This is a genomic window from Bradyrhizobium sp. 14AA (genome assembly GCF_054185205.1).
The window spans coordinates 112,460-168,893 of the sequence record NZ_JAVAYM010000019.1 but is presented as its reverse complement, the minus strand read 5'-3'; the positions used below and the strand labels follow the sequence as shown (position 1 = coordinate 168,893).

At 65.3% G+C, this 56,434-nt stretch carries 55 protein-coding genes (2 of these 55 cut by a window edge); 38 read left to right on the top strand and 17 right to left on the bottom strand.

Annotated features, from left to right (window positions below; translation table 11 throughout):
- Positions 1-688 carry the 3' portion of an ABC transporter substrate-binding protein gene (locus tag RAD15_RS29545; RefSeq protein ID WP_458181736.1) on the top strand. It extends 290 nt beyond the left edge of the window, so 688 of the gene's 978 nt are visible here — the last part of the coding sequence; its start codon lies off the left edge, out of view; the stop codon is at positions 686-688.
- A 256-nt stretch (positions 689-944) separates the two neighbouring features.
- Here RAD15_RS29545 and RAD15_RS29540 read toward each other — a convergent pair whose 3' ends face one another.
- The 5 genes from RAD15_RS29540 to RAD15_RS29520 all read right to left on the bottom strand — a co-directional run bounded on the left by RAD15_RS29540 (position 945) and on the right by RAD15_RS29520 (position 5,718).
- Positions 945-1,262, bottom strand: a complete 318-nt coding sequence (locus RAD15_RS29540; RefSeq protein ID WP_458181735.1) for a hypothetical protein — start codon at positions 1,260-1,262, stop codon at positions 945-947.
- A 362-nt stretch (positions 1,263-1,624) separates the two neighbouring features.
- Positions 1,625-1,954 (bottom strand): GcrA family cell cycle regulator, encoded by a 330-nt coding sequence (locus tag RAD15_RS29535; RefSeq protein WP_458181734.1) that lies wholly within the window; start codon positions 1,952-1,954, stop codon positions 1,625-1,627.
- Positions 1,955-1,993: 39 nt separating this feature from the next.
- Complete coding sequence (locus RAD15_RS29530) at positions 1,994-2,176, bottom strand: hypothetical protein (RefSeq protein WP_458181733.1); 183 nt, start codon at positions 2,174-2,176, stop codon at positions 1,994-1,996.
- A gap of 481 nt (positions 2,177-2,657) precedes the next feature.
- A complete protein-coding gene (locus tag RAD15_RS29525) occupies positions 2,658-4,679 on the bottom strand; it encodes a YgiQ family radical SAM protein (protein ID WP_458181732.1) in 2,022 nt (673 codons plus the stop codon).
- An 88-nt stretch (positions 4,680-4,767) separates the two neighbouring features.
- Positions 4,768-5,718, bottom strand: a complete 951-nt coding sequence (locus RAD15_RS29520) for a GlxA family transcriptional regulator (protein WP_458181731.1) — start codon at positions 5,716-5,718, stop codon at positions 4,768-4,770.
- 147 nt (positions 5,719-5,865) lie between these two features.
- Here RAD15_RS29520 and RAD15_RS29515 point away from each other — a divergent pair, with 147 nt between their 5' ends.
- The 4 genes from RAD15_RS29515 (at position 5,866) to RAD15_RS29500 (ending at position 8,049) form a co-directional block, all read left to right on the top strand.
- Entirely contained in the window at positions 5,866-6,738 is an 873-nt protein-coding gene (locus RAD15_RS29515) for an alpha/beta fold hydrolase (RefSeq protein WP_458181730.1), read from the top strand.
- Positions 6,735-7,187, top strand: a complete 453-nt coding sequence (locus RAD15_RS29510) for a hypothetical protein (RefSeq protein ID WP_458181729.1) — start codon at positions 6,735-6,737, stop codon at positions 7,185-7,187. Before RAD15_RS29515 ends, RAD15_RS29510 begins: the two co-directional genes overlap by 4 nt.
- A gap of 39 nt (positions 7,188-7,226) precedes the next feature.
- Positions 7,227-7,598 (top strand): hypothetical protein, encoded by a 372-nt coding sequence (locus tag RAD15_RS29505; protein WP_458181728.1) that lies wholly within the window; start codon positions 7,227-7,229, stop codon positions 7,596-7,598.
- Between the two features lie 163 nt (positions 7,599-7,761).
- Complete coding sequence (locus RAD15_RS29500; protein ID WP_458181727.1) at positions 7,762-8,049, top strand: hypothetical protein; 288 nt, start codon at positions 7,762-7,764, stop codon at positions 8,047-8,049.
- 366 nt (positions 8,050-8,415) lie between these two features.
- Here RAD15_RS29500 and RAD15_RS29495 read toward each other — a convergent pair whose 3' ends face one another.
- Entirely contained in the window at positions 8,416-9,105 is a 690-nt protein-coding gene (locus RAD15_RS29495) for a GntR family transcriptional regulator (RefSeq protein WP_458181726.1), read from the bottom strand.
- Positions 9,106-9,113: 8 nt separating this feature from the next.
- Entirely contained in the window at positions 9,114-10,526 is a 1,413-nt protein-coding gene (locus tag RAD15_RS29490; RefSeq protein WP_458181725.1) for an FAD-binding oxidoreductase, read from the bottom strand.
- Between the two features lie 179 nt (positions 10,527-10,705).
- Here RAD15_RS29490 and RAD15_RS29485 point away from each other — a divergent pair, with 179 nt between their 5' ends.
- From RAD15_RS29485 to RAD15_RS29445, 9 genes are all read left to right on the top strand, one after another.
- A complete protein-coding gene (locus RAD15_RS29485) occupies positions 10,706-11,590 on the top strand; it encodes a dihydrodipicolinate synthase family protein (RefSeq protein ID WP_458181724.1) in 885 nt (294 codons plus the stop codon).
- A gap of 202 nt (positions 11,591-11,792) precedes the next feature.
- Positions 11,793-14,126 (top strand): TonB-dependent siderophore receptor, encoded by a 2,334-nt coding sequence (locus RAD15_RS29480; RefSeq protein WP_458181723.1) that lies wholly within the window; start codon positions 11,793-11,795, stop codon positions 14,124-14,126.
- A gap of 8 nt (positions 14,127-14,134) precedes the next feature.
- Positions 14,135-15,151: an extracellular solute-binding protein gene (locus RAD15_RS29475; protein WP_458181722.1), complete on the top strand. Its 1,017-nt coding sequence runs from the start codon at positions 14,135-14,137 to the stop codon at positions 15,149-15,151.
- Positions 15,144-16,334 (top strand): PepSY-associated TM helix domain-containing protein, encoded by a 1,191-nt coding sequence (locus RAD15_RS29470; protein WP_458181721.1) that lies wholly within the window; start codon positions 15,144-15,146, stop codon positions 16,332-16,334. Before RAD15_RS29475 ends, RAD15_RS29470 begins: the two co-directional genes overlap by 8 nt.
- A 75-nt stretch (positions 16,335-16,409) precedes the next feature.
- Positions 16,410-17,642 (top strand): rhodanese-like domain-containing protein, encoded by a 1,233-nt coding sequence (locus tag RAD15_RS29465; protein WP_458181720.1) that lies wholly within the window; start codon positions 16,410-16,412, stop codon positions 17,640-17,642.
- Positions 17,643-17,941: 299 nt separating this feature from the next.
- Positions 17,942-19,186, top strand: a complete 1,245-nt coding sequence (gene serA / locus RAD15_RS29460) for a phosphoglycerate dehydrogenase (RefSeq protein WP_458181719.1) — start codon at positions 17,942-17,944, stop codon at positions 19,184-19,186.
- A 123-nt stretch (positions 19,187-19,309) separates the two neighbouring features.
- On the top strand, positions 19,310-20,329 hold the full coding sequence (locus tag RAD15_RS29455) for a patatin-like phospholipase family protein (RefSeq protein ID WP_458181718.1): 1,020 nt from the start codon (positions 19,310-19,312) through the stop codon (positions 20,327-20,329).
- 3 nt (positions 20,330-20,332) lie between these two features.
- Positions 20,333-21,787, top strand: a complete 1,455-nt coding sequence (locus tag RAD15_RS29450) for a GntP family permease (protein ID WP_458181717.1) — start codon at positions 20,333-20,335, stop codon at positions 21,785-21,787.
- 98 nt (positions 21,788-21,885) lie between these two features.
- Positions 21,886-23,547: a tannase/feruloyl esterase family alpha/beta hydrolase gene (locus tag RAD15_RS29445; RefSeq protein WP_458181716.1), complete on the top strand. Its 1,662-nt coding sequence runs from the start codon at positions 21,886-21,888 to the stop codon at positions 23,545-23,547.
- Between the two features lie 146 nt (positions 23,548-23,693).
- Here the strand turns inward: RAD15_RS29445 and RAD15_RS29440 are convergent, their stop codons facing one another.
- Both RAD15_RS29440 and RAD15_RS29435 read right to left on the bottom strand, forming a co-directional pair.
- Positions 23,694-25,310, bottom strand: a complete 1,617-nt coding sequence (locus RAD15_RS29440; protein WP_458181715.1) for an MDR family MFS transporter — start codon at positions 25,308-25,310, stop codon at positions 23,694-23,696.
- The gene (locus RAD15_RS29435) at positions 25,258-26,517 is read right to left on the bottom strand and encodes an HlyD family secretion protein (RefSeq protein ID WP_458181714.1); all 1,260 of its coding nucleotides are present in this window, start codon (positions 26,515-26,517) and stop codon (positions 25,258-25,260) included. Before RAD15_RS29435 ends, RAD15_RS29440 begins: the two co-directional genes overlap by 53 nt.
- A 106-nt stretch (positions 26,518-26,623) precedes the next feature.
- Between RAD15_RS29435 and RAD15_RS29430 the strand changes: the two genes are divergently transcribed.
- The 7 genes from RAD15_RS29430 (at position 26,624) to RAD15_RS29400 (ending at position 34,350) form a co-directional block, all read left to right on the top strand.
- On the top strand, positions 26,624-27,283 hold the full coding sequence (locus tag RAD15_RS29430) for a TetR/AcrR family transcriptional regulator (protein ID WP_458181713.1): 660 nt from the start codon (positions 26,624-26,626) through the stop codon (positions 27,281-27,283).
- A 45-nt stretch (positions 27,284-27,328) separates the two neighbouring features.
- The gene (locus RAD15_RS29425; RefSeq protein WP_458181712.1) at positions 27,329-27,802 is read left to right on the top strand and encodes a MarR family winged helix-turn-helix transcriptional regulator; all 474 of its coding nucleotides are present in this window, start codon (positions 27,329-27,331) and stop codon (positions 27,800-27,802) included.
- A gap of 12 nt (positions 27,803-27,814) precedes the next feature.
- Positions 27,815-28,585 (top strand): enoyl-CoA hydratase, encoded by a 771-nt coding sequence (locus RAD15_RS29420; RefSeq protein WP_458181711.1) that lies wholly within the window; start codon positions 27,815-27,817, stop codon positions 28,583-28,585.
- A 114-nt stretch (positions 28,586-28,699) separates the two neighbouring features.
- On the top strand, positions 28,700-30,781 hold the full coding sequence (locus RAD15_RS29415; protein ID WP_458181710.1) for a methyl-accepting chemotaxis protein: 2,082 nt from the start codon (positions 28,700-28,702) through the stop codon (positions 30,779-30,781).
- Between the two features lie 126 nt (positions 30,782-30,907).
- Positions 30,908-31,849 carry a dihydrodipicolinate synthase family protein gene (locus RAD15_RS29410; protein WP_458181709.1) on the top strand — a complete coding sequence of 314 codons (942 nt, stop codon included), beginning with the start codon at positions 30,908-30,910 and terminating at the stop codon, positions 31,847-31,849.
- A gap of 423 nt (positions 31,850-32,272) precedes the next feature.
- On the top strand, positions 32,273-33,673 hold the full coding sequence (locus RAD15_RS29405; RefSeq protein ID WP_458181708.1) for a selenium-binding protein SBP56-related protein: 1,401 nt from the start codon (positions 32,273-32,275) through the stop codon (positions 33,671-33,673).
- 83 nt (positions 33,674-33,756) lie between these two features.
- The gene (locus tag RAD15_RS29400) at positions 33,757-34,350 is read left to right on the top strand and encodes a hypothetical protein (RefSeq protein WP_458181707.1); all 594 of its coding nucleotides are present in this window, start codon (positions 33,757-33,759) and stop codon (positions 34,348-34,350) included.
- Positions 34,351-34,353: 3 nt separating this feature from the next.
- On the opposite strand, the gene RAD15_RS29395 is transcribed toward RAD15_RS29400, so the two are convergent.
- The 3 genes from RAD15_RS29395 to RAD15_RS29385 are packed head-to-tail and all read right to left on the bottom strand — an operon-like array spanning position 34,354 to position 36,915.
- Entirely contained in the window at positions 34,354-35,058 is a 705-nt protein-coding gene (locus RAD15_RS29395; RefSeq protein WP_458181706.1) for a DUF1045 domain-containing protein, read from the bottom strand.
- A 7-nt stretch (positions 35,059-35,065) separates the two neighbouring features.
- Positions 35,066-36,259: an alpha-D-ribose 1-methylphosphonate 5-triphosphate diphosphatase gene (locus RAD15_RS29390; protein ID WP_458181705.1), complete on the bottom strand. Its 1,194-nt coding sequence runs from the start codon at positions 36,257-36,259 to the stop codon at positions 35,066-35,068.
- Positions 36,256-36,915 carry a transferase hexapeptide repeat family protein gene (locus RAD15_RS29385; RefSeq protein ID WP_458181704.1) on the bottom strand — a complete coding sequence of 220 codons (660 nt, stop codon included), beginning with the start codon at positions 36,913-36,915 and terminating at the stop codon, positions 36,256-36,258. Before RAD15_RS29385 ends, RAD15_RS29390 begins: the two co-directional genes overlap by 4 nt.
- 173 nt (positions 36,916-37,088) lie before the next feature.
- Between RAD15_RS29385 and phnC the strand changes: the two genes are divergently transcribed.
- The 4 genes from phnC (at position 37,089) to phnE (RAD15_RS29365) (ending at position 40,726) form a co-directional block, all read left to right on the top strand.
- Entirely contained in the window at positions 37,089-37,898 is an 810-nt protein-coding gene (gene phnC / locus RAD15_RS29380) for a phosphonate ABC transporter ATP-binding protein (RefSeq protein WP_458181703.1), read from the top strand.
- Positions 37,899-37,982: 84 nt separating this feature from the next.
- Positions 37,983-38,918 carry a phosphonate ABC transporter substrate-binding protein gene (gene phnD / locus RAD15_RS29375; protein ID WP_458181702.1) on the top strand — a complete coding sequence of 312 codons (936 nt, stop codon included), beginning with the start codon at positions 37,983-37,985 and terminating at the stop codon, positions 38,916-38,918.
- A 78-nt stretch (positions 38,919-38,996) separates the two neighbouring features.
- Positions 38,997-39,881 carry a phosphonate ABC transporter, permease protein PhnE gene (gene phnE / locus RAD15_RS29370; RefSeq protein ID WP_458181701.1) on the top strand — a complete coding sequence of 295 codons (885 nt, stop codon included), beginning with the start codon at positions 38,997-38,999 and terminating at the stop codon, positions 39,879-39,881.
- Positions 39,878-40,726, top strand: coding sequence for a phosphonate ABC transporter, permease protein PhnE (phnE, locus tag RAD15_RS29365; protein WP_458181700.1), 849 nt, complete (start codon positions 39,878-39,880; stop codon positions 40,724-40,726). The genes phnE (RAD15_RS29370) and phnE (RAD15_RS29365) overlap by 4 nt, the downstream gene beginning before the upstream one ends.
- Before the next feature lie 191 nt (positions 40,727-40,917).
- Here the strand turns inward: phnE (RAD15_RS29365) and phnF are convergent, their stop codons facing one another.
- Positions 40,918-41,646, bottom strand: coding sequence for a phosphonate metabolism transcriptional regulator PhnF (phnF, locus tag RAD15_RS29360; protein WP_458181699.1), 729 nt, complete (start codon positions 41,644-41,646; stop codon positions 40,918-40,920).
- A gap of 119 nt (positions 41,647-41,765) precedes the next feature.
- On the opposite strand from phnF, the gene phnG reads away from it, so the two are divergent.
- The 10 genes from phnG to RAD15_RS29310 all read left to right on the top strand — a co-directional run bounded on the left by phnG (position 41,766) and on the right by RAD15_RS29310 (position 51,215).
- Positions 41,766-42,230 carry a phosphonate C-P lyase system protein PhnG gene (gene phnG, locus RAD15_RS29355; RefSeq protein ID WP_458181698.1) on the top strand — a complete coding sequence of 155 codons (465 nt, stop codon included), beginning with the start codon at positions 41,766-41,768 and terminating at the stop codon, positions 42,228-42,230.
- Positions 42,231-42,234: 4 nt separating this feature from the next.
- Entirely contained in the window at positions 42,235-42,843 is a 609-nt protein-coding gene (gene phnH, locus RAD15_RS29350; protein WP_458181697.1) for a phosphonate C-P lyase system protein PhnH, read from the top strand.
- A 4-nt stretch (positions 42,844-42,847) separates the two neighbouring features.
- Positions 42,848-43,951, top strand: a complete 1,104-nt coding sequence (locus RAD15_RS29345) for a carbon-phosphorus lyase complex subunit PhnI (RefSeq protein ID WP_458181696.1) — start codon at positions 42,848-42,850, stop codon at positions 43,949-43,951.
- A complete protein-coding gene (locus tag RAD15_RS29340; RefSeq protein ID WP_458181695.1) occupies positions 43,948-44,838 on the top strand; it encodes an alpha-D-ribose 1-methylphosphonate 5-phosphate C-P-lyase PhnJ in 891 nt (296 codons plus the stop codon). The genes RAD15_RS29345 and RAD15_RS29340 overlap by 4 nt, the downstream gene beginning before the upstream one ends.
- A complete protein-coding gene (phnK, locus tag RAD15_RS29335) occupies positions 44,831-45,628 on the top strand; it encodes a phosphonate C-P lyase system protein PhnK (protein WP_458181694.1) in 798 nt (265 codons plus the stop codon). Before RAD15_RS29340 ends, phnK begins: the two co-directional genes overlap by 8 nt.
- Before the next feature lie 8 nt (positions 45,629-45,636).
- Positions 45,637-46,335, top strand: a complete 699-nt coding sequence (gene phnL, locus RAD15_RS29330; protein WP_458181693.1) for a phosphonate C-P lyase system protein PhnL — start codon at positions 45,637-45,639, stop codon at positions 46,333-46,335.
- An 11-nt stretch (positions 46,336-46,346) separates the two neighbouring features.
- Entirely contained in the window at positions 46,347-47,504 is a 1,158-nt protein-coding gene (locus RAD15_RS29325) for an alpha-D-ribose 1-methylphosphonate 5-triphosphate diphosphatase (RefSeq protein WP_458181692.1), read from the top strand.
- Entirely contained in the window at positions 47,501-48,097 is a 597-nt protein-coding gene (gene phnN / locus RAD15_RS29320; RefSeq protein ID WP_458181691.1) for a phosphonate metabolism protein/1,5-bisphosphokinase (PRPP-forming) PhnN, read from the top strand. Before RAD15_RS29325 ends, phnN begins: the two co-directional genes overlap by 4 nt.
- Positions 48,098-48,119: 22 nt before the next feature.
- Positions 48,120-48,731, top strand: coding sequence for a pyridoxamine 5'-phosphate oxidase family protein (locus RAD15_RS29315; RefSeq protein ID WP_458181690.1), 612 nt, complete (start codon positions 48,120-48,122; stop codon positions 48,729-48,731).
- Between the two features lie 240 nt (positions 48,732-48,971).
- The gene (locus tag RAD15_RS29310; RefSeq protein WP_458181689.1) at positions 48,972-51,215 is read left to right on the top strand and encodes an outer membrane protein; all 2,244 of its coding nucleotides are present in this window, start codon (positions 48,972-48,974) and stop codon (positions 51,213-51,215) included.
- Between the two features lie 129 nt (positions 51,216-51,344).
- On the opposite strand, the gene RAD15_RS29305 is transcribed toward RAD15_RS29310, so the two are convergent.
- Positions 51,345-51,695 (bottom strand): hypothetical protein, encoded by a 351-nt coding sequence (locus RAD15_RS29305; protein WP_458181688.1) that lies wholly within the window; start codon positions 51,693-51,695, stop codon positions 51,345-51,347.
- Between RAD15_RS29305 and RAD15_RS29300 the strand changes: the two genes are divergently transcribed.
- Together RAD15_RS29300 and RAD15_RS29295 are read left to right on the top strand one after the other, a co-directional pair.
- On the top strand, positions 51,694-51,915 hold the full coding sequence (locus tag RAD15_RS29300; protein ID WP_458181687.1) for a hypothetical protein: 222 nt from the start codon (positions 51,694-51,696) through the stop codon (positions 51,913-51,915). The genes RAD15_RS29305 and RAD15_RS29300 overlap by 2 nt on opposite strands.
- Positions 51,916-51,937: 22 nt before the next feature.
- On the top strand, positions 51,938-52,891 hold the full coding sequence (locus RAD15_RS29295) for an aliphatic sulfonate ABC transporter substrate-binding protein (protein ID WP_458181686.1): 954 nt from the start codon (positions 51,938-51,940) through the stop codon (positions 52,889-52,891).
- A 6-nt stretch (positions 52,892-52,897) separates the two neighbouring features.
- Here RAD15_RS29295 and RAD15_RS29290 read toward each other — a convergent pair whose 3' ends face one another.
- The 3 genes from RAD15_RS29290 to RAD15_RS29280 all read right to left on the bottom strand — a co-directional run bounded on the left by RAD15_RS29290 (position 52,898) and on the right by RAD15_RS29280 (position 56,063).
- Positions 52,898-53,680, bottom strand: a complete 783-nt coding sequence (locus RAD15_RS29290; RefSeq protein WP_458181685.1) for an alpha/beta fold hydrolase — start codon at positions 53,678-53,680, stop codon at positions 52,898-52,900.
- Positions 53,681-53,683: 3 nt separating this feature from the next.
- Positions 53,684-54,979: an O-acetylhomoserine aminocarboxypropyltransferase gene (locus tag RAD15_RS29285; protein WP_458181684.1), complete on the bottom strand. Its 1,296-nt coding sequence runs from the start codon at positions 54,977-54,979 to the stop codon at positions 53,684-53,686.
- A 283-nt stretch (positions 54,980-55,262) separates the two neighbouring features.
- Positions 55,263-56,063 carry an IclR family transcriptional regulator gene (locus RAD15_RS29280; RefSeq protein ID WP_458181683.1) on the bottom strand — a complete coding sequence of 267 codons (801 nt, stop codon included), beginning with the start codon at positions 56,061-56,063 and terminating at the stop codon, positions 55,263-55,265.
- Between the two features lie 129 nt (positions 56,064-56,192).
- Between RAD15_RS29280 and RAD15_RS29275 the strand changes: the two genes are divergently transcribed.
- Positions 56,193-56,434: the 5' end (the start) of a Bug family tripartite tricarboxylate transporter substrate binding protein gene (locus RAD15_RS29275; RefSeq protein WP_458181682.1), read on the top strand. The gene runs 724 nt beyond the window's last position; the window shows 242 of its 966 coding nt (coding positions 1-242); the start codon lies at positions 56,193-56,195; the stop codon falls past the right edge of the window.

The window sequence follows — 56,434 nt, the reverse complement described above, 5'->3', positions numbered from 1 at the left end:
TCCGCCAGCTGTTGCTATCAAGAAAGCTACAGCACACATACCAATCGTCGCGCTTGCCGTCGTTAATCCCGTTGGAGGTGGCCTTGCTGCCAGCATCTCTCATCCCGGTGGCAACTTGACTGGCTTTTCTTTGGAGGTCACGGCGGAAACAAACGCAAAAATGCTTGAGCTTCTGCACGAAGCGGCCCCTAAACTCATTCGAATTGGCGCGCTTTGGAATTCCGACAACCCTGGCAGCCGCTTCTACCTTGAAGCGGTAAAGCAGGCAGCACAATCGCAAAAGCTTACTCTCAACGCTTACGATGTGCGCGGAGCGCAGGAGATCGACAGTGTGTTCCGTTCGCTTCGTGGAAACGTTGAGGGGCTCATTGTTTTTCCAGAAGGGCTCCTATGGACGTACCGGCGTAATATCGTTGATGCTGCGCGAGAGGCAAAACTGGCGGCGATTTTTGGTTATCGCGATGCTGCCGAAATGGGGGCGCTGATGAGCTACGGCCCCGACCTCGTCGATCTCTTCAAGAGAGGCGCAGCATACGTCGATAAGATCATCAAAGGCGTCAAACCTGCCGAGCTTCCGATTCAACAGCCGGCAAAGTTCGAGTTAGTGATCAATGTCAAAACGGCTAATGCCTTGAGCATCGTGATACCACCAACATTGCTCGCCCGCGCGGATCAGGTGATTGAATAAACGTATTAGGTGTCCGGACGCACTAATCTGCTTGTGGCCCTTAACCGAACCACCCTGATCCCGTTGTGATGTCGGCTGTTGTCGGCAGAGCGAGCGCGGGCCGCGCTCGATTCGCCCGCCGCGTGTGACCCGGACGGGACATTTGGTCGGCGGCCAGGTTCACAGGCTGGGCCCAGGGCCCGAACGCGAAGTGTGAGGCTGGCCACTCTGGACGCCACGCAACTCACCACCGACCCAGAGCGCATCGCCAGGGGTTCTATTTCGGAGTGCTGGTCTGGCCACTCGAACCCGTGGTCTGCTCACTTCCCGGTCGGCCCGGAGGATGCGCAGAAGTGCCCGGCTTGTCTTGATCGGCCACGTATCCTGACTCTCCGGAGTTGCGGGTCTTGATCCCTTTGTCCGCATCACGCTGCATCTGCTCGTTGGGCTCGCCAGCCTTGCGCCCTTGGTCTACATCACGGTGCATCTCCTCCTTGGTTTGCTCACTGGGTGCGGCCTTTTGCTGTTGGGCCGTTGCTTGGAAGGTAATTGCGCTTCCGGCAACTACGATCAACGTGAGAATTGCTGTTCGCATGCTTCTCCTCCACGGTTTGCTCCGGCCCCTAAACGCGCGAACGTCCCAAGGTTTCCTAGTTCCAATCGCTATGTCGAGAGGCACATCTTGCGATCAGGTGGGCTGCGCTCAAGTCGCCTACTGGCCCGTTTCGACCGCCTCCGGCGCTTGTCTCGACGTCGGCTGACAGCGGCAATCCCAACGCCCAGCCTCGAACCTCACCCAAGCGTTGCCGATCTGGTCTTGATTGGGAGCAGTTTGCAGGCAGCGTAAGACTGACGATTCTGACCCGAAGCGGACGAAGCCTTGGAAGGTACAGGACAGCCGACCCCCTCGAGTTGAGCCAGGCACGGACGGGAGCGCAACGAGTTTCGGGGTAGTTCTCAGCCAGTGTTTCTGACCGCCTCAGCCAGAATGGCGTAAAGCTGCTGCTTGCTGAATTCGTCGGGCTGCGGCCTCTTCGCTGTGTTCCGCGACACCTTCTTTGCGACTGGATGGGCGCAGGCTGCCGACGGCGCCGGCCTCAGCTTCGGGGGCGGCCTAATGTTCGGTCTTGCTGTCGGCGGCTTGCGGCCGCGCTTCAGGCCACTGCGGGTCAGCATGCCGCAGACCGCATTACGGCTGCAGCCGAGACGGCGCGCAATCTGCGCCGCGCTCTGTCCTGCGGACCAGAGTTTAGTGAGAAGCGCGATGTCTTTCGCATCCCAGCCCATGGGAGATATTATAGCGCAGTCTGACGAACGCGCGCCAGTCTAGTCTTCGTCCGGTTCGCGCACCACCGGCGGTTCATCAGCCTCATCTTCCTCTTCGTCGTCTTCGTCCTCGTCCTCGTCGTCTTCATCGGGGTCTCTTGGCGGCATCGCGGTGCCCATGAGCACGAGCGGTGTCCAGCCGATCGCTGTGGTGAAAAATGTTTCGGAGGTGCGTTGCTTCATGGTCTGCTCCTCGAAAAGAACGCGCAGTCGCATATTCCTGACCGACGACATGCAGATGCCCAGGGCGCGCGATCGCCGCAAACGCGACGGGAGTCAGGTTGACTTCATCAGCGGCGGGCGGCACCCGCCACGCAATTGGTGACGTTTGCGCCGACCACACGGCACGACCGTAGGGTTCTGACTTCCGGGAAGTATAAATCTCCTCCAACGCGTCGAACAGGCATGTAACAGCCTGCGCGCGGGACGCGGTGCGAAGCTCGAGGGTATCGATACGGGTGGGGACAGGGCTCGCTCTGTCCCACGTGCCCGATCATGCCATCATGCTCCTGTTTTGCCCGACGGCGCAACGACGAGTTGCCCGACGGGTCAACGTCTCCGCAAAGCGTCTAAGCCATTGATCCCACTAGGGCCGGCTACTGTGCATGGGGTTGTTTTCGAACATTTTTGTTTTGGAGGCACGAAAGCATCGAACTCCCGCCCGCTACTTCATCACCCGCAGTCCCTTGGTCGTGAAGCGCTGCGTCTTGCCGCCGGGGCGCAAGGGGCGCTTGGTGCCGGCGGCCTTGCCGGTGCCGGGCGGCTGGTGCGCGGGCACGAGCTGGTGGGGCTGCGACCCGATCAGGTCGCGGCGGCCCATCTCGATCAAGGCCTCGCGCAGCACCGGCCAATTGTCGGGGTCGTGGTAACGCAAAAACGCCTTGTGCAGGCGGCGCTGCCGGAGGCCCTTGATCGCCTCGACCTTGTCGCTGCCGCCGTGGCGCACGCCGCGCAGCGGGTTGACGCCGGTGTGGTACATCGCGGTCGCGGTCGCCATCGGCGAGGGCAGGAAGGTCTGCACCTGGTCGGCGCGGTAGCGGTTCTTCTTCAGCCATAGCGCGAGGTTCATCATGTCCTCGTCGGTCGTGCCGGGATGCGCCGCGATGAAATAGGGGATCAGATAGTATTTCTTGCCGGCCTGCTCGGCCGCGGCGTCGAACATCCGCTTGAAGCGGTCATAGGCGCCGATGCCCGGCTTCATCATCTTGTCGAGCGGGCCGCGCTCGGTATGCTCGGGCGCGATCTTCAGATAGCCGCCGACGTGGTGGGTGACGAGCTCCTTGATGTATTCGGGGCTCTCGACCGCGAGGTCGTAGCGCACGCCGGAGGCGACCATGACCTTCTTGATGCCCTTGGTCTCGCGCACCTTGCGATAGAGCCGGATCAGGTCGTCATGCGAGGTGTTGAGGTTCGGGCAGATCTCGGGGAAGACGCAGGACGGCCGGCGGCACGCGGCCTCGACCTTCGGGTCTTTGCACGCCATCCGGTACATGTTGGCGGTGGGGCCGCCGATGTCGGAGATCACGCCGGTGAAACCCGGCGTCTTGTCGCGGATCTTCTCGATCTCGCGCAGGATCGATCCTTCCGAGCGGTTCTGGATGATGCGGCCCTCGTGCTCGGTGATCGAGCAGAAGGTGCAGCCGCCAAAGCAGCCGCGCATGATCGTGACCGAGAACTTGATCATGTCCCAGGCGGGGATTTTTGCTTCGCCATAGGACGGATGCGGTGCGCGCGCATAGGGCAGGTCGTAGACCGCGTCCATCTCTTCGCTCGTGAGCGGGATCGGCGGCGGGTTGAGCCAGAGGTCGCGATCGCCGTGCCGCTGCACCAGCGGCCGCGCATTGCCGGGATTGCTCTCACGGTGCAGCACGCGTGACGCGCGCGCATAAGCTTCCTTGTCCTGCTCGACCTGCTCCAGCGCCGGCAGCCGGATCACGGTCGCGCCCTTCTGGCGCGTTGCGCCCTCGTCGGCGGAGCCGAGATCGTCGGCGTGCAGTTCGGCATAGTCTTCGGGCACGCGGCGGAACAGCGCGACGCCCCTGATGTCGTCGAGCGCGCGTGGCGCTTCGCCGGCGGCGAGCCGCTGGGCGACTTCGACGACGGCACGCTCGGCATTGCCGTAGAGCAGCAGGTCGGCCTTGGCGTCGGCCAGCACCGAGCGGCGCACCTTGTCGGACCAGTAGTCGTAATGCGCGATCCGGCGCAGCGAGGCCTCGATGCCGCCGAGCACGATCGGCACATCCTTGAACGCCTCGCGGCAGCGCTGGGCGTAGACGACCGTGCAGCGGTCCGGCCGCTTGCCGCCTTCGCCGCCCGCCGTATAGGCATCGTCGCTGCGGATGCGCCGGTCCGCGGTGTAGCGGTTCACCATGGAGTCCATGTTGCCGCCGGTGACGCCGAAGAACACTTTTGGCTTGCCAAGCGCCTTGAAGGGCTCGGCCGAGTGCCAGTCGGGCTGGGAGATGATGCCAACCCGAAAGCCTTGCGCCTCGAGCAGCCGGCCGATGATGGCCATGCCGAAGCTCGGATGGTCGACATAGGCGTCCCCGGTCACCAGCACGATGTCGCAGGCATCCCAGCCGAGCGCATCCATCTCGGCGCGGCTCATCGGGAGGAACGGCGCCGGCTTGCGCGGGTGTGCCTGGGCCATCAGGGGCTTTGCGGCGGTGATGATCTCTGTGTCCATGGCGCCTAGGCATAGGACTCCGGGCTTCCGAATTCAACCGGGCGGGATGCGCGGAACCCGATTTGGGAAGCGGCCCGCCCGGCCGATGCTAAGTCGCCGCCTCCCCCCGGGCATTTCTGCGAATGGCCTCTGCGGGGACACCGAAAGACCGGACGAACGCCCGGCGCATGCGCTCGCGATCGGCAAAACCGGTCTCCTGCGCCACCACGTTGACCGTGTGCCGCCCTTCCTCGAGCATGAACCTGGCGGCCTCCAGCCGAAGCTGTTCAACCGCTTTTGCCGGCGAATGACCGGTCTCGGCCTGAAAGGCGCGGCTGAACTGGCGCGGGCTGAGTTTGGCGACGGATGCGAGTTCCTCGATCGTGAGCGGGTTTCGAAGGTTTTGGCGGATGTGGGTCAAGACCAGTTCGATGCGATCGGATTTGGGCGTCATGTCGAGCAGCGCGGAATGCTGCTTTTGTCCGCCGAGCCGGCGCTGATGCATGACAAGAAGCCTTGCCACCATCTTTGCGGTGTCGGGACCGAGATCGTTGTCGATCAGCGCCAGAACGAGGTCGATCCCCGCCGTCATTCCCGCCGAAGTCCAGATCGGACCGTCATTGATGAATATCCGGTCTTCCTCGGTGGTGACCTCGGGAAATCGGACCCTGAAGCTCGGCGCATGAGCCCAGTGCATCGTCGCGCGCCGGCCGTCCAGGAGGCCCGCCTCGGCGAGAACGAACGCGCCGCTGCAAATCGAAGCTACGCGCCTGGACGCCCTGGCAGCTTCCTTCACGAATGCGATCACGCCCGCGGCGGATGGGGGCATGTTCATCTCGGTGATCGACCCGACGATCACGGTGTCGAACGCGGGATCTCCGAACGCTTCGGTCTGTAGAGTCATGCCCGCGGACGATCGGACCGGACCGCCATGCTCCGAAAGCAGACGGATGTCGTAGCGCTGATCGGCCGGAGGCAGATTGACGACCTCGAACGCCGTCAGAGCCGCGAGACTCATCATCTGGAAGCCCTGCGGCACGATGAAACCGACCCGGTGCATGTTCGCTCCTGTGGCACGAATGGTGGCAAGAACGACCTACGTCGATCTCGCCGCAGCCGCTAGAGTCCCGCCAACAAATCCCGCTCTGGCGCTTCGCCGCCCAACGACGCGAATGTCGGCGCTTCCGTCAGGAAGAAAGGATGATTCATGTCTTCCGACCACACTGCCTTCGTCGAGCATCGCATTCCCCGGGGTGAAGGAAAAGTCTACGCGCGGGACTATGCGGGTTCTGGTCCGGCCTTTGTGCTCATGCACGGCTTCCCTGACAATCTGCGCATATGGGACGACCTGGTCCCGTTCCTGGTTGCCGCCGGTCGGCGCGTCGTGACGTTCGATTTCCTGGGCTTCGGCGCCTCGGACAAGCCTGCCGGCATCGCTTACAGCTTCAAGCAGCAACTGGGGGACCTCGAAGCGGTCGTTGATGGCCTGGGATTGGGGACCATCGTCCCGGTGGCTCACGATTCTTCGGGGATGGCGGCGCTCAACTACGCGCTCGCCCATCGCGACAATGTCGCTTCCGTGATCATGCTCAACTCGGCTTACAGCGAGGACGACACGGTCCTCTGGCCCGAAATGATCACGTTGTTCGCGACCCCGAGCATGCAGTCGCTCGCCATGGCGATTGCGCAGAGTCCCGAACAGTTCGGCTGGTTGCTGAAATGGCAGCAGAAGAAATTCCTGGACCCGATGCCCGAGGCGCAGAAGCCCCACTTCGCTTCGTTCATCGGTCCGCTGATCAGCGACAACTTCCTGGCGCAGCCAGGCGCCGGTCCGGCTTTCGTGCAATTGGCAGCGGAATTCTTCGACGAGCATGCGCGAAACGCCCAGCATCTGGCGGCGCTCAGGCGGCTGGATATTCCGGTCAAGCTGATCTGGGGACGTTACGACCCCTACTTCACAATTGCCGTGGCCGAGCGGCGCCAGTCTCAGCTCAAGAACGCGTCACTCACCGTCGTTCCTGCGGGGCACTGGCTGCAGGCCGATGAACCAGCGCAAGTGGCGAAGGCGATGCTGTCATGAGCGGCGGGCTCGACGATATTGCTGCGCGCGCGATCCGTTTAGCGCGGCTCGGCTGCTTTGGTGCTCTCGTCACGGTGCTCACAGCGATCGGCCCGGCCACCTCGTTCGCTCAGTCGCCGCCATCATCATCGAACCTGGAAGTCCCGACCACCAGGCTGCTTGCGATCGGCACATTCACGGCCAAGGGTTCGCCGGACCGATGGAAGCCGCTCCTGTCCACGGAAGTGCGCGACACCGTCCGGCTCTACCTCGCCGGGAAAATCGACCAATGGTACCTCAAGCAGGACCAGAGCGGCGTGGTGTTCATGATGAATGTCACCGATCCGAAGGAGGCTCTGGAACTGCTCGGCAGATTTCCTTTCGGCCAGGCCGGATTGATGGAGTTCCAGATCATCCCGCTCGGCCCGATTGCTCCGCTTCGCGTGCTTTTGACCGAGCCTGCGAAGTAGTTCAGCCCGACAACCGATTCAACGAGAGGGAGACAGAAGATGACCCACAACAAGAATCCCCGCGTTCACGCAGAGATATTGCCCGCGCTCGCCGCTGCGGTTGGCCCGACAACCAAGATCCTGGCGATCGGCTCTGTCACCGCGAAGGGCACACCAGAGGCCATCGCCCCCGTCCTGCCTCACGAGGTCCGCGCAACCGTTCGCAATCATCTCGCCGGCAAGATCGAGCAGTGGTTCTTCCAGACGGAGGGGTACGGCGTCGTCTTCATCGTCAACGCCAAAAGCACTGCGGAGGCGCACGAAATTCTGGAAAAGCTTCCTCTGGGCGTGGCCGGCATGATGGAATTCGAGTTGATCGCACTCGGGCCGCTCGCGCCGCTTGCCATGCTGATCGGTCCGTCGCCTGCGTGATCGCCGGGCATGTTGGGATATCCCATCGGCATATCGGCCATCCCTATGAATTGACCGGCTCCCTTCACAGAACATGGATGCGGTTGCGCCCGCACTGTGACGCCGTCCACATACCGGCCGGCCGCGCCACGTCATCCTGCTCCCTGCTTGAAGGGAGATATCCATGTTTCTGATCGACGCGCTGCTGATCCTGGCGATGCTGTTTTTCCTGTTTCTGCCGATCACCGATCGCAGGACGGTGCGGATGAGGCTCTGCATGCTGTGCGCGCTGTTTGCGGTATTCTCAGTCTCGATCACCCGCACTCCTCTTCGGCCGGTGCTGCTCGCGAGCCTCGCCTCGCCCCCCGGCACGCTGCGGGCGCCGCATATGCTCATCGACGATCCGTCGTCCGGGCTCTCGCCGTGGCCCGCATGGGATGGGCGACTGCTCCACGGGCAGGGAAATTTCTGACGGCCGTCATGAAGCGCTCGCCGGCACCGCGCCGCAGTTCCTTCGTTGTGGTTCATTTGCAGGAACCAACCGGCTCCCCGAACATTCTGAGCTAGGCACCGGCGCGAGCCCGCTCGCGCGCGCCTCGACGATCCCGGCGCCAGTGCCGCAACCGGATTTTCTGCCCCGATGCTCGCTTCGGGGCGAGGGGGGCTCGTGAGTACGGTCATTGAGAACTTGCTGCTGCGGAAGCAGAGGCTCGTGGAACAGCTCGAGACGGCGCCGTCGGTTGAGGACCGCGACAAAATTGAGCATCAGCTCGAGCAGATCAACACCGCGCTGGATTTCCTGGACAGGCCAGGATCGAAGGAGGGGCGTTAGAAGCGCTCAGTTCAGTGCTTCGACCTTCAAGGCCTCCACCTTCAAGGCTCTGGCATAGACCAGGCCCGAATTGGTGATGTGCGTGGTCATCAGCTCTTCGAAGGCGGCGAATTCACCGCGCACAAACAGATCGAGCAGCCTGCGATGCTCGTCGAATGACGTGCGGGTGCGCACGTCGATCGGTGAGGTGAGGTTGGTGCGCAGTGCGGCAACGCGGCCCGCGACGAGCTGGTAGGATTCGGCGAGATAGCGGTTGCCGCAATGGGCGAACAGCGCCTCGTGGAACGCGGCATCGGCGCGGCCATAGGCGATGTTGTCCCTGGCCGCGATCGCCGGCTCCATCGCCGCGATCGCTTCACGCATCGTCTGCACCGCGCCATCGCGATCATGTTGAAAGGCAAGCTCTGCGGCCTTGGGCTCCAGCGCGATCCTGAAGGTGCAGAGCGCGCTGATGTCCTCCGCACTCGGCGTAAAGACAAAACTGCCGACCTGCGGCCGGATCACCACGAGGCCCTGCGCCTGCAACTGGCCCATCGCCTCGCGCACCGGCGTGCGGCTGACGCCGAAGGAATTGGCCACCATCTCCTCGGAGATGGCGGCGCCGAGCGCGAACTCGCCGTCGATGATGGCCTGGCGCAGCCGCTGCATCACGCGCTGCGACAGCGATTTCGGCGTATCGAGCTTGAGCGATCGCATGGGCGCGCTCAGATCACCTTGCCGGGATTGAGCAGATGATCGGGATCAAGCGCGGCCTTCAGCGTCCGCATCAGCGCGATCTCGGCTTCGCTCCGGGCGTGGCCGAGCCACTTCTTCTTCAGCGTGCCGATGCCGTGCTCGGCGGAGACGCTGCCGCCGAGCTCGCGCACGAGACCGTAGATGATCGCGTCCATCTCTTCCTTCGGCTGCTGCTCGACGGTGAGGCCGGTGACCCAGGAGACGAGATGCAGATTGCCGTCGCCGATATGGCCGTAATAGACGCTCTCGCAGCCTTTGATGCCGGAGGCCAGCGCCGCCTTGCAGCGCGTGACGAACTCGTCCATCCGCGCCACGGCAAGGCCGATGTCGTAGGAGATGTGCGGGCCCAACACCTGGCCGAATTCGGCGCAGATGTCGCGCACGCGCCAGAAGCTTTGCGTCTGCGCCAGCGATTGCGCCACGGCGGCGTCGGCAAGCAGCCCGCGCTCCATCAGCTCTTCGAGCCAGGCCTGGAAGCGCGGCGCATCGAGGCTCTCGTCGGTGCCTTGCGCTTCCACCAGCACGTAGAGGCCGTGGCCCGCGGCGACCGGCGGCTTGACGCCGGCGCGGGTCGTGATGACGTCCCAGTAATCCGGCCACATCACCTCGAAGGCCGACAGCAGCGGGCCGAGCCCGCTGCGCGCGGCGTCCAGCAGCGCGATGACTGCGGCGTAGTCCTTCAAGGCGCAGAGTGCCGCCATGGTCGAGCGCGGCTTTGGGAACAGCCGCAGCACCACGCGCGTGATGATGCCGAGCGTGCCTTCGGAGCCGATGAAGAGATGCTTGAGGTCATAGCCGGCATTGTTCTTCATCAGCTTGTTGAGGCTGGTGATGATGGTGCCGTCGGGCAGCACGACCTCGAGGCCGAGCACCAGCTCGCGCGTCATGCCGTAGCGGATCACCCGGTTGCCGCCGGCATTGGTCGAGAGATTGCCGCCGATCGCGCAGGAGCCGCGCGAGCCGAGGTCGAGCGGGAAGAAGAAGCCGGCCTCATCGGCAGCCTTCTGGATCGTCTCCAGCGGCGTGCCTGCCTTCACCGTCATCGTCGCCGAGGCGCGATCGATCTCCTCGATGCCGCTCATGCGCTCCAGCGAGATCGCGACCCAGCCCGCTTCCGGCGAGGCGCCGCGGCACAGCCCTGTCAATCCGCCCTGCGGCACGAACGGCAGCCGTGCCTGCCGGCAGGTCAGAATTGCATCGGCCACGCCCTGTGCGTCGACCGGGCGGATCACCGCCAGCGGCGTCTGCGGCAGGCTCGCGCTCCAGTCGTTGCAATTGCGCGCGGGCACGTCGGTGCCGACAAGGACAGCGGCCGCGCCCAGCCTGTCGCGCAAGGCGCCGAGCAACTGGTCGGGATGTCCGATGGGGGCCACCATGTTCATGCGAGACCTCCTCCAAATTCGGCTGCGTCTCATGCGCGCCGTGACTGCGGAAAGGATTTGCGTCTTTCTTGTATGTAAGATACAAGACGAAAAGTAAAGCAAAAACAAGGTTCGACTAGGCCGATCTCGGCTCATTCGGGATCGGAGGTCTAGTCCAGACCGCAGCAAGGGGTGGTGTGATGACGGAGGCAATTCGCGGGTTCTGGGTGGCGTCGGCGACGCCGCTGGCGGCCGACGGCTGTGTGGATTCCGCCAAGCTCGCGGCTCACGCCAAGCAGCTCTTCAGCAAGGGCGTCGACGGCGTCGTGCTGTTCGGCACCACCGGCGAGGGGACCTCGTTCAACGTCACCGAGCGCGTTGCAACCATCGAAGCGGTGCTCAAGGCCGGCGTTGCGCCGGAGCGCATCGGCATCGGCGGCGGCTTTCCAGCCATCAGCGACAGCATCGCGCTGACGCGTGCCGCGCTCGGCCTCGGCCTGCGTCACGTCTTGGTGCTGCCGCCCTATTTCGATCGTAGCGTCACGCCCGAAGGAATCGAGGACGCCTTCGCCGCGATCATCGACGGCGTCGCCGACGATCGCCTGCGCGCCTACCTCTATCACATCCCGCAGATCTCGGGCGTCGCGATCCCGACCAGCGTCGCTGCGAGCCTGCGCAAGCGTTACGGCAAGGTGGTCGCGGGTCTGAAAGATTCCAGCGGCGACTTCAAGCAGTTCCAGGCATTCCGCGCCGCCGCTCCCGAACTCGCCATCACCGTCGGCAACGAGGTGGACATCTCCCGCGCGATCGCCGCCGGCGGTGCCGGCACCATCTGCGGCATGGCCAACGTCGCGCCGGAGCTGGTCAAGGCGATGGTCGACGGCAAGGATGTCGAAGCGCGCATGCAGGCAGCCGTCGACATCGTGGTGAAATCACCATCCTTCCTTGCGACGCTGAAGGCGATCCTCGCCGCGCAGACGGGCGATGCAAGCTGGCTGCGCGTACGTCCGCCGCTCCGCGCCTTGTCCGACGGTGCCGCGCTCAAGCGTAAGCTCGACGAACTGGTTGCTCCCGCCATCGCGTGAGATCGCGATAGCGTCGCGACACGCTGTCGCGAATTCCCGTGCAGCGTGTCGTGATGGTTGCGGGATCAATCGGTGATTGATGCCGGCGCGCCTCTGCGTTTAGAACAGTTCGACACTAGAGCGATTCAAGTTCGGCTGCGGTTCTCTTCGATCCCGACGGCTGTTACAGGCGCACACTTCAACGTTCTTGACTTGAAGTGGAATGAAAGTGCGTGCCTTCGTGGATGGCCAATGCGTCAGCGGCCGTCGAACTCGTGCCGGCAAGAGCCGTGCAGGTCTTCTCATGGTAGCGGCGGTGCTGCTTGCCGAAACCTCCTCCAACACGACGAGCGCGTGGGCGCAATCGGCACTGCCGCCGGTGACGGTGGAAGCCCCGGCGCAGCGGCCGAAGACGTCGCGCGCATCGGAACAAGCTCCGCGACGCACGCAAACCGCAGTGCGCCGCCAGTCGAATCGCAATCCCACATCCGCAGCGCCGACGCTGTCGGAGCGCGCGGCCGCGGAAGCCGCCGCGCAGCAAGCCGCAAAGCTCGGCTATCGCGCGATGCCGAGTTCGACCACGCTGCGCAGCGGCGCCTCGCCGCTTAATACGTCGCAAGCCGTCAACGTCGTGCCCGCGCAGGTGCTCAAGGACCAGCTCCCGCGCAACATCGACGATGCGCTCATCAACGTCTCCGGCATCACCCAGACCAACACGCTTGCCGGCAGCCAGGACGCGGTGATCCGGCGCGGCTTCGGCGACAATCGCGACGGCTCGATCATGCGCAACGGCATGCCGCTGGTGCAGGGCCGCGGCTTCAATTCCGCGGTCGAGAGCGTTGAAGTGCTGAAGGGGCCGGCCTCGCTGCTCTACGGCATCATGGACCCCGGCGGCATCGTCAACACGATCAGCAAGCGTCCGGAGCTCTATCAGCACGGTTCGGTCACGCTGCTCGGCTCGGCCTTCAGTGCCTCAAAGACCGGCGCCGACGGTCTGCTCGACGTCACCGGTCCGATCGGCGACCAGGGCCTCGCCTATCGCTTCATCGGCTACGGCGTCAGCGAGGATTACTGGCGCAATTTCGGCCGTCACCGCGAGATGCTGGTGGCGCCGTCGCTGGCCTGGTACGGCCAGGACACCACGGTGCAGCTCAACTACGAGCATCGCGAGTTCATCTATCCGTTCGATCGCGGCACGGCGTTCAATCCAGCGACCAAGGCACCGCTGGCGGTGCCCGCCACGCGCCGGCTCGACGAGCCCTTCAACAACACGTGGGGCACGTCGGACCTGATCCAGGCCTCGGTCGAGCACCGCTTCAACCAGGACTGGAAACTCTACGCCGGCTACAGCTACAACACCGAGACCTTCAGCGCCAACCAGCTCCGCATCACCAACATCAACTTCACGACCGGCGCCGAGACGCGCAGCAATGACGGCACGGGGAGTTCGCTCAGCAACGTCAGCTACGGAACGTCATACATTTCCGGCGGCTTCTGGCTCGGCAACATGCGCAATGACGTCGTGTTCGGTGGCGACGGCCAGTATCGCACGATCTACCGCGACGTTCTGATCCGGCAGGCAACTCCCGCCTTCAATGTCTACAATCCGGTCTACGGGCTGATCGGGCCGGGGACGACGGCGTCGAACCCCGACAGCGCCCAGACCGACAAGCTTGGCCAGTGGTCGATGTTCTTCCAGGACACGCTGCATCTGACCGAGCGGTTCGCGCTGGTCGGCGGCGTGCGCTACATGGACTACGACCAGATCGCCGGACGCGGAAAGCCGTTCGTCACCAACACCAACGTGTCCCAGGACAAGGTGCTTCCCCTCGGCGGCGCCATCTTCAAGCTGACCGACGAGATCTCGCTCTATGCGAGCTATACCGAGTCGTTGAAGCCGAATTCGACCATTGCGCCGATCGGCGTCGTGATCGGCTCCAACGTCGCACCGGAAGAAGGCGTGTCATACGAGACAGGCGTCAAGTTCGATCTGAACAAGCGCATCTCCGGTACGCTTGCGCTCTACGATCTCGACAAGAAGAACGTGCAGACGACGAAGACGAACAGCGCAAACGTGGTGGAGCTTCACACCGTCGGCCGTGCCCACTCGCGCGGCGTCGAGTTGGATGTCACCGGCAGGCTCACCGACAGCTGGGCCTTGATCGGCAGCTATGGCTATACCGACGCGCGGGTGACGGCGTCTGAAGATCCGACGCTGTATGGCAGGAAGCTGCAAAACGTTGCCTTGAACACCGCCTCGCTCTATCTGGTCTACGACTTCGGCACCGCATTGCCGGGGCAGCTCCGCCTGGGCGGCGGCGCGCGCTATGTCGGCGACCGCCCCGGCGACGCGATCAATTCCTTCTTCCTGCCGTCCTATGTGGTCGCCGATATTTTCGCGACCTATGAGACGAAGTACCAGAACACGCCGGTGATCTATCAGTTCAATGTCAAAAACCTGTTCGACAAGGTCTACTATCCCTCCGCGGTCAACAATCTGAATGTCGCGATCGGTGATGCGCGCCGGGTGTCCTTGTCGGCAACGGTGAAGTTCTAGGCATGGCAATGCGGCACAAAGCCATCGCGGTCCTGATCGCGCTGGCGGCTGTCTGCACGGCGGTTGCCGGTCACGCTGAGGACATCACGCTTTATTCGACCAGAGAGTCTGCCCTGGTCGCGCCTGTGGTTACTGCGTTCACGGAAGCCAGCGGCGTCAAGGTGAGCGTCGTCTTCGTCGAGGACAGTCTCGTCAAGCGCCTTGCGTCGGAAGGCGCGGCGTCACCCGCAGATGTCCTGTTGACGATCGGACTGGACAAGACCACCCAGCTCGCCGCCCGCGGTCTGACCCAGGCTCTTTCATCCGCGCTGATCGAGCAGGCGGAGCCGCCAAATCTGCGCGGCGGCGACGCACAATGGGTCGCGCTGGCGATTCGCCCGCGCGTCGTGCTCGTGAGCAAGGACAGCGTGCTCGCGGCGATCGACTATGAAGATCTCACCAGTCCGCAATGGCACGGCAGATTATGCATGCGCTCGCCGCTGCATCAGAACAATGTCGCGCTGGTCGCGGCCTATCTCGCCCATCATGGCGAAGCCGCGACCGCGGCCTGGCTTACGGGCCTGAGGGCCAATCTCGCGCACAAGCCTGACGGCAAGGACAACGACGTGATCCGCGAGATCGCGCAAGGCATTTGCGAGATCGGCATCGGCAATACGGTGGCGCTGGCGCAATTGCGCGACGGGCGGGAAGGCGCCGACTGGCGCGCCTGGGCGATGGACGTCAAGGCGGTGGCAACGACATTCAAGGGTCGTGGCACGCATGTGAACCTCACTGACGCGGCCATCGCGAAATACGCGCCGCATCCGGCGTTGGCGCGACAGTTCCTCGAATTCCTTGTCACGCCTGCCGCGCAACGGATATTTGCCGACGCCGACCTGGAATATCCCATGCTCGCCGCGGCGCAGCGGGCTTCTGTCCTCGCGGATATCGGCTCGTTCGTCGCGGACGCGCTGCCGATCGACCAGATCGCCGCACATCAGCAAGCCGCGATCGCACTCATCAGGAAGGCGGGCTTCGATGAGTAGGGTGGGACACACCATCAAGGCCACGCTGCTCCAGGTCCATTCCATTGCGGGCCTGGTCCTCACGCTGCTGCTGTCCCTGGTCGCGCTGACCGGCGCGATCATGGGTTTTGAGGATGAGATCGTCGATCATCTCAACGCCGGCATCATGCAGGTCGCGCCGCGTCAGGTGCCGGTGTTGATGCCGGACGAACTGGTGGCCCGGCTGAAGGCGGGGCAGGATCTCGGCAAGGTCTCGGCCGTCACGCTGTCGAGCGATCCGGCCGCTGCGGTTCATGTCCGCTTCGGCCGCGACGAGCAGGGCGGACGGCCCGCCTCGCTCTATGTCGACCCCTACGACGCGCGCGTACTGGGCTCGCCGCGTGGCGAGGAATTTTTCGCGACCGTGCGCAGGCTGCATCGCTGGCTTCTCATCCCCGGTGACGCCAAGGGCTGGGGACGTCCGATCACGGGCACTGCCGCGCTCGGCCTGATCGTGATGCTGATTTCCGGCCTCGTGCTGCGCTGGCCGCGCCGCGCCGGCAGCGTGAAGATGTGGCTGAAGCCGAATCTCGCCCTCGGCGGCCGCGCCCTGCACCGGTCGCTGCATACGGTGATCGGCACCTGGGTGCTTCCGATCTATCTGGTGATGACGCTCACCGGGCTGTGGTTCTCGTTCGACTGGTACAAGGATGGCGTCGCCTGGCTGCTGGCACGGCCGCAGGTCGCCGCGAAGATGCAGCCCAAGATGCCCGCAAAGTCGCCGCGCGCGGCCGAACGTGCCGAGCCGGCCCGACCGATCGGATTCGATCGGGCATGGACGACGTTCCAGCGCGAGGAGGGCGACCGCTTCTCCAGGGCCTTGTTGACGCTGCCGGCGGGCCCGGGCACGGCGATCCGGATCCGGTCCTGGGAGAAGGACATGACGCTCGAGGCCACGCGCGACGAGTTTCGTATCGACGCGGTCACCGGTCAGTTGGTCTCCGCGGAACGCTATGCCGACAAGACGTTCGGCGAGAAGGTCATCGCGGCCATCTACGACATCCATCGCGGCGCGATCCTGGGATGGCCGGGCAAGCTCGCGTTCATGATCGCCGCGGCCTTGATGCCGCTGTTCGCGGTCACGGGTATTTTGCTGTATCTGTCACGCCGCAAGCTGCGGCGCCCGGTGCAGCCGCCGCTGGGGCGCCTCGTTCCGGGCGAGTGAACCCGCGCGAAGGCTAGCCAACGCGCCTGCAATCGTTCAAAAGCCCATGGCCTGTCTTCCCCTAGGGTTCACGCCATGAAGCTTTCCACCGTCACCCCCGCCGATATCCGCCGCGCACTGCTTCTGCGCGAGGAGATCGCGCTGCTCGATCTCAGATACGAGGCGGCGTTCGCGACCGGACATCCCCTGTTTGCCGCCAACATGGCTGCGGACCGGATCGAGGTCGAAGCCGAGGTGAGGCTGCCGCGCAAGGACGTGGCGATCGTGCTTTATGATGACGGTGAGGTATTGGCCGCGACGGCCGCCGAACGGCTTGCTGCGTTCGGTTACACCAATGTCAGCGCGCTTGATGGCGGTTTGAAAGCCTGGCGCGCCGCGGGCTATCAGGTGTTCGAGGACGTCAACTCCTATTCGAAAGCGTTTGGCGAGCTAGTCGAAGCACGCCGCCACACGCCCTCGTTCAGCGCCGACGAGGTGGCAAAGCTGATCGCTGAGAAGGCCAACATCGCCATCCTCGACGTCCGCCGTTTCGACGAATATGCGACGATGAACATTCCGGGCTCGGTCAGCGTGCCCGGCGCGGAGCTGGTGCTGCGGGCGGGGCAGGCCGCGCCCGATCCCGACACCACGATCATCGTCAATTGCGCCGGCCGCACCCGCTCGATCATCGGCACGCAATCGCTGATCAATGCCGGCGTGCCCAACAAGGTCCGGGCGCTGCGCAACGGTACCATCGGCTGGACGCTGGCGCGGCATACGCTGAACCACGGTGCCGAGCGGCGTGGTGCGATCGGATCGTTCGACGGCGGCCCGGCCAATGCGCGCGATGTCGCCTATCGCGCCGGCGTTCGCCATATCGGTACGCGCGAGATGGCGACGCTTGTCGCGCAGACCGATCGCACGCTCTACCGCTTCGACGTGCGCGACGCCGAGGAGTATGCGGCCGGCCATCTCCCCGGCTTCCGCCATTATCCCGGTGGCCAGCTGGTCCAGGAGACCGACATGGCGGCGCCGGTGCGCGGCGCGCGCATCCTCCTGACCGACGACAAGGGCGTGCGCGCCGACATGACGGCGTCCTGGCTCGCGCAGATGGGCTGGGAGGTCTATGTCCTGGAGGGTGGCTATGAAGGCACGCTGGAGATCGGCCCGCCGCTCGTTCTGCCGAAGCCCGACCCGGCGCACCGCTACCGCCGGCCCTATGAAGGCACCGAAGTCGCGGAAGCCGCGATGCAGGCCTATCTCGATTGGGAATATGGTCTCGTCGAGCAGCTCCGCCTTGACGGCACGCACGGGTTTTACGTGATTTGAGGGACGGGCGGTCCAGTTCTGCTTCGCGCCGCGAGTAGCATACTATCACCGTCACCCTGAGGTGGCCGCTTCTTCAGCGGCCCTCGAAGGGCGACGGTCCGGCTGCATCGGGGCCGGTCATCCTTCGAGGCTTCCGCTGTGGTGCATTCGCACCACAGCGCTCGCACCTCAGGATGACGGGTCTGGTACACCAAGCACGATGACCACCCCGCCATCTTCTCCCCGTATCCAAACCCTATTGTGCTCGACGTCGTCCGCGGTCTAAGAGCTGCGGCAAAGCCGTCACCTATGGAGATTTTATGCCAGCCCCAGGCCAAGGCCCTGAGCGGAACGCGAAGGCGCTGCTGCTCGAAGGCGTCAATGATAGCGCTGTCGACCTGTTCAGGACGGCGGGCTTCACCAATGTCGAGCGGCTGACCAAGGCGCTGGACGGCGAGGATCTGCGGCGGGCGCTCAAGGGCGTATCGCTGCTCGGCATCCGCTCGCGCACCCAGATCACCGATGAGGTGCTCGCGGCGGCCGACCAGCTTCTCGGGGTCGGCTGCTTCAGCGTCGGCACCAACCAGGTCGATCTCCTGGCGGCGCGCAAGCGCGGCATTCCCGTCTTCAACGCACCGTTCTCCAACACGCGCAGCGTCGCGGAGCTCGTGATCGGCGAGATCGTGATGCTGCTGCGGCGGATCTTTCCGCGCTCGGTATCGGCCCATGACGGCGGCTGGGACAAGTCGGCGACCGGCAGCCGCGAGGTGCGCGGCCGCACGCTCGGTATCATCGGCTACGGCAATATCGGCTCGCAGCTCTCGACGCTGGCGGAAGCGATCGGCATGCGGGTGATCTATTTCGACCGCACCGACAAGCTCCGCCACGGCAACACCGAGCCGGTCGAGAAGCTGGAGGAACTGCTGGCGCAGAGCGACGTCGTCAGCCTGCATGTGCCGGAGACGCCGGAGACCGCCGGAATGATCGGCGAGAAGGAGCTGCGGGCGATGAAGCCAGGCTCGTTCCTGATCAACAACAGCCGCGGCACCGTGGTCGATCTCGACGCGCTCGCAGGCGCGTTGCGCGACGGTCATCTCGCTGGCGCCGCCATCGACGTGTTTCCGGTCGAGCCCTCGTCGAACGCGGACCGCTTCAAGAGCCCGGTCCAGGGCCTCGAGAACGTCATCCTCACCCCGCATATCGGCGGCTCGACCGAAGAGGCGCAGGAGCGCATCGGCGGCGAAGTCGCGCGCAAGCTCGTCGACTATTTCATCACGGGCTCGACCATGGGCGCGGTGAATTTCCCGGAAGTGCAATTGCATCTGCGTCCCTCCGGCGCCCGCTTCAGCCATGTCCATCGCAACGTGCCGGGCATGCTGCGCCGGCTCAACGAAGTATTCCTCCAGCGCGACATCAACATCGCCGCGCAATATCTGGAGACCGCCGGCGACCTCGGCTACGTCGTGCTCGACGCCGATCTCGGCGGCCAGGATTCAGGCGCGCTGCTCGAGCAGATCCGTAGCCTCGAGGGCACGGTCGGCGCACGGCTGGTGTTCGAGCACTAGATGGTGAGAGGCCCCACGTTCCAGTTGCATCTCCCGGCGGAGGCTCGTTAGACTACCGCATCGTCTTCGGCGCCCCTGTGACAATTCGCGTCGAATTTGTGCTTCAGTTGCGTGGGTGCCGCCATGGAACGGGACTCGGTGCTGATCGATCTCGCGCTTCAAGGCGGCGGTTCTCACGGCGCCTTCACCTGGGGCGTGCTCGATCGTCTGCTGGAAGAGAAGTGGCTCGATATCGCCGCGATCTCCGGAACATCCGCAGGCGCGATGAATGCGGCGGTGCTCGCGGACGGGTGGACCGCCAGCGGCGCCGAGGGCGCGCGTGACGCGCTCGAACGATACTGGCGCCGCGTCTCGAAGGCCGCAGCTTTCAGCCCGCTCCAGCGCTCGCCGATCGACCGGCTGATGGGGCGCTGGACGCTCGACACCTCGCCGGCCTACATCCTCACCGACCTGATGTCGCGCGTGCTGTCGCCCTACGATCTCAATCCGACCGGCTACAATCCACTGCGTGCGGTGCTGGACGAGAGCATCGATTTCGAGCGGCTGGCGCGTTCGCCGATCAAGCTGTTCGTCACCGCGACGCGGGTGCGAACGGGGCGCGGGCGGATCTTCCGCAACGCCGAGATATCGGCCGACGTCTTGCTCGCGTCGGCCTGCCTGCCGACCATGTTCCGCGCGATCGAAATCGACGGCGAGCCCTATTGGGACGGCGGCTTCGCGGGCAATCCCACGATCACGCCGCTCATTCGCGAAAGCGACGCGCACGACACGATCCTGGTGCAGATCAATCCGACCGAAAAGCAGGAGCAGCCGCGGACCGCCGCGGAGATTCTCAATCGACTGAACGAGATTTCGTTCAATTCGCCGCTGATGAAGGAGTTGCGCATGATCGCGCTGCTCCGCCAGGCGGCCGATCCCGGCAGCGGCGAGGGCGCGCGCTGGGCGAAGATGCGGACTCACCGCGTCAAGAGCGACATGCTCGCCAAGTTCGGCGCGTCGTCCAAGCTCAACGCCGAATGGGATTTCGTCTCGATGCTGCGCGGCGAAGGACGTCTGGCGGCGCAGGCGTTTCTCGACGAGCACGGCGAAGCTATCGGCCGGCACTCGACCGCTGATCTCGACGTCCTCCTGTCGGAGTGCTGAGACGTGGGTCTGCTCGGCATTCTCGTGGGTCTAGGCCTGCTCGTCCTCTTTGCCTTCCGCGGCTGGAGCGTCCTGCTGCTCGCACCGTTCGCGGCCCTGGTGGCCGCGCTGTTCGGCGGCGAGCCGCTGCTTGCGAACCTGACCCAGGTCTTCATGGTGAACGCCGCCGGGTTCCTGGCGCAGTTCTTTCCGATCTTCCTGCTTGGTGCGGTGTTCGGCAAATTGATGGACGACAGCGCCGCGGTCACGTCGGTCGCGGGCTTCATGGCGGAGCGGCTTGGCGAACGGCGCGTGATCCTCGCGGTCGTGCTTGCCGGCGCGCTGGTCACCTATGGCGGCGTCAGCCTGTTCGTCGCGTTCTTCGTCATCGTTCCGATGGCCCGCTCGCTGTTTCGCGCTGCCGCGATTCCGCGCCGGCTGATTCCGGCGGCGATCGTGCTGGGCACGTCAACCTTTACCATGTCGGCGCTGCCGGGTACGCCGTCGATCCAGAATGCGATCCCGATGCCGTTCTTCGGCACGACGCCTTTCGCCGCACCGGGCCTCGGCATCATCGCCACCCTCATCATGTTCGGCACCGGATTGTGGTGGCTGCATCGCGCCGAAGCCGCGGCGCGTCGCGCCGGGGAGGGCTATGGCGATGACATCGAGGGCGCGGCCGAACACGCCGCCGCCGACGAGCTCGTGCGTGAACGCGCGACGACGGCACGCGAGTTCGATCCGGCGGAGATGCAACGTGGCCATCGCAGCGGCGTGCAGGCGCCCGTGCCGAACGCGATCCTGCCGCTGATCATCGTCGTGGCGGTCAATCTCGTGATGTCGCTCCTGGTGCTGCCGCGGCTCGACGTTGCCTATCTCGCCGAGCAGCGCTTCGGCGGCACCTCGCTCGCTGCCGTCGCGGGCGTGTGGTCGGTCGCGGTCGCGCTGACCGCGGCCATCATCGCGGTCATCGCGCTGAACTGGCGGCGCCTGCCGGCATTGCGGCAGACCATGGATGCCGGTGCCAATGCGTCGGTCCTCCCCGCATTCAGCGTCGCCAGCCTCGTCGGGTTCGGTGCGGTCGTCGCCTCGCTGCCGGCGTTTGCGCTGGTGCGGGACTGGGTTCTCGCCATCGAAGGCGGCCCGCTGGTCTCGCTCGCGGTCGCGACCAATATCCTGGCGGCGCTGACCGGTTCGGCCTCCGGCGGCCTGACCATCGCCCTCGACGCGCTCGGCCCGACCTATGTCGAGCTTGCCGCGCTCACCGGCATCGATGTTGCGCTGATGCATCGCGTCGCGGTGATCGGCGCGGGGACGCTGGACATCCTGCCGCACAATGGCGCGGTGGTGAGCCTGCTCGCGATCTGCGGCCTCGGCCATCGCGACAGCTATTTCGACATCGTGATGGTCGGCATCGTGACCTCGCTGCTGGCGCTCGTGGCCGTCATCACATTGGGCGGTGCGCTGGGATCTTTCTGACCGGACCGACGGCGTCAGCGATTGACGGAGCTGCGAAGCTTGCATTGAATGCGGCCAACGATCGAACGCAACAAGATAGAAAAGGCCGGGTGGAAACGATGACGCGAAACAGGGCGAAGTTGTGTGCATGGCTCGTCGGCGCGGCGGTCGCGTGGAGCGCGAATTCGGTGCATGCGGCGACTCTGGCGGAGGATGCGGACACCGTCTGCAAGGGCCTCGTCGGCGGCGCCGATGCCGTGAAGATCGATGTCGCCACGTTGCAGGCCCCCTCGCAGCTCGCCGTTGCCGAACGCGGGCCGACGCCGTCGGGACGCATCACGCCGGCCAATCCGGGCTTCTGCAAGGTGCTCGGTCATATCGACCCCGTCGATCCCAAGGCGCCGCCGATCAAATTCCAGGTCAACCTGCCCGTCGAATGGAACGGCCGCTCGGTGCAATATGGCGGCGGCGGTTTTAACGGCGTGTTGATCACCGGCCTCACGCTGCCGCCGGCCTATCCCTTCGACAAGCCGTCGCCGCTCGCGCGCGGCTTCGTCACCTACGGCACCGATTCCGGCCATGAGGCGAAGCCGGGCGAGCCGCCGCAGCTGTTCGCACTCAACGACGAAGCCTTCGAGAATTTCGCCCACCGCGCCTACAAGAAGGTGCGCGATGCCGCAGTCGCGCTGATGCAGCGCGCCTACGGCAAGAAGCCTGAAAAGATGTACTTCATGGGCTCGTCCGAAGGCGGCCGCGAAGGCCTCACCATGGCGCAGCGTTACCCCGACGATTTCGACGGCATATTCTCACGTGTGCCCGTCATCAACTGGGTCGGCTTGCAGCATGCCGGCACCCGCTCGGGCCTGGTGACCATGGGCGATGGCTGGATCAATCCGGCGCAGGTCAAGCTCGTCGGCGAGGCCGTGCGCGCAGCTTGCGACAAGGCCGACGGCTCGGACGATGCGCTGGTGCAGGATCCCGTATCCTGCAAGGCGGCATTCAAGGTCGAGGCGCTGCGCTGCTCCGACGGTAAGACGGGCGATCAGTGTCTCGCTGGCGCGCAGATCAAGGCGATCGAGACCCTGCATGCGACCTACAAATTCCCGTTCGCGCTCGCCAACGGCCTCGACGACTATCCGGGCTGGGGCGTGTCGGGCGAGGACACGCCGGCGGTCGGCCCGACCGGCGGATGGACCGCCTGGTGGCTCGGCACCGCGCCACCGGCGCAGCCGCCAGCGCCCAACAACGGCATCGCCTGGATCTACGGCGCCGGCGGCATCCGATATGTGTTCGCACGCGATCCCAAGCTCGACGTCACCACCTACAAGGTGGAGGATCACAAGGCGCGGCTGCTCGAGGTCTCGAAGCTGATGGATTCGACCGATCCCGATCTCAGCCGTTTCCGCGAGCGCAAGGGCAAGCTGATCATCCTTGAGCACATGGCGGACTATGCGCAAAGCCCCTATGCCGGCATCCGCTATTTCGAGAGCGTCGAGCGTTTGATGGGTACGGCGACGACGGCGCTGTTCGCGCGGCTCTACACCGCGCCCGGCGTCGATCATGTCGGCTCGGGGGCGCCCGCCAATGTCGACATGCTCAGCGTGCTGGTCGACTGGGTCGAGAAGGACCAGGCGCCGGGCGACCTCGAGGTGACCGAGCAGAAGGCCGAAGCGCCCGCGTTCCCTGTCGTCCGCGCGCTGCCACTGTGCCGCTGGCCGGCCTGGCCGCACCACAAAGCGGGGTCGGTGACGGAGGCGTCGAGCTATTTCTGCGCGCAGTGAGTCACCGATGGCTTCCACAGCGTCATGGCCGGGCTTGTCCCGGCCATCCACGCCTTCCTTGCTGCACTGAGAACGTGGATGCCCGGGCCTTCGCCTCGCCGAAGCGGCTTCGGCCGCGCAGGCGGGACAAGCCCGGGCATGACGATCTAATGCGCACCGCCCCCACCCGCCGCCTTCACCCGCCGCGTCAGCAGCACCGCGATCGCGGCGAGGACGAGCACCGCGCCGATCACGGCGAAGGCGTCGGAATAGCCCATCACCAGCGCTTGGCGCTTCACGGTCTTGCCGAGCGCGATGATGGCCTGCTCGCGCGCGGCGTTGGGGTCGGGCACGCCGTGGGCCATGAAGTAATCCGTCATCTGCGCGATGCGGGTGCGGACTTCCTCGCGGCCGAGCGTGACCGACTGGCCGATGATGTTGGAATGGAACTGCTCGCGCTTGGTGATGATGGTCGCAAGCGTCGCTGTCCCGATCGCGCCGCCGAGATTGCGGAACATGTTGCTGATGCCGGAGGCCGCGGCCGCATCCTGCGGTGCGATACCGCCCGTCAGCACCGAGGTCAGCGGCGTCAGCACCATGGCCTGTCCCACGGCGCGGACGATGTTGGGGATCCAGAGCTGGTCGCCGGCATAGTCCGGCGACATGCCCGTGTTCATGAAGCAGCTATAGGCGAAGATCAAAAGGCCGGTGATGGCGATATAGCGCGTGTCGAAGCGCTGCATCAGCTTCGGGATCAGCGGGATCAGCACGAGCTGCGGCAGGCCGGTCCAGGCCAGCACGTTGCCGATCTGCTCTGCATTGTAGCCCTGCGCCTGGCCGAGATAGGCGGGCAGAATGTAGACCGAACCGAACAGCGCGAAGCCGACCATGGTCATCGCGAGGGTGCCGAAGCCGAAATTGCGCTGCGTCAGCAGACGCAGCCGGATCAGCGGCTTCTCGATGCTGAGCTCGATCGCGACGAACAGCGTGAGGCTGACGGCCGCGATGATCGCCAGCTTGACGATGAAGGGCGAGGAGAACCAGTCGTCCTTGTTGCCTTCCTCGAGCACGGCTTGCAGCGCCGACAGCCCGATCGCCATGGTGAAGATGCCGGCCCAGTCGCCTTCCTTCAAAAGGCCGAGCTGCATCTTCTGCTTCTCCAGCGTCAGATAGAGCGCGGCGACCATCACGGCGGTCGGGATCACGTTGACGAAGAAGATGGTGCGCCAGCCGTAGTTCTCCGTGAGATAGCCGCCGATGGTCGGGCCGATCGCGGGTGCGAAGGTCACTGACAGCGCGAAGATCGCGAGCCCCACCGGCTGCTGCGGCTTCGGCAGCTTGGTCAGCACCAGCGTGAACGCCATCGGGATCAGCACGCCGCCGGCAAACCCTTGCAGGCCGCGCATCGCGATCATCGACGGCAGGTCGTGGGTGAAGGCGCAGGCGACCGAGAAGGCGGCGAACAGCGTCGCGCTCGCCAGCATGTAGCGGCGGAACGAGAACACGTGGCTGACATAGTCGGTCAGCGGGATCACGATGATCTCGCCGATCAGGTACGACGTCGAGATCCAGGAGCCGTTGTCGGCGCCCGTGCCGATGCCGCCCTCGATGTTGGCCAGCGAGGCGTTGGTGATCTGGATGTTCAGGATCGCCATGAACGAGCCGATCATGGCGGCGAGCACGGCGACCCAGACCGCGGCACTTGCGCGGTTGGGATCGCTGGCCGCGCGATCAGACGTCGCGGCCGGTGTTGCTTGCGTCGAAAGCGAGAGGCTGCTTGACATGGCACGATCCTCCGGAGACGAGCTTTGCCTTTACGTTTGTCTTGGGTGCCGCGGCCGCATGCGCGGTCGGCGCGGTCGAACGTGTTGCGATGGTCGGGATCACGGACATGCCGGGCCGCAGCGCGATCGCGGGGCCATGCGCGGTGTCGAGCGCGATCTTGACCGGGATGCGCTGCACCACCTTGGTGAAATTGCCGGTGGCGTTGTCGGGCGGCAGCAGCGCGAATTCCTGGCCGCTGGCCGGCGCAATGGAATCGACGCGGCCATGCACCACCTGTCCCGGGAACATGTCGACCTCGATATCGACGGTCTGGCCCGGCCGGACGTGGGTGAGCTGGGTCTCCTTGAAATTGGCGACGACATAGGCACCTTCAGCCGGCACGATCGACATCAGCTGCGTGCCCGCCTGCACGAACTGACCGACGCGCAAGGAGCGGTTGCCGACGACGCCATCGATCGGCGAGACGACTGTCGTGTAGCCGAGATTGAGCTCTGCCTGCTGCTGGACCGCGGCGGCGCGCGCGGCGGCGGCTTTGGCCTGCACGATCTCGGCCTTGAGGAGATCGACCTGCTTCTGTGCGGAGATGAGGTTGGCGTTGTCGCGCGCGATCGCGGCGTCCGCGCCGGCATCGCGCGCCTGCGCCTGCTGCGCATTCTGCACGCTGCCATAGCCGGTCTTGGCGAGATCCGTGTAGCGCTTGTTCTCCTGCTGCGCGAAGGTCTTCGCGGCCGTGTCGACATCGATGGTCGCCTTCGCGGCTGCGATCACCGCTTCCTGAACCTCGAGCTGGGCCTGCTTGCTCGTCACCGTCGCGTTCGCGGCGGCGACATCGGCGCGAGCCTGGTCGAGCGCGACGCGGAAGTCGCGGTCGTCGATCCCGGCCAGCACCTGTCCGGCCTTCACATGCTCGTTATCGGCAACCAGAACCCGGTTGAGATAGCCGCTGACCTTCGGCGCGATGGTGGTGTTGTCGGCCTTCACATAGGCGTCATCGGTGGAGACGAGGTACTGGCCGACGGTCCAGTAATCGTAGCCGTACCAGCTTGCGCCGGCCAGCGCGACGAATGCCGCGCCCATCAGCAACAGTTTGCGAAGATTGAGTTTTTCCCGGCTGGCGCGGGTCGGCGTGGCGGGCAGGACACCCTCCAGCGCGGATGCGGGAAGGGCGGTCTGGGCGGCTGCGGATGGGGTGGTGTGGACGGTCATGGCCGGCTCCCCTGAATTAGGAAACTTGACGATTTCCAAAATGAGACTAGCTTTGGAATTGTCAATGGAATGACAGGCATCATTTAAAGACATGGCTGAGAAAAACTTGGCTCAGGCAAAATCGGAAAGCGAAGCCCGCCCGCGCGGACGACCGCCGGTGCGCAGCGACGAGGAGACGAAGCAGATCGTCCTCGAAGCCGCGCGGCATACGTTCGCCAGCGAAGGCTATGCGGCGACCAGCACCGAGGAGCTGGCGCGTGGCGCCGGCATCTCGACCAAGACGCTGTATCGTCTGTTCCCCGGCAAGGCCGCGCTGTTCGAGGCGATGTGCGCGGACAGGCTGGAGCGCCTGCTGTCAGCCGTCGATCTGCAAACCAGCGACGAGGTCGATATCGAAACCGGCCTGCGCGCCGCGCTGCTGGCCTGCGCCGATCTCGCGCTTGACCCGGAGGTCGTGGCGTTGCAGCGCATGGTGCTACAGCAATCCGCCACATTTCCCGAGCTCGCTGCGAACTTCTACAACAACGGCATCGCCCGCACCGTCAAGGCGCTGGCGGGCTGGCTGCGCCTTCAGGTCAAGCGCAAGCGCATCGCCGTCGACGATGTCGATGACGTCGCCGGCATGCTGATCGGCATGGTCGCATCGGCGCCGCAGCGTGCCGCGATCTATGGCGGCATGCCGCTGCCGTCACGCAAGCAGATCGAGCGCCGGGTGCGGACCTGCGCGGCCCTGTTCCTCGACGGCTGCCGCGTCGAATCGACCTGACGGCCGGCTTTTGACAAGCCGGGTCGCTTCGGCTATGTATTTCGCATGCGAAATAAAGAAGCCGGCGCGCGGCATCATCGGCTGATCTATTTGCTGAGCGTCGCGCAACGCCGGTTGCAGCGCTGGATGGCGGCGCGGCCCGAGAACGAGGTGACGCCGGCGCAGGCGGGGCTGTTGTTCATCCTCGGCAAGCAGGACGGCGTCCTGATGGGCGAGGCGGGCGCGGCACTCGATATGGGGCCGGCCGGCATTTCCGGCCTCGTCGACCGCACGGCAGCCGCAAGACTGATCGAGCGGCGGGCCGACCGCGAGGACGGGCGCGCCTGGCGCATCTGGCTGACGCCGAAGGGGCGCACTGCGCTGGCGCAGGCGAAAGCCGGCGCGGCCGAGGTCAACGCGGCGCTGACGGACGGATTTACAGCTGCGGAGATCGACATCGTCGCGCGCTGGCTGACGAGCATTCAGGACAAGTTTCCAAGAGACCCGACAAGAGACCCCACAAAAGATCCAGAGGACTAAGAGGAGAGACCCATGACCGAGCATGTGCGAGTTGAGAGCAACAGTGGAATCCTCAGCCTCACGCTGGCGCGCCCCGACAAGAAGAACGCGCTGACGGATGCGATGTACGGCAAGCTTGCCGATGCCATCGAATCCGCCGAGTTCGATCCGTCGGCCCGCGTGATTCTGATCCGCGGCGAGGGCGACATGTTCACCGCCGGCAACGATGTCGGCGAGTTCGCGGCCGTCGCCTCCGGCAAGTCGGAAGGAAGCCGCAACGTCGTGCGCTTCATCCAGTCGCTGGCGCGCTGCACCCGGCCGCTGGTCGCGGCCGTGCAGGGCCGCGCCGTCGGCGTCGGCTCCACGATGCTCCTGCATTGCGACCTCGTCGTGCTCGCAGACAACGCGCAATTGTCGACGCCCTTCGTCAGTCTCGCGCTGGTGCCGGAAGCGGCCTCCAGCCTGTTGATGCCGGCGCGCATCGGCTATGCCCGCGCCTACGAGATGTTCGCGCTCGGCGAAACGGTGCCGGCGAAGGCCGCGCTGGAATGGGGGCTCGCCAACCGCGTCGTGCCGCTCGACAAGCTCGATGCCGAGGCGCTTGCGCTCGCCCAGCGTCTCGCCCGCCAGCCGGCCGGCGCACTCACCGCCACCAAGAAGCTGATGCGCAACGGCGAGGTGCTGGTCGCGCAGATGCAGGCCGAAGGCGAGCAGTTCGCGCAGCGCCTGCGCACAGCGGAGGCGCGCGAAGCGTTCACGGCGTTCGCCGAGCGCCGCCCGCCCGACTTTACGAAGGTTGCATGACGACGGCTTGCCGGGGCCAGGCGAGGTGGTCCCGGCAATTTGACTAAAACCTTAACCGATCCTTGGTATGTCGCGGTGCAGGGTGGCTACTTCTGATGGTAGGCCCCCCGACCCATGGCAATGTTTAAGAAATCGGTAAGCTCGCTTCTCCTGACGCTGATGGCCCTGTTGGCCGCCGGCGCGCTGGCCAGCACGGCGATCCAGATGGTCGGTGCCTTCGGCCGCTATAGCGACAGCCTCGAAACGGCGCGGCTTGCGGCCGCCGACAAGGCGATCTTCCATGGCGTGCTCGCGCTGCGCAACAATCGCGGCGATGCCCAGAGCGCCATCCTCGGCGAGGATGACCCGCGCGCCAAGTTAGGGGCCGCCGAGAAGGCCGAGCAGGCCGGCTATGACTCCATCGTCGCCGCGCTCTCCACCATCGAATTCGCCCGTCGCGACGAACTCGCAAGCGCGCTGACGCAGCGCTGGAGTGAAGCTGCGCCGAAGTTCCAGCTGTTCTACGACGAGGCCAAGCTGCCGCGTGCCGAGCGCAAGATGGAGCGCACCGGGGCCTGGTACGATGCCGTCACCAAGGTGATCGACACCGCCAATCTCGCGTCCACCGCGGTGTCGAACCGCGCCTGGATGGACGATCCCTTCATCGCCCGCATGATCCAGGTCCGCCGCCTTGCCTGGCAGGTGCGCGACCGTTACGGCATCCAGTGCTCGACCTTGCGTCCGAACATCAACGCCAGCAAGCCGCTCGACGAGACCCAGAAGCAGACCGTGGCCGGCTGGAACGGCATCGTCGGCGCAGGCTGGACCGGCATGGGTGAGTTGCTGGCCGCCCCGGACGTGACAGCGGACCTAGTCAACGCCGCCAACGAGGCGCGGGCCAAGACCGATGGCGTCCTCAAGCAGATCGGCGAGCTCACCAGGAATCTCGACGGCAGCGGCAAGCCTGCGATGCCCGCCTCGGAGTGGAACGCGCTGTGCCAGTCGCCCTTCGCGTCCATCGTCGCGGTCGCGAACAAGGCACTCGATCAGTCGATCGCGCGTGCGGAGACGGTTCAGGCGAAGGCGCTCACCAATCTCGTGGTGCAGTCGCTCGCCTTCCTGCTGGCGCTCGCGGTAACGCTGGCCGGCGTGTTCGTGGTGCGCAACCGCCTGATGCGCCCGGTGCGCGCCATTCTGGACGCCATCGCCCGCATCAGCGCGCGCGACTATGCGACGCCGGTTCCGCAATCGCGCTATCCCGACGAGTTCGGCACCATGGCCGCCGCGCTCGAAAGCCTGCGCGAGAGTGCGGCGACCGCGGAACGCCTCGGCCAGGAACGCGAATCGCAGCAGGCGCTCCAGCTCGCCCGCTCCGGCACCGTCGATGCCGCGTGCCGCAGTTTCGACGACACCGTGCAGGCCGTCATTCACGGCGTTGCGGCGTCGACGAGGGAACTCGATGCCACCGCGACCGACGTGCGCTCGCTGGTTTCGGAATCGAGCAGCCAGACCGCGGCGGTCTCGTCCTCCGCCGAGCAGGCCACCAACAATCTCGAGACCATCGCCGCCGCGACCGAGGAACTGTCCGCATCCGTCGGCGAAATCTCCGCGCAGGTGCAGGCCAGCGCCCGCGAGGCGCGCGAAGCCGTGGCGCAGGCGGAGCAGACCAACGCGACGGTCGAGATCCTCGACCAGACCGCGAGCCGCATCGGCGAGGTCGTGAAGATGATCAACGCCATCGCCGGCCAGACCAATCTTCTGGCCCTGAACGCCACGATCGAAGCCGCGCGCGCGGGCGAGGCCGGCCGCGGCTTCGCCGTGGTCGCCGGCGAGGTCAAGAGCCTCGCCTCGCAGACGGCGACGGCGACGGAAGAAATCTCGCGTCAGGTCGCGGAGATCCAGGGCGCCACCGGCCAGGCCGTTGCCGCCATCCGTTCGATCGGCGGCGCCATCAGCGGCATCGACGAGAAGATGACGGCGATTGCCGCCGCCGTCGAACAGCAGCGCGCGGCGACCACCGAGATCTCGCGCAATTTCCAGCAGGCCGCTCAGGGCACGCGCGAGGTCACCGACACCATCGGCAGCGTCGCCAGGCTCAACCAGGAGACCGGCAACGCCGGCACGGTGTTGTCGGAGTCCGTCAAGAAGATGTCGGCCGACGCCGATCGTCTCCGCGTCGCGGTCGAGGGCTTCCTCGGCGCGGTGAAGAGCGCGTAGCTCCCATCGATCCTTTCGTCCTGACGTCGCGCGGGCATTGCCGCCGGTCCGCGCGGCGGGTACATCTGTGCCGCCGCGCCACCTATGCGGCGACAGACGTAAGACATATCAGGGATGGAGAGTTCAATGCCGGTCACGCCACACCACAAGGCCCAGCGCCCCTATCGCGGCGTGTTCCCGGTGGCGCCCACCATCTTCGACGAGCGCGGCGAGCTTGACCTCGAGGGCCAGCGCCGCTGCATCGATTTCATGATCGATGCCGGCTCGAATGGTCTGTGCATCCTCGCCAATTTCTCCGAGCAGTTCGTGCTCACCGATGCCGAGCGCGAAACCGTGATGCATGCGGTGCTGGAGCACGTCGCGGGACGGGTTCCCGTGATCGTGACGACGACCCATTTCAGCTCGGCGGTCTGCGCGGCGCGCAGCAAGCAGGCCGAGGCCGCGGGCGCCGCCATGGTGATGGTGATGCCGCCCTATCACGGTGCGACCTTCCGGGTTCCTGAGAAAGGCATCGTCGAGTTCTTCAAGGTGCTCTCGGGCGCAATCGACATTCCCGTCATGATCCAGGATGCGCCGGTCGCCGGCACGCCGCTCTCGGTCGAGCTGCTGGCGCGGCTGGCGCGCGACTTCGCCAACATCCGCTATTTCAAGATCGAGGTCGCAGGCGCAGCGTCGAAGCTCCGTAGCCTGATCGAGGCGGGCGGCAAGGACATCGAAGGCCCCTGGGACGGCGAGGAGGCGATCACGCTGCTTGCCGATCTCGATGCCGGCGCCACCGGCGCCATGACCGGCGGCGGCTATCCCGACGGCATCCGCCAGATCATCGATCCCTATTTCGCCGGCGATCGCGAGAAGGCGAAGGCCGCCTATGAACGCTGGCTGCCGCTGATCAACTACGAGAACCGCCAATGCGGCCTGATCGCCTGCAAGGCGATGATGCAGGCCGGTGGCGTGATCAAGTCGGAGGCCGTGCGGCATCCGCTGCAACCGCTGCATCCGGCGACGCGTGCGGGCTTGCTGGAACTCGCCAAGGAGCGCGACGCGCTCGCGCTGCGGTGGGGGAAGTAAGGGCCACTTGCTGCGTTGCGCTGAATACCTCAGCTGTCGTCCTGGACAAGCGAACTGCTGGCAAACGCGTAGCGTTTGTCCAGAGTGAGCGCCGATCCAGGACCCATTACCTAGGGAAATGGTTTGGCGAAGATTCGCTGTTGGCAGCTCGCGCCACAACTCCTCCCTGGGGTAATGGGTCCTGGCTTTCGCCAGGACGACATCGGAGAAGAGGCGGCGCCCTGGCTCCATCGCAAAAGCCCATCTCGGCTGAAGGCGTCGAATTAGCGCGGTTCGGGCCGTTTCCCACAGCCTGGCGATGACATAGTATACGCCGGCCAACCAGGCCCCGCGGAGCATCTCGAGACATCGCGTAACACCTCTTCATAATGCCGTTATCCCGAGCGAGGTTGGCGCGAACCAACAGAACAGGGAGGCAGTGCCATGACGATGAGGCCGGACCCCACCTTTCACGCATCGCCCAGGCTTGCGATGGAAGCGCCTGCGGAGAACTTTGCCTACACGCTGCTGCTCAGTCCGGATTTCTCGAAGCCGGACGCTCTCGCGGTCATCGACGTCAAGCCGGGATCGCCGACCTACAGCCAGATCGTCCACACCGTGACGATGCCCAACAAGGGCGACGAGTTTCATCACTTCGGCTGGAATGCCTGCTCCTCCGCTCTGTCGCCGCTCACCGGGCACGCCTTCATTGAGCGGCGCTATCTCATCATCCCCGGGCTGCGCTCGTCGCGGATCTACATCATCGATACCAAGCCCGATCCGACCAAAGCCAAGATCCACAAGATCATCGAGCCCGAGGAAGTCTTCAAGAAGACCGGCTACTCGCGGCCGCACACCATCCATTGCGGGCCGGACGGCATTTACGTGAGCACGCTGGGCGGCGGCGGCAAGGACGGCACCAACGGGCCTCCAGGCGTCTTCATCATGGATTGCGAGACGTTCGAGGTCCTTGGACGATGGGAGATCGACCGCGGTCCGCAGACGCTGCATTATGACTTCTGGTGGAATCTGCCGCGCGACTACATGGTGACGAGCGAATGGGCGTTGCCGCCGCAGTTCGAGAACGGGATCGTCCCGGAGGATCTGCTGTCGAACAAATATGGCCATCGTCTCCACTTCTGGGATCTCCGCGCCCGGCGCAACGTGCAGACCGTCGACCTCGGCGCCAATCATCAGATGGCGCTGGAGGTGCGGCCTGCGCACGATCCGGTTCGCGAATACGGTTTCGTGGGCGTTGTGGTCGACACCACCAATCTCGAAGCATCGATCTGGACTTGGTGGCGCGAAGGCGGGAAATTCCATGCCGAGAAGACGGCGACGATCCCGCCCGAGCCCGCGCCGAAGGAGAAGCTCCCGCCGCTGCTGCAGGGATTCGGCGCCGTGCCACCGCTGGTGACCGACATCGACCTGTCGATGGATGACCGGTTTCTCTATGTCTCGTGCTGGGGTACCGGTGAAATGCGCCAGTACGACGTCAGCGATCCCAGAAAGCCGAAGCTTGCGGGCTCGGTTCACATCGGCGGCATCGCACGCCGTACAGCGCATCCGAATGGCAAGGCCTTTGCGGCCGGCCCGCAGATGGTCGAGATCAGCCGCGACGGCAGGCGCGTGTACTGGACCAATTCGCTCTATTCCACCTGGGACGACCAGTTCTATCCCGATGGAGTTCCGGGCGTGGAAGTCATGGCCAATGTCGGTCGCAACGGCGGCCTCGAGCTCGACAAGGACTACTTCGTGAGCTTCCCGGACGGCTATCGTGCGCACCAGATCAGGCTGGAGGGCGGCGATTGTTCGACGGACTCCTTTTGCTACCCGTCGGTCTAGATTGGGGGCACGCGAGCCCGGCGCTTGGCTGGCTGTGGCTCGCGCTTGTTGCGAGCGGCCTCTATCACGGAGTCAATCCGGGGATGGGATGGCCGCTCGCCGTTTCGGCCGGGCTCATGGACAAGAGCCCATCCGCGCTCTTCCGCGCGTTGTGGGCCCTGGCGGCCGGGCATCTCCTGGCAACACTTCTCGTGCTGCTGCCGTTCGCGTTCCTGCTCGTGCTGGCCGAGTGGCAGCGTTCGATCCAGATCGGCGCGAGCCTTCTCGTCATCGGCTTTGGCGTCTATCGACTGATCGACCGGCGTCATCCCCGCGCGCTGGCACGAATTCCGCCGACGCAATTGGCGCTCTGGTCGTTTGCCGTCGCCATTGCTCACGGCGCCGCCTTGATGCTGGTGCCGATCTATCTCGGGCTCTGCCAGGCCTTCGAGCTCGATGCCGGCCATGAGGCGGCGGGCGCGCTGATGAAGGCAAATCTCGGGATGGCGGTGCTGGTGTCCCTGGTGCACGTTGCCGCCATGGTCGGCGCCGGCGGATGTCTGGCGTGGCTGGTCTACCGCCATCTGGGACTGAGGTTCGTTTCGCGAAGCTGGTTCAATCTGGATGCAGTCTGGGCGGTCAGCCTCGTTCTGGTTGGCGCCGTGGCGCTCGCCTTGAATCTTGCGAGCTGGCGCTGAGGTCTACCGCGCCAGAGGCCACTCGTCGACGATGTGGAATCTTGCCGACGCATCGTCCTGCCTGAACAGCGCGATACGATCGATCGCCAGCGTATCGAGCTGCAACGTCGCAAACCGCGCCCGCAGCATTGCCAGAATCGGCCCGCGCCGCTCCGCGTCCAGCCGCCCCGTCAGCGTCATGTGGAAGCGGAACTGTTCCATCACGTAAGGGTAGCCCCAGCGATCGAGATGGTCGCGCTGCCGCTCGCTCAGCTTCTCGGGCTTGCGCCGTGCGCGGTCTTCCGCCGTCAGCTCGGTGCGAAAGGAATCGAAATCGCGGACACAATCGGCGGCGAGCTGCTGGAGCGCGTCGACCGGCTCAGCCGGAATGACGGCGATGAAGCCGCTGATGGAATCGACGACGGGGCGGATCACGGGGACAGGCCGCGCCTTGCCGGCGAACGCCGCGCAGGCGTTGCTCAACTCCGACTCTGTCCGGCCGGGGGCGAGTGCCATCGGCGCCTTCAGCGTGGCATGAAAGCCGTACTTGCGGGGATCGGCGCTGACCTCGCGCCAGTCCGGCGCGACTTGCAGCGCGTCGCGCGGGAACGGCAGCTCGTTGCCGGTATAGGCGTCGTAGCCGAGCAGCTCCGCGCCGAAGCGGGAGAGGGCGCTGTCGCTGCCTGCGGCAAAATAGATCGCGTAGCGGGGAATCATCGGCCCGAGCATAACCGGTTTATGCCGCGACGACAGCCTCACGCGGCGTTGCCGCCGCGCTAAGCAGTCGTGTTGCATCGGTGAGATGTACGAGCTTTCCGCCTGATATCACCGCGATCAGCCGCGGCCGCAGCTTCACGCTGTCGTCCACCAGCAGAATGTCGGCGCGGCGTCCTTCCGCAAGCACGCCGCGATCGGTGAGGCCGGTTGCGCGGGCAGGCCCGGCGGAGACCAGGCTCCAGGCCTTCGCCAGCGGCAGCACGCCATCGGCGGCGAGGCGGAATGCGGCGAGCAGCTGCGCGGGATAATAATAGTCCGACGCCAGCACCGAGCAGAGGCCCTTTGCGATCATGTCGGATGCCCTGGTCCAGCCGGTGTGGCTGCCGCCGCGCACGACATTCGGCGCGCCGTAGACGATGGCATCGCCGTGGCTGGCCGCCGCCCGCGCGGTCTCCTCGTTGATCGGAAACTCGGCGATGTCAGCGCCCAGCTCGCGAAACTCCCGGCGCATGGCCGGCGTCGCGTCGTCATGCGAGAGCATCCGCACCTCGGCGGAACGCGCCGTCGCGGCGAGCCGTGAAACCGAAGCCGGCACGTCGGCAGCGCGCGCAACCACGCGATCGACCAGCCGGTCGAAATCCTCGGCCGACAGTCCGGTGCGCTCCACCATTCGGTTGCGCTTCCGGGGCTTGGCCATGTCGGCGACGGTGCCGTCCATATGGTCGTTGAAGGCGAACAGGTCGACGCGGCCCTCGGCGAGCCACTGGCTGATCTCGGCCTCGGCGTCGAGATTGTAGGTCTCGTGGCGCAGGTGGAAGCGGGTGTCGGCGGCGAATTGCGGACGCTGCCGCTCGATCGCCTCCATCAGGCCGCGCGCGTTATCGGCACTGCGCAGGCCCGGCTCCCACGAGCAGGTCGTGGCGTGGAATACCGTGGTGATGCCGTTGCTGATCGCCTGGCGATCGCTGTCGGCGAGCGCGACGTCGATCGGGAAGTCGACGCCGGCGCGCGGCATCATCTGCCGCTCGAAGGCATCGCCATGCAGATCGACGATGCCGGGCAGCACCAGAAGATCGCGTGCATCGATCGCGAGCCGCGCCCGGCCGCGAGAGGCATCGATCGCTGCGATGTCCTGTCCGGACACCGCCAACGAGGTTTCAACGAGCTCGGTGCCGATCAGGGCCCGGCCACCTTCAAGGAAAATGTCTGTCACGCGATTGCGCTTCTTTTGCTGCGAGAGGAGCTTGCCCGTGCTTCATATGTCGAGAGGAAATCTTCAATCCCGAGCTTGCGGAAATCGGGCAGGGCGTCACGCAATTTGTCGTGATCCCAGTCCCACCAGGCGAGCCTGGCCAGCCGTCCGGCGATCTCCTCGGAGAACCGCCGCCGCACGATCCGCGCAGGATTGCCCGCGACGATGGTGTAGGCCGGCACGTCCTTGGTGACGATGGCGCCGGCCGCGATCACCGCGCCGGTGCCGATGTTGCGGCCCGGCAGCACGATCGCGCCATGGCCGATCCAGACGTCGTGGCCGATATGGACGTGATGCTGGCGCCGCCAGTCGAAGAACTCGGTGTCGTCGCTCTCGCCTTCGAAATAGGCGCTCGAACGATAGGTGAAATGCGCCTGGGTCGCACGGTGCATCGGATGGTTGCCGGGATTGATGCGCGTCATCGCCGCGATCGAGCAGAATTTTCCGATGGTCGTGTAGGTGATCTGCGCATCGTTCACGACATAGGAGTAATCGCCCATCGCCACTTCATGCAGGATCGTGCGTGCGCCGACCTCGGTGTAGGCGCCGAGCCTGGTCTCGTGGAGCTTCGCGGAAGGATCGATGGTCGGTTGAACCGAGAGCGTCTTGCCGGCCATGTTACATCCGTCATGCGAGGGCGGGCGTTCCTCTTCGAGTGGCCTGATGACATTGTCATGACGATGCAATGACAGGGGATGAGGTGTGTAGGATCGCCGCACCGCAACGCGCATGTCACACAAGTGTCAAGCGCCGGCGTTAGCGGTGGGTCCCAGCTACTCTGGAGCCCTGCATGCTGGTGGTTGAAGGTCTGACGTGCCGCTTCGGCGCAAAAGCCGCGGTGGACGACGCTTCGTTTCAAGTCTCCCCCGGCGGCTTCGTCGGCGTGATCGGACGATCCGGTGCCGGCAAGTCGACTCTGCTGCGCACCATCAATCGCCTCGCGACGCCGACACAGGGCCGCATCCTGTTTGACGGCATCGACGTCACCGCGCTGCGCGGCAAGGAGCTGCGGCAGTGGCGGGCGCGCTCGGCGATGATCTTCCAGCAGTTCAACCTGGTCGGCCGGCTCGATGTTCTCACCAACGTCCTGATGGGGCGCCTTGCGACCATGCCGGCCTGGCGCTCGCTGTCGCAGATCTGGCCCGAGCAGGACAAGGCGCTGGCGATGTCGGCGCTCGAGCAGTTCGACATCGCCTCGCTCGCGGCCCAGCGCGCCGACCAGCTCTCCGGCGGCCAGCAGCAGCGCGTCGCGATCGCCCGCGCGCTGGTGCAGCAGCCCGACATCATCCTTGCCGACGAGCCGATCGCTTCGCTCGATCCGCGCAACACCAAGATCGTCATGGATGCGCTGCTGCGCATCAACAAGCACTTCGGCATCACGGTGCTCTGCAATCTGCATTCGCTGGATCTGGCGCGCAGCTATTGCGACCGCCTGATCGGCATGGCCGCAGGCCGCGTGGTGTTCGACGGCGCACCGTCCGCGCTGACCGATCACGTCGCGCGCGAGCTCTACGATCTCGAAGCCGCCGACGTCATGGGCGGCATGCCTGTCCCGGCGCCCGAGGGCGTTCCCGCGCTTGGAACGGCTGCGGCGGCCTGAGCCGCGCCACCTGTTTGAGTTGCAAGTCTTTGCGTCAACCGACCGATCAAGTCTTTGCGTCAACCGACCGATGAAGAGGGTATCATGATCACTCGCAGACTAGTCCTTGCCGGCGCCGCGGCGCTCGCGTTCACGGCCTCCGCTTCGGCCGACGACTGGAAAGCCAAATATCCGGAACTGACCTTCGCGGTCGTTCCGGCCGAGAACGCCTCGGGCGTCACCGAGCGCTGGGCGCCGTTCATGAGCTATCTCTCCAGGGAATTGGGCGTGAAGGTCACGCTGCGCATCGCCAACGACTACGCCGCGGTGATCGAAGGCCAGCGCGCCGGCAATATCCATATCGCCAGCTACGGCTCGGCCTCGTTCGCGCGCGCCCGCCTGACCGGCGTCAAGACCGATGCCTTCGCCAACGACATCAATGCCGATGGCTCGACCGGCTACTACTCGGTGTTCTTCGTCAAGGCGAGCAGCGCCTACAAGAAGATCGATGACCTCAAGGGCAAGAACCTCGGCCTCGTCGACCCGAACTCGACCTCCGGCAACAACGTGCCGCGCTTCGAGCTCGACAAGATGGGCATCGCCGACGCCGACAGCTATTTCGGCAAGGTCGTCTTCACCGGCAGCCACGAGAACGCGATGCTGGCGTTGGCGCAGGGCACGGTCGACGTCGCCGCCAACCAGTGGACCAGCGACGACGATTCGACGCTGGCGCAGATGCTGACCAAGGGCATGCTGAAGAATGCCGACGGCTCGCCGATGAAGAAGGACGACTTCCGCATCATCCACAAGTCGGCGTCGATCATCAACGGCCCCTATGCCTATAACTCCGACCTGCCGGACGACGCCAAGGCGGCGATCACGAAGGCGTTCTTCGATGCGCCGGCCAAGGACAAGGCGGCCTTCGATCGCCTCCAGGACGGCCAGAAGAAGGGCTTTCATCCCGCCACCACCAAGGACTGGGATGGCACGATCGACCTGATCAAGTTCGTCGACGCGCTGCGTAAGAAGAAGGCGTCCTGAGTTTCGGGACGACGGCACTGGAGCCGGGTCGATGGACCCGGCTCCTTCTCTTTTTGACCGACCCCTGGTCCTGATCCGATGACCGTTGCGGTTTCGATCCTCCCCGAGCAGCAGCTCGCCGTGCTCAATGCCGCCTATGGCCAGGCGGTCGCGCGCAGGCGCTGGCGCCTCCTGTTGGGAGCCGTGATCTTTGCGGCGGCGCTGGTTCTCGCCGCGATCGGCGCGGAGGTGAACCTGCGCACGCTCTTCACCTATTTCGGCAACTTCCTCGGCTATTTCGACCGCATCCTCACGCTCGACAACGGCCAGCGGGTCTGGACCGATGTCGGCGAGTGGCTCTGGGGCTGGCGCAAATGGCTGAAGATGCTCGGCGAGACGCTGCTGATCAGCTATGTCGGCACGCTGATCGGTGCGACCCTCGCATTCGCTCTGAACTTCTTCGCGGCGGAAAACACCTCGCCCGCGCCCTGGCTGCGCTTCACGGTGCGTCGCCTGCTCGAGTTTGCCCGCACCGTTCCCGGAATCGTCTTCGCGCTGATCTTCGTGATCGCCTTCGGGCTCGGCCCGATGGCGGGCGTGCTCGCGATCGCGATCCATTCCACCGGCGCGCTCGGAAAACTGTTCTCGGAGATCGTCGAGAATGCCGACATGAAGCCGGTCGAAGGCATCCGCTCGACCGGCGCAAGCTGGCTCTCCTGCATGCGTTTTGCGATCGTGCCGCAGGTCACCGCAGGCTATGCCAGCTACGCGCTGCTGCGCTTCGAGATCAACGTCCGCGAGGCCTCCGTGATGGGCTTCGTCGGTGCCGGCGGCATCGGCCAGGAGCTCGTCGTTGCTATCCGCAAGTTCTACTATTCGGACGTCAGCGCCATCCTGCTCACCGTCATCGTCACCGTCTTCATCATCGATATCAGCACCGGCTGGCTGCGCGGCCGCCTGTTCGGCAGGGAGGCGCGGACGTGACGAGGCCGCAGGAGGTCGACACGCGAGCGCTTCGCGCGCGCTACCCCGAGGTGTTCGATCGGCCGGCCTCGGCCCGGCTCGCGATGCCGGCGATGATCGTCGCGGCGTTCGCGATCCTGGTGTACGGGCTCGTCGATCTCGACTTCTCGCCGTCGCGGTTCTTCGCTGGCCTCAGCCAGCTCGGCTGGATCAGCCTGATGATGATCCCGCCGGACCCCGGCTCGTCGCTGCCGATCTATCTGAAGGCGCTCGGCGAGACGCTGTCGATCGCGTTGCTCGGCACGACGCTGGCCGCGTTGTTCGCGTTGCCGGTCAGCCTGCTCGCGGCTCGCAACATCGTGCCGTCGAACATCCTGCGCTTCCCGGTCCGGCGTTTCCTGGATTCGATCCGCGGCGTCGACACGCTGATCTGGGCGCTGGTGTGGATCAACGTGGTCGGGCTCGGCCCGTTCGCCGGCGTGCTCGCGATCGCGGTCTCCGATTTCGGCGCGTTCGGAAAACTGTTCTCGGAGGCGATCGAAGGTGCCGACCAGAAGCAGGTCGAGGGCATCCGCGCCTCCGGCGGCAGCCCGCTGCACGAGATCCGCTTTGGCCTGTTGCCGCAGGTCCTGCCCGTGATCGCCGGTCAGGTGCTCTATTTCATCGAATCCAACACCCGCTCGGCCACCATCATCGGCATCGTCGGTGCCGGCGGCATCGGGCTTCAGCTTGCCGAGCAGATCCGCGTGCTGGAATGGCAGAAGGTGTCGTTCCTGATCCTGATGATCCTGGTCGCGGTGGCCGCGATCGATTTCATCTCGGGCAAGCTGCGGTTTGCGATTATTGGAAGGCGGGCGGTGGCCTGATCGCAGGTGCCGTAGGGTGGGTTAGCCGAAGGCGTAACCCACCACCGCTTATCTCCGCGGAGACAGTGCCGTAGGGTGGGCAAAGCGCAGCGTCCCCACCAATTCTATCGTAGTGCTCGATGAATGGTGGGCACGGCGCAAGCGGCGCCTTTGCCCACCCTACGAGTCCGGTTTCGTGGAGAGAGGGTTCTCTACGACTCCACCAGAAACTCCACCCGCTCCGCCGCAAAGCGCGAATGCTTCGTCACTAGCGGCTTGCCTTCGAGACCATGGTCGGTCGCATCGACCACCAGGATAGGCCGGCCGAGCGGCAGATCCAGCCGTGCCGCATCGGTGGCGTCCACGATGCCGGCGGTGATCCGGGTGGCGCCGCGGCGATAGTCGCGGACGCCGTAATGTTCCAGCAGTTTCGTCATCGAGCGTGTCGCCGCGAATACCGCGCCCGCACCGGGAAACAATTCCGCCGATAGCCAGGTCGTGGAGACGCAGATCGGCGTGCGGTCGGCGAGCCGTATCGCTTCGATCCGCACCAGCGGAGCGCCGGCCTTCAATCCCAGTTCCCGCGCCAGTTCGCGGGTCGCGACGTCATCGGTCGCCTCGATCAGGCGGCCATGCGGTTCGCGGCCATCGGCGCCGACGATCTCGGAGAAGCGCGTGCGCGAACGCAAGGGATAGGCGAGCTTCTGCGCCTCGACATAGGTTCCGCTGCCGCGTTCGGCGCGCACCAGGCCGCGTTCGGCAAGCGCGGCGAGCGCGCGCCGCACGGTGTGGCGGTTCACCCGATAGGTTTCGGCGATCTCCATCTCGCCTGGCAATTTGTCGCCGGCCGCAAAGCGGCCGTCGGCGATGCCGCGTTCGATGCCGTCGGCGACGAGGCGCCACAACGCGACGCCCGAGGAGGCTGTGTCCTGCATGCTCATGTCGCGGCCAAGCTAGCCCAGAAATCACGTCCTTGTCACGAAACAGTCATGGCGTGCCCGTATGAAGTTGTCTAGTATCATAGACAACTTGGATTCGGCAAGTTCTGCGGAAAAGTTCGGTGGATACGGTGACCCAGCACAACAATCAGCAAGCCCAGCGCAAGGCCGCGATGGCGGTGCTGGCGCATGCGGAGGCGGGCGAGATCGCCGCCCGCCTCCGTAACTTGACTCTCCCGGCCCATCAGGAGCTGCGCGCGCCGGAAAGCGGCCTCGTCATGCTGCGCGGCCGGGTCGGTGGCGACGGTGCGCCGTTCAATCTCGGTGAAGCCACGGTGTCGCGCGCCGCGGTGCGGCTTGCGAGCGGCGAGGTCGGCTTCGGCTACACGCTCGGGCGCAACAGTGAGAAGGCGCGGCTGATCGCGCTGTGCGATGCGCTGGTGCAGTCCAGGGACTTCGGCGGAGCGGTCGAGCGGGACGTTATCGCGCCGTTGCGCGAGCAGCTTATGGTCAGGCGCAAGCAGGCGGCGGCGGAGACCGCCGCAACGAAGGTGGATTTCTACACCATGGTGCGCGGTGAGGGGTGAGATCATGACCACGATTGCGGAACTGCCGCCCGGTTTCGCCGACAAGGTGCTGTCGGCGCAATCGACCTTTCGCTCGGTCATGGACGCGATGGCGCGGCCGGGCTCGGTCCAGCGCATCGTTCCGATGGCCGGGGCGCCAGGGCCGATGATGCGCGGCACGGCCGCGATCGCGCTGACATTGTTCGACCACGACACGCCGCTCTGGCTCAATCCGCGGATGGCGGAAAGCTCGGACGTGGTGAAATGGCTCAAGTTCCACACCGGCGCGCCGGTGGTGCAGGATACGTCGATCGCAAGCTTCGCGCTGATCAGCGACGGCGTCCTGCTGCCCGCGCTCGAACGCTTTGCGCTGGGCACCAACGAATATCCGGATCGTTCGACCACGGTGATCATTCAGGTCGAGAGCCTCGACGCGGGACGCAGCTTCGAGCTGCGCGGTCCCGGCATCGACGGTGTCGCGACGCTCCAGGCCTCGATCAAACCGTTCGACCTGTTCGAGCGCCTGCGCTTCAACGAAGCATTGTTTCCGCGGGGCATCGACGTGGTGCTGGTCGCCGATGATGCCGTGGTTGCGATCCCGCGCACCACGCGCGTCGTGAACAGGGGAAGCTAGTCGCATGTATGTCGCAGTCAAAGGCGGCGAACGCGCCATCGAGAACGCCCATCGTCTGCTCGCCAATGCGCGGCGCGGCGATCAGAGCGTTGCGGAAGTCACGCTCGACCAGATCTCGGAGCAGCTCGGCCTTGCCGTGGACCGCGTCATGAGCGAGGGCTCGCTCTATGACCGCGAGCTCGCGGCACTCGCGATCAAGCAGGCGCGCGGCGACATGATCGAGGCGATCTTCCTCGTCCGCGCCTTCCGCGCCACCCTGCCGCGCTTCGGCGCGAGCGAGCCGTTCGACACCGGCACGATGCGGGTGCGGCGGCGGGTCTCCTCGACCTTCAAGGATATTCCGGGCGGCCAGATCCTCGGACCGACCTTCGACTACACGCATCGCCTGCTCGATCCCTCACTCGCCGAAGGTTTCGTGCCGGAAGCGCCGGCAACAGCCGAAGCGTCGACGGCGCCGACGCCGCGCGTGACCGACATTCTCGGCCGCGACGGGCTGATCGAGTCGTCGCCACAGGCTGAAGATGGCGCCAGCGTTGGCGACCTCACCCGCGAGCCGCTGAACTTTCCGGCGGATCGCGATTTGCGCCTGCAAAATCTCGCGCGCGGTGACGAGGGCTTCTTGCTCGCGATGGGCTATTCCACCCAGCGCGGCTACGGCCGCAACCATCCCTTCGCCGGCGAGATCCGCTTCGGCGAGGTCGAGGTCGAATTCGCAGCGGAAGATGTCGGCTTCGCGGTGCCGCTCGGTGCGATCGAGCTCACCGAGTGCCAGATGGTCAACCAGTTCAAGGGATCTGCGACCGAGGCGCCGTGCTTCACCCGCGGCTATGGCCTCGCCTTCGGCCAGAGCGAGCGCAAGACCATGTCGATGGCGCTGGTCGACCGCGCGCTGCGCGCCCGCGAGCTGGGCGAGGAAGCACTCGCCCCGGCGCAAGATGAAGAATTCGTGATGTCGCATTCGGACAACGTCCAGGCGACCGGCTTCGTCGAGCATCTGAAGCTGCCGCATTATGTCGACTTCCAGTCCGAGCTCGGCCTGCTCCGCAAGCTGCGCAAGGAATTCGCCGATGCCCAAGCGCCCGATGCCATGAAGGAGGCCGCGGAATGAACGCGCCCGCCTACAATTTTGCCTATCTCGACGAGCAGACCAAGCGGATGATCCGCCGTGCGATCCTGAAGGCGATTGCGATCCCCGGCTATCAAGTGCCGTTCGCCAGCCGCGAAATGCCGATGCCCTATGGCTGGGGCACCGGCGGCGTGCAGGTCACGGCCGCGATCCTCGGCCCCCAGGACGTGCTGAAGGTGATCGACCAGGGCTCGGACGACACCACCAACGCGATCTCGATCCGGAAATTCTTCGCCAAGACCGCCGGCGTCGCCACGACGACGGCCACCGACGAGGCGACGGTGATCCAGACCCGTCACCGCATCCCCGAGACGTCGCTGCACGCGAACCAGGTGCTGGTCTATCAGGTGCCGATCCCGGAGCCGCTGCGTTTCCTCGAGCCGCGCGAGACCGAGACGCGGCGCATGCATGCGCTCGCCGAATACGGCCTGATGCATGTGAAGCTCTATGAGGACATCGCCCGTTTCGGCCACATCGCGACCGCTTACGCCTATCCGGTGAAGGTGAATGCGCGCTACGTGATGGACCCGTCGCCGACGCCGAAATTCGACAATCCCAAGATGGATAATTGCGCGGCGCTGCAATTGTTCGGTGCGGGCCGCGAGAAGCGCATCTATGCGATCCCGCCTTATACGCAGGTGGTGTCGCTCGATTTCGAGGACCATCCGTTCGAGCCCTACCGCTTCAACGCGCCTTGCGCGCTTTGCGGCGCCGAGAATTCCTATCTCGACGAGATCGTCACCGACGACAAGGGCGGGCGCATGTTCGTCTGCTCCGACACCGACTATTGCGAAGGCCGCCAGGCCGCCGGCCATCACGGCAGCCTCAGCGCCGCGCCGTACAAGGAGAAAGCGGGCTCACATGGTTGATCTCGATAGTCTTGAGAGCGACCAGCCGCTGCTGGTCGCGGAGTCTCTCAGCAAATCCTTCGGCCGCATCGCTGCCTGCCGCGACGTGTCGTTCTCGCTCTATCCCGGCGAGGTGCTGGCGATCGTCGGAGAATCCGGTTCGGGCAAGTCGACGCTGCTGCAGATGCTCTCGGGCCAGCTCGCGCCGAGCGCGGGTCAGGTGTCGTACCGGATGCGCGACGGCATCACGCGCGATCTCACGACCTTGGGCGAAGCCGAGCGGCGCTTCCTGTTCCGGACCGACTGGGGTTTTGTGCATCAGGATCCCGCGCAGGGCCTGCGCATGGCGGTCTCGGCCGGCGCCAATGTCGGCGAGCGACTGATGGCGGTGGGCTGGAATCACTATGGCCGTATCCGCGACACCGCATCCGATTGGCTCACCCGCGTCGAGATCGACATCGCGCGCATCGACGATGCGCCGCGCACCTATTCCGGCGGCATGCGCCAGCGCCTCCAGATCGCCCGCAACCTCGTCACCGAGCCGCGGCTTGTGTTCATGGACGAGCCGACCGGCGGCCTCGACGTCTCCGTGCAGGCGCGCCTGCTCGACCTCGTGCGCAGCCTCGTCGCCGAGCTGCACCTTGCCGTCATCATCGTCACCCACGATCTCGCGGTGGCGCGCCTCTTGTCGCACCGCGTGATGGTGATGAAGGGCGGCCGTGTCATCGAGACCGGCCTCACCGACCAGGTGCTCGACGATCCGCGCGAGCCGTATACGCAACTCCTCGTCTCCTCGATACTGCCGCCATGAGCTTTCCAATGACCGCCATGATCGAAATCGCCGACGCAAAAAAAACCTTTACGATGCACCTGCAAGGCGGCATCGAATTGCCTGTGGTCAGCGGCGTGACCTTCCACGTCAATCCGGGCGAGTGCGTCGTGCTCTCGGGTCCGTCCGGCGCCGGAAAATCGTCGATCCTGAAGATGATCTTCGGCAACTACCGCTGTGACTCCGGCCGCATCGGCATCCGCCATCGCGGCGCGGTGATTGATCTTGCCAGCGCCGAGCCGCGGCAGATCCTCAACGTCCGTCGCGCCACCATCGGCTATGTCAGCCAGTTCCTGCGCGCGGTGCCCCGCGTTGCGACCATCGACGTTGTCGCCGAGCCGCTGATCGCTGGCGGCATGGCCCGCGCCGATGCGCAGGCCCGCGCCGGCGAGTTGCTGCATCGTCTCAACATCCCCGAGCGGCTCTGGCAGCTGCCGCCCGCCACCTTCTCCGGCGGCGAGCAGCAGCGCGTCAATATCGCCCGCGGCTTCATCTCGGACCTGCCGATTTTGCTGCTGGACGAGCCGACCGCCTCGCTCGACGCCGCCAACCGCGCCGTCGTGGTCGAGCTGGTCGCCGAAAAGAAGCGCCAGGGCGTTGCCATGGTCGCCATTGTCCATGACGACGAAATCCGTCATCTGATTGCCGACCGCATCGTCGACGTCACCAGCTTTGCCGCCGCGGCCTGAAGGAAATGGAAATGAACGCCAAGCCGAAGGAAACAGTGATCGCCAATGCCCGGATCGTTCTGGCCGACAGGGTGATCGAGCAGGGCTGGCTCGCTCTCGCGGACGGACGCATTGCGGAGATCGGCGAGGGCAGGGCGCCCGCGGGCTCGGACGATGCCGGCGGCGATCTCCTCATGCCCGGCCTGATCGAGCTCCACACCGATCATCTCGAAGCGCATTACGTGCCGCGGCCAAAAGTGTTCTGGAATCCGGTCGCGGCCGTGGTCTCCTATGACGGCCAGCTCGCCACATCGGGCATCACCACCGTGTTCGACTCGCTTCGGGTCTGGCGCGAGGACGGCGCCGAGGAGGTCGATGGCCGTGCCGGTACGCTCGCCGCGGCAATCACCACCGCGCGCGACGCCGCTCTCTTGCGCGCCGACCACTTCCTGCATCTGCGCTGCGAGATCCCGATGCCGAGCGTGGTCGAGGAAGCCAGGGAGCTGATCGACCGCCCCGACGTCCGCCTGATGTCGCTGATGGATCACACGCCCGGCCAGCGCCAGTTCCGCGACGAGGGCAAGCTGCGCGATTACTACCGCGGCAAGAACGGCGGCAAGACCGATGCCGAGCTCGACGAGCTGTTCGCGCGGCGCTTCGAGTATCAGAAAGCTTACGCCGCGACCAACATGCGCCAGATCGTGGCGCTGGCGCACGAGTACAGGATTCCGCTGGCGAGCCATGACGACACCACCGAGGAAAACGTCGCGCACGCCGTGCGTGATCGTGTTTCGGTGGCGGAATTCCCGACCACGCTGGAGGCCGCGCGCGGCCTGCACCAGGCCGGCATCGACATTTTGATGGGGGCGCCGAACGTGGTGCGCGGCGGCTCGCATTCCGGCAACATCGCCGCGGTCGATCTCGCCCGCGAGGGCCTGCTGGACATCCTGTCGTCGGACTACATCCCGTCCAGCCTCCTGATGGCCGCGCTGCAATTGCCCGAGCACGTGCCCGCCATCAGCCTTCCAGCGGCGATCCGCACGGTGACGAAGGCGCCGGCCGAGGCGGTCGGCCTGTCCGACCGGGGTGAAATCGCCGTCGGCAAGCGCGCCGATCTGATCCGCGTGCATGTTGTGGGCAGCGTCCCTGCGGTCCGCAGCGTCTGGCGCGAAGGAAGCCGCGTCGCATGAGCGAGAGCGTGACCATGGCGCCGGAACAGGCGGGCGCGATCGGACCCGGGCGGCTCGTGCTCGTGGTCGGTCCCAGCGGCGCCGGCAAGGACACACTTCTGCGGCTCGCGCGGGCCGCCTGCATCGACGATCACGAGATCGTCTTCCCGCGCCGCGTCGTGACGCGCGAATCCTCCGCCGATGAAGACAATGTCGCACTCGGTCTCGACGAGTTCCGCCGGGCGCAGCAGCAGGGCGGTTTCGCCGTGCACTGGGACGCGCACGGGCATTCCTACGCCCTGCCGATCGAGATCAACGACGACATCCGCGCCGGGCGCACGGTCGTCGTCAACGTCTCGCGCACGGTGATCGGCGCGCTGCGCAAGGCCTACGTCAACGTCGTGGTGGTTGCGATCACCGCGCCGCCCGACGTGCTGGCGCAACGGCTGGCTGCCCGGGCGCGGCACAGCGACGGCAATATCGCGGAAAGGCTGTCACGCAGCGTCGACGACAGCTCGGCGCATGCCGATGTCACCATCCTCAACGCGGGCAGCGCGGAATATCACAGCCGCCAGCTCGTGCGCGTGATCAAAAACGAAGGCTGGCACGAATAGCTACCACAGCAAGGAGAACGGAATGTCGGTGATCGAAACGGTCGAACAGCTGGAAGCCATCTACGGCGCCGTTGGTGACGCCTCGACCGTGAAAGTAGCCGACCACGTCACGCCGCTCTACCGGATCTTCATCGAGAAGGCGCCGTTTGCCGCGCTCGCCACCATCGGGCCCGAGGGTATCGATTGCTCGCCGCGCGGCGACCTGCCCGGCTTCGTCCGTATCCATGACCCGAAGACGCTGATGCTGCCGGACCGCCGCGGCAACAACCGGGTCGACTCCTTGCGCAACATCGTGCGCGATCCCAGGGTGTCGCTGATGTTCCTGATCCCCGGCTCCGGCAATGCGGTCCGCGCCAACGGCCGCGCCCATCTCTCGGTCGATCCGGAGCTGCTCGCCTCGTTCAAGGTCGAGGGCAAGGCGCCGCGCAGTGTCATGGTGATGAATGTCGAGGAAATCTACTTCCAGTGCGCCCGCGCCATCGTCCGCTCCGATCTCTGGAATCCCGACAGGCGCGTCGATCCCAAGACCTTGCCGACGCCGGGCCAGATCCTCGCCGAGATGAGCGAGAACAAGGTCGGCGGCGCGGAGTACGATCGCATCTGGCCCGAGCGTGCGGCAGCAACGATGTGGTGATGGCTTGCCTGTTTTCGCCCCGGACGAAATGCGTGTCGGCGGAGGCTTGGTCGAGCGGCGCGTGACAGCCATCGGCTGCGGACTGACGCGACTTTGCAGGGGCTTTGGCGCCAACCTGTTGCGAATGCAGCACGTCTGAATTCTTTGACATCCTGTGGTGGCGCTTGCACGTGGCCCTTTCGGGAACTCTGTGGTGTATTGTCGCGGATTGTTTCCGGATATTCATTCGAGGGTTTTGTCGTGCTCAGCACTTTGCGGTCCGCTCCGGCGACCCTGCGCCATTCGCTCCTCGCCGGCGCGTCGCTTCTGGTGCTCGCTGCGCCGGCCGCCGCCGCGGACCTGCCGCTCGTCGCCAAAGCGGGGCCGGCGACTGCCGCTTCATGGGCCGGATTTTATCTCGGTGTGCACGGCGGCTACGGCTGGAAGAAAGACGATTTTTCGGTTTCCGATAGCTTCACCTTCACGGCGCCTCAGCACATCAACGGCGTCACGTCGCAGGGTGCGGTCTATGGCGGCCACGCAGGTTACAATTGGCAGTTCGGCCGCGCCGTGACCGGCCTCGAACTCGATTTCAGCGCTTCCGACATCAAGGGAAGCAACAGCATCAGCGAGACCACTGCATTGGGCGGTGGGGGAACGCGCACGGTGACGTTGTCGTTGGCTGAAAACGTCAAATATCTCGGCAGCGCCCGTGCGCGCCTTGGCTGGCTGCCGACCGACAATGTGTTGCTCTACGGCACGGCAGGCCTGGCATGGGAGCGCCTCGATTCGACTTCGACCAATCTCTCGGTCGATAACCCGCCGGCTGCTCCCGCGACGCAACTCGTCACGGCCAAGACTCCGATCGATAAATTCGGCTGGGTTGCCGGCGTCGGCGCCGAGATGATGCTCGGCAGTCCGAACTGGATCGGCCGCGTAGAATATCTGCATTATGATTTCGGCCAGGTCCAGACCGCATCCAGTTTCGACCGCGTCGGTTTTCGCTCGGACCTCTCAACCGCGGGATCGCAGACCATCGATCTGGTACGAGCCGGCGTGTCCTACAAGTTCGGCGAACCCTCGCGTGTGGCCAGCCTGGCCTACTATGGCAAGGCGCCGGTCGCGGCGCCGCAGGCGACGTGGGCCGGATTCTATCTCGGCGTCCATGGCGGCTACGGCTGGGCCGACGACCCGTTCAATGCGCCGGGCGGACTTTTCATGTTCCCGGACGGGGCGCTCAACGGCGTGAAGTCGAAGGGCTGGGCTGCCGGCGGGCACATGGGTCATAATTGGCAATACGGCCGCGTCGTGACCGGCCTTGAAATCGATCTCAGCGCCGCGGACATCAAAGGCGATTCCAACACCCTCTTCGCGGATTTTGGCGGCGGAGGTTCCGGGACCATTTCGATCAGCGAAAAGGTGAAGTATCTGGGCACGGCGCGCGGCAGGCTCGGCTGGATGCCCGTCGACAGCGTCCTGCTCTACGGTACCGCCGGCCTGGCCTGGGAGCGCGTGGAGAGCGCCGCGATATCCACGCAAGTTTCCGCGCTTGGTACGGTGACGTCGACGTCGAACGTCCCGGCCGATCATTTTGGCTGGGTCGCCGGCGCCGGCGCCGAAATGATGCTCGGCAGTTCGAGCTGGATCGGCCGCGTCGAATATCTGCACTACGATTTCGGCCACGTCTTTGCGGAACAATCGTTCAGCGTGAGCGGCGCTCCGCCGTTTTCCCTCGCGTCCACGTCGGGGCGTCAGACCATCGACCTCGTCCGCGCAGGCGTGTCCTACAAGTTCGGCCCGGACGTTGCCGTGGCGAGTGCCGCGCAGGCGATGTACGCCAAGGCGCCGCGCGTGTCGCCGCCGAGCGCGAGTTGGGCCGGGTTTTATCTCGGCGCTCATGCCGGCTACGGCTGGCAGGAGAATGATTTCTCCACCAGCTTCTTCACCACTTTCGTCGACGGTATCAAATCCCAGGGCTGGCTCGCCGGCGGCCAGGCCGGCTACAATTGGCAATATGCCAACGTGGTCGCGGGTCTCGAAATCGATGGCAGCGCCACCGGCATCAAGGGCAGTTCGGCGACCGCGACGGATCCGCCGTTCACCCAGACGCTGTCCGATAACGTAAAATATCTCGGCACTGCGCGCGCCCGTCTCGGCTGGACGCCGGCCGCGAACTGGCTGCTCTACGGCACCGGGGGCCTCGCATGGGAGCGCATCCATCGCTCGATAGTGGGTACCGCGGCGTTCCCCGGCAGCCCTGAGGTCACGACCAACGAGGCCCCACGCGACCAGTTCGGATGGGCCGCCGGCGTCGGCGTCGAAACCTTTATCGGCAGCTCGAACTGGATCGCGCGGCTGGAATATCTGCACTACGATTTTGGCAAGGTCGAACCGACCTTCACCACGGTCTCGACGGACGTTGGCGTCCCGACAACGATCGAAAAGGGCGGCCGCCAAACCATCGATACCGTTCGCGCCGGCCTGTCCTACAAGTTCACGCCGTAGGCGCCGACTTTCGTTTCTCGTCGCCCCAGGAGCGCCAGGATTCAAACGAGGCACATACGAAGCGGCCGGGCGGGATGCGGCTGACCGGCTGCTTCACGATGCTTGCGGCCGACGGCAAGGCCGCTCGGGTCATCGCGAGATGAATCCGACTGTCCGTGCTTGCGCTGGAAGAAACGCGCCAGCGCGCGGCCCGCAAATATGGATAGCCATTTCATTGACCAATCGCGCCAATCGCTCGATATTCGAAGCATCGAAACCGCTCCTCGAGCTTGAAGCCGCGATATGAGAACCGATCACCAGCGCAATCAGAACGACATGCACGAATGCATGGCGCGGCGCTGTTTCTCGGCGGCCACCGGCGCCTGTTGTTGTTGCTGATCGCTTCCTAGCAGCATTCCGCATCGCAAATCCCAAGACTTGAACTTCCAAGACTTGAACTTCCAAGACAGGAACGCCGTATTCCGGCGAACGAGCAGTCATGTCCCAGACACAGTCGAACGCCTACATCATTGAAATCCAGGATCGCGCGGCCGGCATCATCACGCGAGATGAGCGCGGCTTCCGCTTCTTCTCCTCCGAACGCCTGTTCGACAGCCTCGAAGGGCGCCAGTTCCGCTCGGCGCGCGAGGCGGAACGCGCCGCCCGTGCCGTGCTCTCGGAGCGGAGCCGTCGCGCGAATTCCTCGCCCTTCGCCAACTGAACCTGACGCAAAGGACCGCAACATGATTGCCCGACGACATATCCTGACCGCAGCGCTGTTCCTCGCGACCACTTTGGCGGTACCGGCGCGCGCCGAAGACAAGCCGGCAGAAATTCGCATCGGCACGCAGAAGGGCGGCTTCTTCCCGGCGGTACGGCAGCGTCAGACGCTCGAAAATGCCTTCAAGCCGCTTGGCATCGAGATCAAATGGATCGACTTCCAGTTCGGGCCGCCGCTGCTGGAGGCCATCAATGTCGGCAGCGTCGATTTCGGCTTCGTCGGCGATACCCCGCCGATCTTCGCCCAGGCCGGCGGCGCCAAGATCCGCTACGTCGCGGCCGTGAAGTCGGACGGCAACACCCAGGCGATTGTCGTGCCGAAGGACTCGCTCATCAAGACGCTGGCCGATCTCAAAGGCAAGCGTGTCGCCTTCGGCAAGGGATCGAGCGCGCACAATCTCCTGGTCGCATCGCTCGAAAAGGCCGGGCTCTCCTGGTCCGACATCACGCCGGCGCCGCTCGCCCCCGCCGATGCGACGGCGGCTTTCGTGAAAGGCTCGGTCGACGCCTGGTCGATCTGGGATCCCTATCTCGCGCTCGCCGAATTGAAGGAGAACGCCCGCGTCCTTGTGTTCGACAAGGACGTGCACCAGCCGAACGCCTTCTACATTGCCGGCACCGACTTCGTGGACAAGTATCCCTCGCTCGTTGCGAAGCTCAACACGACTTTCGCGTCCGAAGGCGGGTGGGCGGAGACGCATCACGAAGAGGTTGCAAAGGCGCAGTCCGAAGCGACGGGCGTGGACATCGAGGCCGTCAGGCGCTTCGTCAACCGCTCCAGCTATCGCGTGGTGCCGCTCGACGCCGAAGTGATCAAGACCCAGCAGGCCGTCGCCGACCGTTTTGCAAAGCTCGGCCTGATCCCGAAACCGGTCAACGTCTCCGACATCGTCTGGAAATGGACGCCGGGGTCCTGAGGCGGCTCAGCCCTTCAGCGCCGCCAGCAATTCATCCGGGCGCTCGGCCATGATCATGTGGCCGGCGCCCGGCACCACAACGGTCTTCGCATGCGGGATCGCGGCTGCAAGCGCCTTGCCCGCCTTCGCCGGTGTCATCATGTCGCGCTCGCCGAGAATCAGCGTCGTCGGCACCTTCACGCTTGCGGCCGCGGCAAGCGCATCCGCGTAAGCATTGCAGGCGGACAAATCCCTGAAAAGCACGCCCGGCTCGCAAGCCTTCAGCACCGCCTGCGCGCCGCCATGCATCCACAGGCCGGGCGCCAGGCTGCCGCCGAGCTCGGCGTTGAAGCCGAGGCCCCAGATCGAGACCATGTCGTTGGCATCCTGCGAATTGGCTTCGGCCGCCTTCAGAAGATCCGGCCCGACCGTCATGGTCGCGGCCGTGCCGATCAGGCTGAGGGCGGAAACCTTGTCGGGATGCCGCGCCGCCGTCTCCAGCGAGATCAGCGATCCCATCGAATGCCCGATCAGATGCGCCTTCTCCACGCCGGCTGCGTCGATGAGTGCTGCCGTCCAGTCGGCCATCCCCGCGATGCTCGCCAGTGAAGGTCCGTCCGTGCGGCCGTGGCCGGGCAGGTCGGGCGCCAGCACCGCAAAACCGTGATGCGCGAACCAGCGCGTATGCAGCGCCCAGGTCGAACGATCGAAGCCGGCGCCGTGGATGAAGACGACCGCGGGCAGGGACTTGTCGAATTCGCGGCCGCCGGTTGCGACAAACACCTCGGCGCCGTTGACGGTGAGCTTCATGACTTAGACCTTTTGCGAGATGCGTAGCGCCTGGGCGAGATCGTCGATGATGTCCGACGCGGTCTCGATCCCGACCGACAGCCGCACCAGCTCCTCGCCGATGCCGGCGGCCTTGAGCTGTTCGGCATCCATCTGCTGATGCGTGGTCGAGGCGGGATGGATTACCAGCGTCTTGGCGTCGCCGACATTGGCGAGATGGCTGATCATGCGCAGCTGCTCGATGAACTTGCGGCCTGCGGGCCGGCCGCCCTTGATGCCGAAGGATACGATCGAGCCTGCGCCGCGCGGCAGCAACTTCTTGGCGAGCTGGTAGTCCGTGTGGTCTTCCAGCGAGGGATGCAGCACCCAGTCCACCGCCTTGTTGGACTTCAGCGCTTCCAGCACGAGGTGGGTATTCTGCATGTGGCGATCCATGCGCACGCCGAGCGTCTCCACGCCCTGCAAAAGCTGGAACGCGTTGGTCGGCGACAGGCAGGCGCCGAAATCGCGCAGACCTTCGGTGCGCGCCCGCATGATGAAGGCGGCGGTGCCGAACTGCTCGTCGAAGACGATGCCGTGATAGCCGCCATAGGGCTCGGTCAGCACGCCGAACTTGCCCGATGCGCGCCAATCGAAGCGGCCGCCGTCGACGATGGCGCCGCCAATCGCGATGCCATGGCCGCCGATCCATTTGGTCGCCGAATGCATCACGATGTCGGCGCCGAGCTCGATCGGACGGCTGAGATAGGGCGTGGCAAAGGTGTTGTCGATCAGCAGCGGGATCTTCGCGTCATGTGCGATCTGAGCGACCTTGGGGATGTCCAGCACTTCCAGGCCGGGATTGCCGATGGTCTCGCCGATCACGAGTTTCGTGTTCGGCTTGATGGCGCTGCGGAACGCGTCGAGATCGCGCGGCTTGACGAAGGTCGTGGTGATGCCGAAGCGCGGCAGCGTGTGCGCCAGCAAATTGATGGTGCCGCCATAGAGCGAGCTCGACGCGACGATATGGTCGCCGGCATTCAGCAGCGTGGCGATGGCCAGATGCAGCGCGGCCATGCCGCTCGCGGTGCAGATCGCGCCGACACCGCCTTCGAGCGCCGCGAGCCGCTCCTCCAGCACACCGGTGGTCGGGTTGGAGATGCGCGTGTAGATGTGGCCGGCGCGTTCGAGGTTGAACAGCGCAGCGGCGTGGTCGGAATCCTGGAACACGTAGGACGTGGTCTGGTAGATCGGCACCGCGCGGGCCCCGGTCGCGGGATCCGGATGCTGGCCGGCATGCAGGCTCAGGGTTTCGAAGGCAGGCGGTTTTGGCGCGGGCATGCGTGGCCTCGTTGGTCGGTCGGCGGAGGCGGTCGTTGTGCCATAAAACGGCGTGCCGCGTCAGCCCATTGACTCTTCACAGGAGGTCGTCATGCCCGGGCATAGCCGTCCGAATGACGGCGTCGCTTCCGCTCGCCTACGTCCCGGGCATCCACGTTCTTCGTGCCGCGGGGAAAGGCGTGGATGGCCGGGACAAGCCCGGCCATGACGCTGTAGTTGCTTCAGCGCGCCCGACGCTCAACTCATATGCGATTGACTTACCGAAGGCGGGGAGAGGCGGAAGCTATCCTCCGATGGCCTGCTCGATAATCCGCGCTTCCCGCAGCAGGATCTCCGCGACCTCCTGCTCGCGGCGGGGCCCGAGCCTCGTTCGAACGGCGGAGACGGTCATCGCAGCCGCGGGGCGCCCGTCCGGCGTCTTGATCCAGGTCGAGATCGACTTTGTGCCCTGCACGAGGCCAATCTCTCTCATGCCGTACCCCAGCCGTCTTGCGGCGGTGACCTCGCCGAGCACGGTCGCCGCATCGGTCCGGTAGGCCTCGAACCTTGTCTCGTTGGCTGCGACGATCTTTCGCGCCTCCTGCGCCGGCATCGCGGCGAGGATGGCGACGCCCGCGCTGGAGACGCCGAGCGGCCGGCGCGCGCCGATCTCGATCGACAGCACCTGGATCGGGTAGACGCCGATCCTGCGATCGACGCACAGTGTGTCGTTGCCGGTGCGCACAGTCAGGAACAGCGTGTCGCCGATCTCGGCGGACGCACGTTGCATCGACGGATTGGCGGCGATCAGCAGCCGCGACGGCCGCGCCCGTGCGAGCGCAAGCTCCGGCACCTGGTTGCCGATCGCGTAGCGGCCGGTTCTGGTGTGCCGCTCGACGATGCCTTCCTCGATCAGCACGTGGACGATGCGATGCACGGTCGGCCGGGTGAGGCCGGTCGCCTGCACCACCTCGGTCAGCGGCACGCCGTCCTCGCGGCCTGCGGCAAGAATGCGCAGCACGGCGAGCGCGCGCCGGATCGCCTGCGCACCCTGCCGTGGTTCCATGGCGCCGCGGGCGAATCTCGAGGAATCTGTCCTGTCCATAATATGGACAAGAACGCCACAATTCACTCGACAGGTAAAGTGTGCGTCTGGAGATTGCGCTCCGATCGAGATGCCGTGTGCTAGGCCAGGGCATCCGAAGTGAATTGGAAGCGCTACCGGGAGGTTAACATGAGATTAATCTGGATTGCCATAGCTGCCGCAGCGGCGATGCTGGCGGGACCGGCATCAGGCCAGCAATGGCCGGCGCGCAGCGTCAAGCTGATCGTGCCCTATCCCGCCGGCGGCAACGTCGACAGCGCCGCGCGCATCGTCGCCGACAAGCTTCAGGAAAAGCTCGGCCAGCCCTTCATCATCGAGAACAAGGCCGGCGCCGGCGGCATGATCGCGGGCGAGGCCTTCGCGAAATCGCC

Coding starts and splice junctions, on each gene's coding strand:
- RAD15_RS29510 (WP_458181729.1), top strand. CDS start 6,735: ATGAGCGGCGGGCTCGACGATATTGCTGCGCGCGCGATCCGTTTAGCG.
- phnH (WP_458181697.1), top strand. CDS start 42,235: ATGACCACGATTGCGGAACTGCCGCCCGGTTTCGCCGACAAGGTGCTG.
- RAD15_RS29470 (WP_458181721.1), top strand. CDS start 15,144: ATGAGTAGGGTGGGACACACCATCAAGGCCACGCTGCTCCAGGTCCAT.
- RAD15_RS29340 (WP_458181695.1), top strand. CDS start 43,948: ATGAACGCGCCCGCCTACAATTTTGCCTATCTCGACGAGCAGACCAAG.
- phnE (WP_458181701.1), top strand. CDS start 38,997: ATGACCGTTGCGGTTTCGATCCTCCCCGAGCAGCAGCTCGCCGTGCTC.
- RAD15_RS29480 (WP_458181723.1), top strand. CDS start 11,793: ATGAAAGTGCGTGCCTTCGTGGATGGCCAATGCGTCAGCGGCCGTCGA.
- RAD15_RS29345 (WP_458181696.1), top strand. CDS start 42,848: ATGTATGTCGCAGTCAAAGGCGGCGAACGCGCCATCGAGAACGCCCAT.
- RAD15_RS29540 (WP_458181735.1), bottom strand. CDS start 1,262: ATGCGAACAGCAATTCTCACGTTGATCGTAGTTGCCGGAAGCGCAATT.
- RAD15_RS29415 (WP_458181710.1), top strand. CDS start 28,700: ATGGCAATGTTTAAGAAATCGGTAAGCTCGCTTCTCCTGACGCTGATG.
- RAD15_RS29385 (WP_458181704.1), bottom strand. CDS start 36,915: ATGGCCGGCAAGACGCTCTCGGTTCAACCGACCATCGATCCTTCCGCG.
- RAD15_RS29505 (WP_458181728.1), top strand. CDS start 7,227: ATGACCCACAACAAGAATCCCCGCGTTCACGCAGAGATATTGCCCGCG.
- RAD15_RS29475 (WP_458181722.1), top strand. CDS start 14,135: ATGCGGCACAAAGCCATCGCGGTCCTGATCGCGCTGGCGGCTGTCTGC.
- phnK (WP_458181694.1), top strand. CDS start 44,831: ATGGTTGATCTCGATAGTCTTGAGAGCGACCAGCCGCTGCTGGTCGCG.
- RAD15_RS29445 (WP_458181716.1), top strand. CDS start 21,886: ATGACGCGAAACAGGGCGAAGTTGTGTGCATGGCTCGTCGGCGCGGCG.
- RAD15_RS29420 (WP_458181711.1), top strand. CDS start 27,815: ATGACCGAGCATGTGCGAGTTGAGAGCAACAGTGGAATCCTCAGCCTC.
- phnL (WP_458181693.1), top strand. CDS start 45,637: ATGACCGCCATGATCGAAATCGCCGACGCAAAAAAAACCTTTACGATG.
- RAD15_RS29325 (WP_458181692.1), top strand. CDS start 46,347: ATGAACGCCAAGCCGAAGGAAACAGTGATCGCCAATGCCCGGATCGTT.
- phnF (WP_458181699.1), bottom strand. CDS start 41,646: ATGAGCATGCAGGACACAGCCTCCTCGGGCGTCGCGTTGTGGCGCCTC.
- RAD15_RS29395 (WP_458181706.1), bottom strand. CDS start 35,058: ATGCTCGGGCCGATGATTCCCCGCTACGCGATCTATTTTGCCGCAGGC.
- RAD15_RS29305 (WP_458181688.1), bottom strand. CDS start 51,695: ATGACTGCTCGTTCGCCGGAATACGGCGTTCCTGTCTTGGAAGTTCAA.
- RAD15_RS29285 (WP_458181684.1), bottom strand. CDS start 54,979: ATGCCCGCGCCAAAACCGCCTGCCTTCGAAACCCTGAGCCTGCATGCC.
- RAD15_RS29410 (WP_458181709.1), top strand. CDS start 30,908: ATGCCGGTCACGCCACACCACAAGGCCCAGCGCCCCTATCGCGGCGTG.
- RAD15_RS29495 (WP_458181726.1), bottom strand. CDS start 9,105: ATGCGATCGCTCAAGCTCGATACGCCGAAATCGCTGTCGCAGCGCGTG.
- RAD15_RS29530 (WP_458181733.1), bottom strand. CDS start 2,176: ATGAAGCAACGCACCTCCGAAACATTTTTCACCACAGCGATCGGCTGG.
- RAD15_RS29315 (WP_458181690.1), top strand. CDS start 48,120: ATGTCGGTGATCGAAACGGTCGAACAGCTGGAAGCCATCTACGGCGCC.
- phnC (WP_458181703.1), top strand. CDS start 37,089: ATGCTGGTGGTTGAAGGTCTGACGTGCCGCTTCGGCGCAAAAGCCGCG.
- RAD15_RS29295 (WP_458181686.1), top strand. CDS start 51,938: ATGATTGCCCGACGACATATCCTGACCGCAGCGCTGTTCCTCGCGACC.
- phnD (WP_458181702.1), top strand. CDS start 37,983: ATGATCACTCGCAGACTAGTCCTTGCCGGCGCCGCGGCGCTCGCGTTC.
- RAD15_RS29440 (WP_458181715.1), bottom strand. CDS start 25,310: ATGTCAAGCAGCCTCTCGCTTTCGACGCAAGCAACACCGGCCGCGACG.
- RAD15_RS29455 (WP_458181718.1), top strand. CDS start 19,310: ATGGAACGGGACTCGGTGCTGATCGATCTCGCGCTTCAAGGCGGCGGT.
- RAD15_RS29280 (WP_458181683.1), bottom strand. CDS start 56,063: ATGGACAGGACAGATTCCTCGAGATTCGCCCGCGGCGCCATGGAACCA.
- RAD15_RS29535 (WP_458181734.1), bottom strand. CDS start 1,954: ATGGGCTGGGATGCGAAAGACATCGCGCTTCTCACTAAACTCTGGTCC.
- serA (WP_458181719.1), top strand. CDS start 17,942: ATGCCAGCCCCAGGCCAAGGCCCTGAGCGGAACGCGAAGGCGCTGCTG.
- RAD15_RS29405 (WP_458181708.1), top strand. CDS start 32,273: ATGACGATGAGGCCGGACCCCACCTTTCACGCATCGCCCAGGCTTGCG.
- RAD15_RS29485 (WP_458181724.1), top strand. CDS start 10,706: ATGACGGAGGCAATTCGCGGGTTCTGGGTGGCGTCGGCGACGCCGCTG.
- RAD15_RS29490 (WP_458181725.1), bottom strand. CDS start 10,526: ATGAACATGGTGGCCCCCATCGGACATCCCGACCAGTTGCTCGGCGCC.
- RAD15_RS29400 (WP_458181707.1), top strand. CDS start 33,757: ATGGGATGGCCGCTCGCCGTTTCGGCCGGGCTCATGGACAAGAGCCCA.
- RAD15_RS29520 (WP_458181731.1), bottom strand. CDS start 5,718: ATGCACCGGGTCGGTTTCATCGTGCCGCAGGGCTTCCAGATGATGAGT.
- RAD15_RS29525 (WP_458181732.1), bottom strand. CDS start 4,679: ATGGACACAGAGATCATCACCGCCGCAAAGCCCCTGATGGCCCAGGCA.
- RAD15_RS29500 (WP_458181727.1), top strand. CDS start 7,762: ATGTTTCTGATCGACGCGCTGCTGATCCTGGCGATGCTGTTTTTCCTG.
- RAD15_RS29300 (WP_458181687.1), top strand. CDS start 51,694: ATGTCCCAGACACAGTCGAACGCCTACATCATTGAAATCCAGGATCGC.
- RAD15_RS29425 (WP_458181712.1), top strand. CDS start 27,329: ATGCGAAATAAAGAAGCCGGCGCGCGGCATCATCGGCTGATCTATTTG.
- RAD15_RS29465 (WP_458181720.1), top strand. CDS start 16,410: ATGAAGCTTTCCACCGTCACCCCCGCCGATATCCGCCGCGCACTGCTT.
- RAD15_RS29435 (WP_458181714.1), bottom strand. CDS start 26,517: ATGACCGTCCACACCACCCCATCCGCAGCCGCCCAGACCGCCCTTCCC.
- RAD15_RS29515 (WP_458181730.1), top strand. CDS start 5,866: ATGTCTTCCGACCACACTGCCTTCGTCGAGCATCGCATTCCCCGGGGT.
- phnN (WP_458181691.1), top strand. CDS start 47,501: ATGAGCGAGAGCGTGACCATGGCGCCGGAACAGGCGGGCGCGATCGGA.
- RAD15_RS29290 (WP_458181685.1), bottom strand. CDS start 53,680: ATGAAGCTCACCGTCAACGGCGCCGAGGTGTTTGTCGCAACCGGCGGC.